This is a genomic window from Novosphingobium sp. KCTC 2891 (assembly GCF_025938155.1).
GTDB lineage: Bacteria > Pseudomonadota > Alphaproteobacteria > Sphingomonadales > Sphingomonadaceae > Novosphingobium.
Genome location: NZ_JAPCZG010000004.1, coordinates 1 through 54,757, shown reverse-complemented (window position 1 = coordinate 54,757; position 54,757 = coordinate 1). Strand labels below are relative to the sequence as shown.

At 67.0% G+C, this 54,757-nt stretch carries 55 protein-coding genes, 2 tRNA genes and 1 other RNA gene (1 of these 58 cut by a window edge); 28 read left to right on the top strand and 30 right to left on the bottom strand.

The window, feature by feature from the left end; all coding sequences use genetic code 11:
• The 11 genes in view from OLX02_RS09200 to flgB are tightly spaced (at most 31 nt apart) and all read right to left on the bottom strand, a layout consistent with a single transcriptional unit that may run on beyond the window.
• Window positions 1-523, bottom strand: the 5' portion of a protein-coding gene (locus tag OLX02_RS09200; protein ID WP_264422171.1) for a flagellin. Its footprint begins 398 nt before the window's first position; only the first 523 of its 921 coding nucleotides appear in the window; it begins with the start codon at window positions 521-523; the stop codon falls past the left edge of the window.
• Window positions 524-530: 7 nt separating this feature from the next.
• Window positions 531-1,889 carry a flagellar hook-associated protein FlgK gene (flgK, locus tag OLX02_RS09195; protein ID WP_264422170.1) on the bottom strand — a complete coding sequence of 453 codons (1,359 nt, stop codon included), beginning with the start codon at window positions 1,887-1,889 and terminating at the stop codon, window positions 531-533.
• A 5-nt stretch (window positions 1,890-1,894) separates the two neighbouring features.
• Window positions 1,895-2,224 carry a rod-binding protein gene (locus OLX02_RS09190; protein ID WP_264422169.1) on the bottom strand — a complete coding sequence of 110 codons (330 nt, stop codon included), beginning with the start codon at window positions 2,222-2,224 and terminating at the stop codon, window positions 1,895-1,897.
• Window positions 2,221-3,327, bottom strand: a complete 1,107-nt coding sequence (locus tag OLX02_RS09185; protein WP_264422167.1) for a flagellar basal body P-ring protein FlgI — start codon at window positions 3,325-3,327, stop codon at window positions 2,221-2,223. The genes OLX02_RS09190 and OLX02_RS09185 overlap by 4 nt, the downstream gene beginning before the upstream one ends.
• A gap of 21 nt (window positions 3,328-3,348) precedes the next feature.
• Window positions 3,349-4,068, bottom strand: a complete 720-nt coding sequence (locus OLX02_RS09180) for a flagellar basal body L-ring protein FlgH (protein ID WP_264422746.1) — start codon at window positions 4,066-4,068, stop codon at window positions 3,349-3,351.
• 5 nt (window positions 4,069-4,073) lie between these two features.
• Window positions 4,074-4,862 (bottom strand): flagellar basal-body rod protein FlgG, encoded by a 789-nt coding sequence (gene flgG / locus OLX02_RS09175; protein WP_264422165.1) that lies wholly within the window; start codon window positions 4,860-4,862, stop codon window positions 4,074-4,076.
• Window positions 4,863-4,876: 14 nt separating this feature from the next.
• Window positions 4,877-5,617 (bottom strand): flagellar basal body rod protein FlgF, encoded by a 741-nt coding sequence (locus OLX02_RS09170; protein WP_264422163.1) that lies wholly within the window; start codon window positions 5,615-5,617, stop codon window positions 4,877-4,879.
• 15 nt (window positions 5,618-5,632) lie between these two features.
• The gene (locus OLX02_RS09165) at window positions 5,633-6,445 is read right to left on the bottom strand and encodes a flagellar hook basal-body protein (protein WP_264422161.1); all 813 of its coding nucleotides are present in this window, start codon (window positions 6,443-6,445) and stop codon (window positions 5,633-5,635) included.
• Window positions 6,446-6,476: 31 nt separating this feature from the next.
• Window positions 6,477-6,761: a flagellar hook assembly protein FlgD gene (locus OLX02_RS09160; protein ID WP_264422160.1), complete on the bottom strand. Its 285-nt coding sequence runs from the start codon at window positions 6,759-6,761 to the stop codon at window positions 6,477-6,479.
• Complete coding sequence (gene flgC, locus OLX02_RS09155; RefSeq protein ID WP_413630183.1) at window positions 6,761-7,153, bottom strand: flagellar basal body rod protein FlgC; 393 nt, start codon at window positions 7,151-7,153, stop codon at window positions 6,761-6,763. Before flgC ends, OLX02_RS09160 begins: the two co-directional genes overlap by 1 nt.
• A gap of 29 nt (window positions 7,154-7,182) precedes the next feature.
• Entirely contained in the window at window positions 7,183-7,530 is a 348-nt protein-coding gene (flgB, locus tag OLX02_RS09150; protein ID WP_264422158.1) for a flagellar basal body rod protein FlgB, read from the bottom strand.
• Between the two features lie 194 nt (window positions 7,531-7,724).
• On the opposite strand from flgB, the gene OLX02_RS09145 reads away from it, so the two are divergent.
• The 10 genes from OLX02_RS09145 (at window position 7,725) to OLX02_RS09100 (ending at window position 15,956) form a co-directional block, all read left to right on the top strand.
• A complete protein-coding gene (locus OLX02_RS09145) occupies window positions 7,725-8,519 on the top strand; it encodes a MotA/TolQ/ExbB proton channel family protein (protein WP_264422156.1) in 795 nt (264 codons plus the stop codon).
• The gene (locus tag OLX02_RS09140; protein ID WP_264422154.1) at window positions 8,516-8,935 is read left to right on the top strand and encodes a hypothetical protein; all 420 of its coding nucleotides are present in this window, start codon (window positions 8,516-8,518) and stop codon (window positions 8,933-8,935) included. Before OLX02_RS09145 ends, OLX02_RS09140 begins: the two co-directional genes overlap by 4 nt.
• Before the next feature lie 45 nt (window positions 8,936-8,980).
• A complete protein-coding gene (locus OLX02_RS09135; protein ID WP_264422152.1) occupies window positions 8,981-9,535 on the top strand; it encodes a flagella basal body P-ring formation protein FlgA in 555 nt (184 codons plus the stop codon).
• Window positions 9,536-9,622: 87 nt separating this feature from the next.
• Entirely contained in the window at window positions 9,623-9,916 is a 294-nt protein-coding gene (flgM, locus tag OLX02_RS09130; protein WP_264422150.1) for a flagellar biosynthesis anti-sigma factor FlgM, read from the top strand.
• On the top strand, window positions 9,916-10,272 hold the full coding sequence (locus tag OLX02_RS09125; protein WP_264422148.1) for a flagellar protein FlgN: 357 nt from the start codon (window positions 9,916-9,918) through the stop codon (window positions 10,270-10,272). The genes flgM and OLX02_RS09125 overlap by 1 nt, the downstream gene beginning before the upstream one ends.
• An 86-nt stretch (window positions 10,273-10,358) precedes the next feature.
• A complete protein-coding gene (locus tag OLX02_RS09120; protein WP_264422147.1) occupies window positions 10,359-11,264 on the top strand; it encodes a transglycosylase SLT domain-containing protein in 906 nt (301 codons plus the stop codon).
• A 3-nt stretch (window positions 11,265-11,267) separates the two neighbouring features.
• On the top strand, window positions 11,268-13,394 hold the full coding sequence (locus OLX02_RS09115; protein ID WP_264422146.1) for a flagellar biosynthesis protein FlhA: 2,127 nt from the start codon (window positions 11,268-11,270) through the stop codon (window positions 13,392-13,394).
• On the top strand, window positions 13,391-14,122 hold the full coding sequence (locus OLX02_RS09110) for a sigma-70 family RNA polymerase sigma factor (protein WP_264422144.1): 732 nt from the start codon (window positions 13,391-13,393) through the stop codon (window positions 14,120-14,122). The genes OLX02_RS09115 and OLX02_RS09110 overlap by 4 nt, the downstream gene beginning before the upstream one ends.
• 80 nt (window positions 14,123-14,202) lie before the next feature.
• Window positions 14,203-15,177, top strand: coding sequence for an NAD(P)H-dependent flavin oxidoreductase (locus OLX02_RS09105; RefSeq protein ID WP_413630139.1), 975 nt, complete (start codon window positions 14,203-14,205; stop codon window positions 15,175-15,177).
• Window positions 15,174-15,956, top strand: a complete 783-nt coding sequence (locus OLX02_RS09100; protein WP_264422141.1) for an SDR family oxidoreductase — start codon at window positions 15,174-15,176, stop codon at window positions 15,954-15,956. Before OLX02_RS09105 ends, OLX02_RS09100 begins: the two co-directional genes overlap by 4 nt.
• A gap of 26 nt (window positions 15,957-15,982) precedes the next feature.
• Here the strand turns inward: OLX02_RS09100 and OLX02_RS09095 are convergent, their stop codons facing one another.
• A complete protein-coding gene (locus tag OLX02_RS09095; protein ID WP_264422140.1) occupies window positions 15,983-16,672 on the bottom strand; it encodes a L,D-transpeptidase family protein in 690 nt (229 codons plus the stop codon).
• A 127-nt stretch (window positions 16,673-16,799) separates the two neighbouring features.
• Entirely contained in the window at window positions 16,800-17,591 is a 792-nt protein-coding gene (locus tag OLX02_RS09090; RefSeq protein WP_264422139.1) for a transglutaminase-like domain-containing protein, read from the bottom strand.
• 111 nt (window positions 17,592-17,702) lie between these two features.
• Here OLX02_RS09090 and OLX02_RS09085 point away from each other — a divergent pair, with 111 nt between their 5' ends.
• Window positions 17,703-18,365, top strand: coding sequence for a TIGR02281 family clan AA aspartic protease (locus tag OLX02_RS09085; protein ID WP_264422137.1), 663 nt, complete (start codon window positions 17,703-17,705; stop codon window positions 18,363-18,365).
• On the opposite strand, the gene OLX02_RS09080 is transcribed toward OLX02_RS09085, so the two are convergent.
• Both OLX02_RS09080 and OLX02_RS09075 read right to left on the bottom strand, forming a co-directional pair.
• Complete coding sequence (locus OLX02_RS09080) at window positions 18,362-19,594, bottom strand: DUF418 domain-containing protein (RefSeq protein ID WP_264422135.1); 1,233 nt, start codon at window positions 19,592-19,594, stop codon at window positions 18,362-18,364. The genes OLX02_RS09085 and OLX02_RS09080 overlap by 4 nt on opposite strands.
• A 4-nt stretch (window positions 19,595-19,598) precedes the next feature.
• Window positions 19,599-20,672 (bottom strand): SPOR domain-containing protein, encoded by a 1,074-nt coding sequence (locus OLX02_RS09075; protein ID WP_264422133.1) that lies wholly within the window; start codon window positions 20,670-20,672, stop codon window positions 19,599-19,601.
• A 292-nt stretch (window positions 20,673-20,964) separates the two neighbouring features.
• Here OLX02_RS09075 and OLX02_RS09070 point away from each other — a divergent pair, with 292 nt between their 5' ends.
• From OLX02_RS09070 to OLX02_RS09060, 3 genes are read left to right on the top strand one after another with little or no spacing between them, the layout of a single operon-like run.
• The gene (locus tag OLX02_RS09070; protein ID WP_264422131.1) at window positions 20,965-21,693 is read left to right on the top strand and encodes a ParA family protein; all 729 of its coding nucleotides are present in this window, start codon (window positions 20,965-20,967) and stop codon (window positions 21,691-21,693) included.
• A gap of 12 nt (window positions 21,694-21,705) precedes the next feature.
• A complete protein-coding gene (locus OLX02_RS09065; protein ID WP_264422129.1) occupies window positions 21,706-22,323 on the top strand; it encodes a hypothetical protein in 618 nt (205 codons plus the stop codon).
• Window positions 22,324-22,345: 22 nt separating this feature from the next.
• Window positions 22,346-23,680, top strand: coding sequence for a tetratricopeptide repeat protein (locus tag OLX02_RS09060; RefSeq protein WP_264422127.1), 1,335 nt, complete (start codon window positions 22,346-22,348; stop codon window positions 23,678-23,680).
• An 80-nt stretch (window positions 23,681-23,760) separates the two neighbouring features.
• Here the strand turns inward: OLX02_RS09060 and OLX02_RS09055 are convergent, their stop codons facing one another.
• Window positions 23,761-24,993 carry a dihydroorotase gene (locus OLX02_RS09055; protein WP_264422125.1) on the bottom strand — a complete coding sequence of 411 codons (1,233 nt, stop codon included), beginning with the start codon at window positions 24,991-24,993 and terminating at the stop codon, window positions 23,761-23,763.
• Complete coding sequence (locus OLX02_RS09050; protein ID WP_264422123.1) at window positions 24,990-26,033, bottom strand: aspartate carbamoyltransferase catalytic subunit; 1,044 nt, start codon at window positions 26,031-26,033, stop codon at window positions 24,990-24,992. The genes OLX02_RS09055 and OLX02_RS09050 overlap by 4 nt, the downstream gene beginning before the upstream one ends.
• A gap of 84 nt (window positions 26,034-26,117) precedes the next feature.
• On the opposite strand from OLX02_RS09050, the gene sppA reads away from it, so the two are divergent.
• Entirely contained in the window at window positions 26,118-27,998 is a 1,881-nt protein-coding gene (sppA, locus tag OLX02_RS09045) for a signal peptide peptidase SppA (protein ID WP_264422121.1), read from the top strand.
• A 5-nt stretch (window positions 27,999-28,003) separates the two neighbouring features.
• On the opposite strand, the gene OLX02_RS09040 is transcribed toward sppA, so the two are convergent.
• The gene (locus OLX02_RS09040; RefSeq protein ID WP_264422119.1) at window positions 28,004-28,183 is read right to left on the bottom strand and encodes a hypothetical protein; all 180 of its coding nucleotides are present in this window, start codon (window positions 28,181-28,183) and stop codon (window positions 28,004-28,006) included.
• Window positions 28,184-28,336: 153 nt separating this feature from the next.
• Here OLX02_RS09040 and OLX02_RS09035 point away from each other — a divergent pair.
• From OLX02_RS09035 to clpX, 4 genes are all read left to right on the top strand, one after another.
• A tRNA-Leu gene (locus OLX02_RS09035) sits at window positions 28,337-28,421 on the top strand.
• Window positions 28,422-28,483: 62 nt separating this feature from the next.
• Window positions 28,484-30,061, top strand: a complete 1,578-nt coding sequence (gene tig, locus OLX02_RS09030; RefSeq protein ID WP_264422118.1) for a trigger factor — start codon at window positions 28,484-28,486, stop codon at window positions 30,059-30,061.
• 192 nt (window positions 30,062-30,253) lie between these two features.
• Complete coding sequence (gene clpP, locus OLX02_RS09025) at window positions 30,254-30,964, top strand: ATP-dependent Clp endopeptidase proteolytic subunit ClpP (RefSeq protein ID WP_264422744.1); 711 nt, start codon at window positions 30,254-30,256, stop codon at window positions 30,962-30,964.
• Between the two features lie 150 nt (window positions 30,965-31,114).
• Complete coding sequence (clpX, locus tag OLX02_RS09020) at window positions 31,115-32,371, top strand: ATP-dependent Clp protease ATP-binding subunit ClpX (RefSeq protein WP_264422116.1); 1,257 nt, start codon at window positions 31,115-31,117, stop codon at window positions 32,369-32,371.
• 113 nt (window positions 32,372-32,484) lie between these two features.
• Here the strand turns inward: clpX and OLX02_RS09015 are convergent, their stop codons facing one another.
• The 5 genes from OLX02_RS09015 to OLX02_RS08995 all read right to left on the bottom strand — a co-directional run bounded on the left by OLX02_RS09015 (window position 32,485) and on the right by OLX02_RS08995 (window position 35,800).
• Complete coding sequence (locus OLX02_RS09015; protein ID WP_264422114.1) at window positions 32,485-33,450, bottom strand: cation diffusion facilitator family transporter; 966 nt, start codon at window positions 33,448-33,450, stop codon at window positions 32,485-32,487.
• 43 nt (window positions 33,451-33,493) lie between these two features.
• Window positions 33,494-33,902, bottom strand: an RNA gene (rnpB, locus tag OLX02_RS09010) — RNase P RNA component class A.
• 8 nt (window positions 33,903-33,910) lie between these two features.
• Window positions 33,911-34,615 carry an N-acetylmuramoyl-L-alanine amidase gene (locus tag OLX02_RS09005; RefSeq protein ID WP_264422113.1) on the bottom strand — a complete coding sequence of 235 codons (705 nt, stop codon included), beginning with the start codon at window positions 34,613-34,615 and terminating at the stop codon, window positions 33,911-33,913.
• 3 nt (window positions 34,616-34,618) lie between these two features.
• Window positions 34,619-35,260, bottom strand: a complete 642-nt coding sequence (locus OLX02_RS09000; protein ID WP_264422111.1) for a histidine phosphotransferase family protein — start codon at window positions 35,258-35,260, stop codon at window positions 34,619-34,621.
• Between the two features lie 144 nt (window positions 35,261-35,404).
• Window positions 35,405-35,800, bottom strand: a complete 396-nt coding sequence (locus OLX02_RS08995) for a M67 family metallopeptidase (protein ID WP_264422109.1) — start codon at window positions 35,798-35,800, stop codon at window positions 35,405-35,407.
• Window positions 35,801-36,063: 263 nt separating this feature from the next.
• Here OLX02_RS08995 and OLX02_RS08990 point away from each other — a divergent pair, with 263 nt between their 5' ends.
• Window positions 36,064-37,041: an RluA family pseudouridine synthase gene (locus OLX02_RS08990; RefSeq protein ID WP_264422107.1), complete on the top strand. Its 978-nt coding sequence runs from the start codon at window positions 36,064-36,066 to the stop codon at window positions 37,039-37,041.
• A 111-nt stretch (window positions 37,042-37,152) separates the two neighbouring features.
• A complete protein-coding gene (gene rpoH / locus OLX02_RS08985; protein WP_264422106.1) occupies window positions 37,153-38,055 on the top strand; it encodes an RNA polymerase sigma factor RpoH in 903 nt (300 codons plus the stop codon).
• A gap of 59 nt (window positions 38,056-38,114) precedes the next feature.
• On the opposite strand, the gene OLX02_RS08980 is transcribed toward rpoH, so the two are convergent.
• The gene (locus OLX02_RS08980) at window positions 38,115-38,306 is read right to left on the bottom strand and encodes a hypothetical protein (protein WP_264422104.1); all 192 of its coding nucleotides are present in this window, start codon (window positions 38,304-38,306) and stop codon (window positions 38,115-38,117) included.
• 89 nt (window positions 38,307-38,395) lie between these two features.
• Here OLX02_RS08980 and mtgA point away from each other — a divergent pair, with 89 nt between their 5' ends.
• Window positions 38,396-39,109, top strand: a complete 714-nt coding sequence (gene mtgA, locus OLX02_RS08975; RefSeq protein ID WP_264422102.1) for a monofunctional biosynthetic peptidoglycan transglycosylase — start codon at window positions 38,396-38,398, stop codon at window positions 39,107-39,109.
• A gap of 285 nt (window positions 39,110-39,394) precedes the next feature.
• Here mtgA and OLX02_RS08970 read toward each other — a convergent pair whose 3' ends face one another.
• Together OLX02_RS08970 and OLX02_RS08965 are read right to left on the bottom strand one after the other, a co-directional pair.
• A complete protein-coding gene (locus OLX02_RS08970) occupies window positions 39,395-41,965 on the bottom strand; it encodes a TonB-dependent receptor (protein ID WP_264422100.1) in 2,571 nt (856 codons plus the stop codon).
• Window positions 41,966-42,345: 380 nt separating this feature from the next.
• A complete protein-coding gene (locus OLX02_RS08965) occupies window positions 42,346-43,134 on the bottom strand; it encodes a metallophosphoesterase family protein (RefSeq protein ID WP_264422099.1) in 789 nt (262 codons plus the stop codon).
• Between the two features lie 258 nt (window positions 43,135-43,392).
• On the opposite strand from OLX02_RS08965, the gene OLX02_RS08960 reads away from it, so the two are divergent.
• Window positions 43,393-44,175, top strand: a complete 783-nt coding sequence (locus OLX02_RS08960) for a TorF family putative porin (RefSeq protein ID WP_264422098.1) — start codon at window positions 43,393-43,395, stop codon at window positions 44,173-44,175.
• A gap of 77 nt (window positions 44,176-44,252) precedes the next feature.
• On the opposite strand, the gene OLX02_RS08955 is transcribed toward OLX02_RS08960, so the two are convergent.
• Window positions 44,253-44,936, bottom strand: coding sequence for an SIMPL domain-containing protein (locus tag OLX02_RS08955; RefSeq protein WP_264422742.1), 684 nt, complete (start codon window positions 44,934-44,936; stop codon window positions 44,253-44,255).
• A 179-nt stretch (window positions 44,937-45,115) separates the two neighbouring features.
• On the opposite strand from OLX02_RS08955, the gene OLX02_RS08950 reads away from it, so the two are divergent.
• Window positions 45,116-45,553, top strand: coding sequence for a VOC family protein (locus OLX02_RS08950; protein ID WP_264422097.1), 438 nt, complete (start codon window positions 45,116-45,118; stop codon window positions 45,551-45,553).
• A 33-nt stretch (window positions 45,554-45,586) separates the two neighbouring features.
• Here the strand turns inward: OLX02_RS08950 and OLX02_RS08945 are convergent, their stop codons facing one another.
• A complete protein-coding gene (locus OLX02_RS08945; protein ID WP_264422096.1) occupies window positions 45,587-47,491 on the bottom strand; it encodes a methyl-accepting chemotaxis protein in 1,905 nt (634 codons plus the stop codon).
• A 195-nt stretch (window positions 47,492-47,686) separates the two neighbouring features.
• Between OLX02_RS08945 and OLX02_RS08940 the strand changes: the two genes are divergently transcribed.
• A tRNA-Thr gene (locus tag OLX02_RS08940) sits at window positions 47,687-47,762 on the top strand.
• 135 nt (window positions 47,763-47,897) lie between these two features.
• A complete protein-coding gene (locus OLX02_RS08935; RefSeq protein WP_264422095.1) occupies window positions 47,898-48,986 on the top strand; it encodes a ribose-phosphate diphosphokinase in 1,089 nt (362 codons plus the stop codon).
• Window positions 48,987-48,992: 6 nt separating this feature from the next.
• Here the strand turns inward: OLX02_RS08935 and OLX02_RS08930 are convergent, their stop codons facing one another.
• Entirely contained in the window at window positions 48,993-50,021 is a 1,029-nt protein-coding gene (locus tag OLX02_RS08930) for a hypothetical protein (protein ID WP_264422094.1), read from the bottom strand.
• A gap of 147 nt (window positions 50,022-50,168) precedes the next feature.
• Between OLX02_RS08930 and OLX02_RS08925 the strand changes: the two genes are divergently transcribed.
• Entirely contained in the window at window positions 50,169-50,900 is a 732-nt protein-coding gene (locus OLX02_RS08925) for a DUF6629 family protein (protein ID WP_319641236.1), read from the top strand.
• Window positions 50,901-51,098: 198 nt separating this feature from the next.
• Here the strand turns inward: OLX02_RS08925 and OLX02_RS08920 are convergent, their stop codons facing one another.
• Window positions 51,099-51,539: a host attachment family protein gene (locus tag OLX02_RS08920; RefSeq protein ID WP_264422090.1), complete on the bottom strand. Its 441-nt coding sequence runs from the start codon at window positions 51,537-51,539 to the stop codon at window positions 51,099-51,101.
• Window positions 51,540-51,893: 354 nt separating this feature from the next.
• Here OLX02_RS08920 and ppsA point away from each other — a divergent pair, with 354 nt between their 5' ends.
• Window positions 51,894-54,272, top strand: coding sequence for a phosphoenolpyruvate synthase (gene ppsA, locus OLX02_RS08915; RefSeq protein ID WP_264422088.1), 2,379 nt, complete (start codon window positions 51,894-51,896; stop codon window positions 54,270-54,272).
• Window positions 54,273-54,757: the final 485 nt, after the last annotated feature.

Sequence of the window (54,757 nt, the reverse complement as noted above, 5' to 3'; positions counted from 1 at the left end):
CGGTCTGCCCGTCGCCCAGCGCCAGTTCGCCCGCGCTGCCGGTGCCGATGTAGCTGGCGTTGCCCGCGCTATCGAGCTGGTAGGCATTGCCCGCCGTGTCGCCGCCGAACAGCGCGTGACCCGCGCTGTCGCGCGTGTTGGCGAGCGCCACGAGGTTGCCGTGGATCTGCGACAGTTCCCCGCCGATGCTTTTGCGCTGGCTGTCGGTGAGCGTGCCGTTGGCGGCCTGCGTCGCCAGTTCCTGGGCGCGGGTGATGTAGTTGGCGAACTCGCCCATCGCCGAGTCGGCCAGGTTGAGGTCGGCGGTGGCGCGGCCGGCGGCGGCGGTGTCGATCTTTGCCAGCGAATCGACGCGCGACAGGTTGCGCAGCCGCGATGCGGTGAGCGGATCGTCCGAGGACTTGGTCAGCTTCTCGCCAGAGCCGACCTGGCTTTGCAGCTGTTCGGCCTGCGCGCGAAGCGAAGTGAGATCGAGCGTGCCGCGGTCAAAGAACGCGCTGGTGCTGGTGGCGAAGATCGTCATGACGGGCCTACCTGATGTTGAGCAGCGTATCGAAAAGGGTGGTCGCCACCTGCATCACCCGGCCCGAAGCCTGGAATGCCTGCTGATAGCGTACGAGGTTCACAGCTTCCGTATCGAGATCGACGCCGGACTGCGCGGAAAGCGCGGTCTTGGCCGAATCCGAGATGGTCTTGAGCGCGCCGCGCGTGGTCGTGCGGCCCGCCACCGTCGCGGAGATGTCGAACAGGATGCCGTCCATCCGGCCCGCGGGGTCGTTCGCCAGCAGAGCGGAGCGGAGGTTGTCGAGGTTGGTGGTGTCGCGGCTGCCCGCGACCGGGGTTGCGCTTGCCGTGGGGACGGGCGCCGTCGCGATCTTGCGGCCGCTGGTGGCGGTGCTCGCGATGGCGATGCTGGCGGCACTGTTGCCGGAAAGGAGCGCGACGCCGGGGTTGCCGTCAAGATCGATGCCGGCGGTGTTGGCGGTGTTGACCGTGGTGACGATGTCCTTCGCCAGCTGGTCCAGATCGTCGTGGATCTGCGCCAGCTTGGTCAGCGCGAGCGATTGCCCGGCGAGCGAACCACCCGAAAGCGCGAGCGTCGACGTGCCCACCGCGAACGACATCGTGCCGTTGCTGGCGGTGGTGGCGGACAGCGGGTTGGCGGTGCCGCCTGTCACCAGCAGCGAGCCGCCGCTGCCGCCCAGCCGCACTTCGACGCTGCCGTCGGTGGCAAAGGTGGTGGCGATATCGCCATAGCCGCTGATCTGCTGGAGCAACTGGTCGCGCTGGTCGAGCAGCGTGGTCTGGTCGCTGCTGGCATCCGCCGCGCGTGAGAGGCGCAGGTTGGTGCGGGCAAGCTCGGCCGACAGGCGGTTGACCTCGGTCACGCCCTGGTTGGCGGTGAATTGCAGCCCGTTGCCGACGGCGTCGAGCTGCTGCGCGGCGATCTGGAAGGTTCCGGTCATCGCGCGCGCCGCTTCGAGCACCGAAGCGCGCAGCGAGGTGTCGGTCGGGTCTTCGTGCAGCTTTTGCAGCGTCGATTCGAAGTCGGTGATCGAGGGATAGAGATTCGACTGCTCGAGCGCCGCTTCGATGTTGCCCAGTCCCTGCACTTCGGCATCGGCGCGCGCGCTGTCCGATCCGGTGCGGCGCACTTCGGCCTGGCGGAAGGCATCGGCATTGCGGACGATCTGGCTGACCCGCACGCCCGACAGCGACACGTCGCGGACGGTGCCGTGATAGCCGGTAGAGGCGAGTTCGGCGAGGCTGGCGCTCCGCCGGACGTAACCGTCGGTCGAGGCGTTGGCGATGTTCTGTGCAGTGACGTCGAGCGCGATGCGCGCCGCCTTGGCGCCGCTGCGGCCGATCGAGAGAAGGTCGGACGACATGGACTTCAGCCCTCCTGCTTCTTCGGGGGTGCGGGGTCGAGCGTGCGCGCAAGCTGCGCCTCGATCTGTTTGGCGAGGCCGAAGGAGCCGCTTTGCGAGGCGATTTCGGCAAAGCGATCATCGCGCATCTGGGTGAAGGTATCGTCGCCGCTGCCTACGGGATTGGCACCGAACAGGTCTTTACCTCCGAAAGAGGATTGCCGTGCGGTGGCCAGAATCTGGCGCACGAAGATCGCCTCGAACCCCTGCGCCGCCTGGCGCAGCTTCTGCCGTTCGGGCGAAATCGCGCCGGTGGCCGCGGCGGCTCCGGCGATGATGGGAGAAGATCCGCTCATATCACTTCCATCTCCGCCTTGAGCGCGCCGGCTTCCTTCAACGCTTCCAGAATGGCGACGAGGTCGGACGGGCTGACGCCGAGCTTGTTGAGCGCATCGACCAGCGAGGACAGCGAGGCGCCCGGCTTGAACAGTGCGACGTGCGATTCGGATTCAGCCACCGAGATCTGGCTGTTGGGCGTGACCGTGGTGCGGCCGTTGCCGAACGGCGCGGGCTGGGAGACCTGCGGTTTCTCGTCGATCTTCACCACCAGCTTGCCGTGGCTGATCGCGGCGGGCGAGAGGCGCACCGCGCTGTTGATGACGACTGTACCGGTGCGGCTGTTGACGATGACTTTCGCGGCGGTTTCGGCCGGGGTGATGTCGAGCATCTCGATCGCGGCCATCGTGCTGGCGCGGCGATCGGCGCCCGCAGGCAGGCGGAGCGCAAGCGTGATGCCGTCTTCCACCGATGCGGTGCCGGGATAGCGCAGGTTGATCGCATCGCGGACCCGCGCCGCGGTTAGGAAATCGGCCTGGAACAGGTTCCAGCGCAGCACCTCGCCGCTGTCGAACCCGGTCGCGACCGCGCGTTCCACGCTGGCGCCATCGGCGATGCGGCCGACGGTGGGCACGTTGACTGTCAGCTGCGAGCCGTCCTTGGCGGTGATGCCGAGGCCACCGACCGCGAGGTTGCCCTGCGCCATGGCGTAGATCTGGCCGTCCGCGCCATAAAGCGGCGCAAGGATCAGCGCCCCGCCACGCAGCGACTTGGCCTTGCCGATGGTGCTGACGGTCACGTCGATACGCTGGCCGGGCTTGGAGAAGGCCGGCAGGTCGGCGGTGATCAGCACGGCGGCGGCATTCTTGAGGCCCGGCGAGACGCCCGGCGGCAATTGCACGCCCAGCCGGCCAGCGGTGCCGCGCATGGCCTGGGTCAGATATTCGAGATTGTCGTCACCCGTGCCCGCCAGACCGACGACAATGCCGTAGCCTGTCAGCTGGTTCGAGCGCACGCCCTGGAACGCGCCGATATCCCGCACGCGCTCCGCATGGGCGCGCGATATGGCCACCGGCGCAATGGCGGCAAGAAGGACGATCAGGGGGGTAAGCAGTCGACGCATGGGGAAACTCGGTCCGGGCGATCAGAACGGGCTGATCGCGTTGAAGAATTTCGACAGCCAGCCTTCGCGGCTGGCGCGGCTCACGGAACCGTTTCCGGCATATTCGATCCGCGCGTCGGCAACCCGCGAGGACTGGATGCGGTTGTCGGCATCGATGTCGCCAAGGCGGACGATTCCCGAGAACTGGACCCATTCGTTGCCCTGGCTGAGCAGCAAGCGCTTTTCCCCTTTGACGAGGGCCGTGCCGTTCGTGCGGACTTCGGTGATGGTCACCGAAACTTCGCCGCCCAGCGTGCTGGTCTGCGTGGCATTGCCCTGTCCGTTGAACGACGATCCGCCCGAGGCTTTAAGGGCGTTGGGATTGAGGAACGACAGCGGCCCGGCAGTGGGCGGGACGATGTTGAAATCGCCGCTGCGCTGGGTCTTGGACCCGGCGGACTTCGAGGTGGTAAGTTGTTCCACCAGCATGATCGTCAGCGGATCGCCCACCGCGCGGGCGCGGCGCCCTTCGACGAGCCCGGCATAGCCGGCGGCGACGTTGAAGATCGCCCCGTTCCCGGTGGGCGGCAGGGGAGCGGCGGGCAGGACCGGCTCGAACCCCGATGCCGGGCGCTGCTTGGCCTGGGCCGGCGGCGCGAGGCACACGGCGCTGCCGAGTGCCAGCCCGGTCAGTGCGAGCATCGCAAACCGGGGCATCCGGCTGGGTGAGGTGCCGACCGGCTGGTCGAAGGGGCCCTGCATCATCGTCACAGCGTCTGGTTCGCGTTCTTGAGCATTTCGTCGACGGCCGAGATCATCTTGGAATTGACCTCGTAGGCGCGCTGGCATTCGATCATGTCGACCAGCTCCTCGACGACGTTGACGTTCGAGGCTTCGAGATAGCCCTGGCGGATCTGGCCGCGCCCGTTCTCGCCCGCGATGCCGATCTGCGCGGCCCCGCTGGCAGCGGTTTCGAGCAGGAAGTTGTCGCCCTTGCTCTGCAGCCCCGAAGGATTGGCGAAGCTGGCGACGGTGATCTGGCCCAGCTGGGTCGGCTCGGCCGAACCGGGGACGGTGGCGGAGACAGTGCCATCGGGCGCGATGGTGATCGCGCTGGCGCCTTCGGGCACGGTGATCGGCGGCTGCAGCGCATAGCCTTGCGCGGTCACCAGCTGGCCTTCGGCGGAGCGGCTGAAATTGCCCGCGCGGGTATAGGCGAGCTGCCCGCCCGGCAGGCTGACCTGGAAATAGCCGTCGCCGTCGAGCGCGAGGTCGAGCGCGTTGCTGGTCGATTGCAGCGAGCCTTGCGAATCGATCCGCGTGGTCGCCTGGATGCCGACGCCGGTGCCCAGGTTCAGACCCGTGGCATAGGCCGTCTCGCCGGACGATTGCTGCCCGGCGACGCGCGCGTCCTGATAGGCGAGCGTGGCGAAGTTGGCGCGGTCGCGCTTGAAGCCGGTGGTGCCGACGTTGGCGAGGTTGTTGGCGATCACGCGCATCCGCGTGTCCTGCGCCTCGAGCCCGGTGCGGGCGACGTGAAGGGCGGAAGAAGGCATGGTTTTCTACTCCGTCAGGTAAGGCGCATCAGCGAGGCGCTGTGTTCGTCGACCTCGCGTGCGGTGGCGATCAGCTTGGTCCGCATGTCGAACAGGCGCTGGGCCTCGACCATTTCGACAAGGATGGCGGTGGGATCGACGTTGGACTGCTCCAGCGCGCCGGTCTGGACCCTGGCCTCCTCGTCGGCGGGAAGGGCGCCGCCGCCGACCACGCGGAACAGGCCGTCCAGCCCCTTCTGGATCTGCGAGCCTTCCGTGCTGGCGATCTTCAGGCGGGCGACCTGCTGGGGCGGCTGGTCGGGGGTGGCGGGATCGGCGGCCAGCACCGAGCCGTCGGGCCCGATGGAGACTTTCGATCCCAGTGGCACCGTGACGGGGCCGCCATCGCCGATCACCGGCCTTCCGTCGCCGTTCTCGATCACCCCGGTGGCCGAGATCGTCAGGTCGCCGCGCCGGGTATAGGCTTCGGTCCCGTCCTCGGCCTGCACGGCCAGCATGGTCTTGCCGCTGAGCGCGATGTCCAGCGGATTGCCCGTCTCGATCATCGCGCCCTGCTTCATGCTGGCGCCGCGCACTTCGCCTTCGGTCATCGCCCGTGCTTCCAGGCTGGGGCCTTTCAGCGTGACGGGCAGAGCATTGAGCATTTCGGCGCGGAAGCCGACGGTCTGGGCGTTCGCCATGTTGCTGGCGATCACCCGCTGGCGCACCATGGAGCCGGACATCCCGGAATATGCGGTGTAGATCAGCCGGTCCATGGCTCAGGTCCCCGATCAGCTGCGCAGGTTGATGACGGTCTGCGAGATCTGGGTCGCGGTATCGATCGCCTTGGCATTCGCCTGGAAATTGCGCTGCGCGGTGATCAGGCCGACCAGTTCCTCGGCGATGTCGACGTTCGAGCGTTCAAGCGCGCCCGACAGCAGGCCGCCGTACTGGCCGCTCGCCGGCTGGCCGTAAGTGGCGGTGCCCGAGATGCCGGTGGAGGTCCAGTTGGACGAACCTTCCTGCTTCAGACCGGTCGGCGCGATGAACGAGGCGAGCGCGACCTTGCCCACGACGACATTGCTGCCATCTGCGTAGGACGCGGTCACGTTGCCGTTCTCGCCCACGGTGAGGCCGGCGAACTGCTTGCCCGCCGCGTTGGTCGCAGGGACAAGCGCGTTCGTCAGCGTGGTTCCGGTGACGTTGCCCGCGGTGTCCGTGGGGAAGACCTGGAGGATGTTGTCCGACCCGTCCTGCACGTTGCCGGCGCCATCAAGGCTGAATGCGCCGTTGCGGGTGTAGAACGTTTCGCCAGTCACGCTCGACACCGTGGTGAAGAAGCCGTCGCCATTGACCGCGAGATCGAGCGCGGAGCCGGTCTGCTCGACCGCGCCCTGCGCGAAGTTCTGGCTGATCGAGGTGACGGTGGCGCCGATGCCCTGGATCAGCTTGGGATTGGTGAAGGCGCTGCCCGCCACGATGTCGGAAAACTCGGTGCGGCTCTTCTTGAAGCCGTTGGTTTCCGAGTTGGCGATGTTGTGGCTGATCACGTTGAGATCGGTCTGCGCGTTCTTGAGACCGTTCAGCGAAGTGTAGAACGACATGGGGATGTCCTTTCGGGGAAGGGGATCTGGCTCAGCCGAACTTGGCGTTGAGCGTGGCGAGCTGGTCCGAGATCGTCTTCAGCGTGGCATTGGTCTCGGTGCTGTTCGACAGGCTGGAGAACTGCGCGAGCTGCGCGACCATCTGGCTGTTGTCGACCGGCGCGGTCGGGTCCTGGTTGTTCAGCTGCGTGGTCAGCAGCTTGAGGAAATCGCCGGCGCCCAGCGAGCCCCAGCTGCTTTTCGCGGTCTTGGCCGCGCCAGTGGTCGCAGCAGTGGAGGCGGTGGTTGCCGCCGTGTTGGTAACGGACGTGGTCATCACTTCATCCTCATCGTTTCGAGCATCAGTTGCTTGGCGGTCTGCATGGCCTCGACCACGTTCTGGTACTGGCGCGAGCTTTCGAGCATCTCGACCATCTCGGCGTTCTCATCGACCGGTGCGGTCCACACGTCGCCGTTCTCGTCGGCGAGCGGATGGTCGGGATCGTGGGTGCGCACGGGCGAGGCGTCGGAGCGATAAACGCCGTCGACCTTGACCGTGGACAGGCCGTTCGAGCGGTCCAGCTGTTCGGCGAAGACCGGGCGCAGCGGGCGGTAGGCCTGCTGCTCGGTGGCCGCGACAGTGCCGGCGTTGGCGAGGTTCGACGCGGCGGCGTTCATCCGCACGAGCTGCGCGGACATGGCGCGGCCGGCGACGTCGAACAGCGTCATGGGGTTGCGGTTGACGGGACCAGCCATCGTCAATCGCCCTTGATCGCGCGGGTGATCGTCTCGACCCGGCCCTTGATGAACGAGAGCGTGGCGGAATAGCCCACCGCGTTTTCGGCAAAGGCGGTCTGCTCGGTCGCCATCTCGACGGTGTTGCCGTCAAGGCTGGGCATCACCGGCACGCGGTAGCGCGTGGCGGCGGTGATGGCCTTGTCCTCGCTCGCGCCGGCGGTGCGAGCCGAAAGCGCGGCGGCAAAGTCGATGTCCTTCGCCTTGTAGCCGGGGGTGCCGGCATTGGCGATGTTCGAGGCAAGCTGGCCCATGCGCTGCGAGCGCAGCTCGAGGGCCATGCCGTGTATGCCGAATAGGGTGTCGCTCATCGTGGTGGGGCGGCTCCGGTTGGATTGCACCGCCGATCCAGCAAGGGGCGTGCCAATCGCCGATCGCGGGGCCTTGGCCGGGATTCCGCGTGTCCGATGCGGCAATCGCTTGCCGGATGCGGCAAAGTTCGGCCCACCCCTGAAAAAGGCCTTCCGCGCGGCGTCCTTTCGTGTCGAGGAGGAACGCCCGTCCCATGGACCTGAGCCATTTGTTCGATGCAACCGCCGCCGTGGTCGTGGTCGGCGGAACGCTTGTCGCCACCGCGCTGCGCTGCGGGCTTGCCGAAGGCCGCACCACGATCGAGATGCTGGGCCAGCTCGCCCGGCCGGCCTTCCGTGCCGAGCAGGCGCGCGCCGATCTGGCCGGGCTGGTCGCGCAGATCCGCCAGGACGGCGTGCTGCGCGGGCGGGGCCGGATGGTCGGCGATACCGAGCTTGACGAGGCCACCGACGCCCTGATCCAGACGCGGTCGGTGGGCGGCCTGGTCGAGCGCCACGAATTTCATCGCCGCAGCCGCGTGGCCAGGGCGGAGACGGCCGTGCGCACCCTGTCGCAGGGGGCAGATCTTGCCCCGGTGTTCGGCCTTGCCGGCACGCTGCTGTCGCTCAGCCAGCTTCCCGCCGAGGGCGTTGCCCGCGCGGCGCTGACGGGGGCGATCTCGATGGCGGTGCTGACCACGCTCTATGGGCTGCTGCTCGCCAATCTCGTGTTCGGTCCGCTGGCCCGCGCGGTGGAGCGCCAGTCGCGCAAGGAGGAGGAGGAACGGCAGGAGGTGATCGACTGGCTTGCCCGGCAGGTCGCGCCCGCCTGTCCTTCCCCCGAAGCTCACCATCGCGGCCGGAGCCACGGTGCCGCGCCGCACGCCGGGCACCATCATGATCCGGCTGTGCCTGTCGATCCGATCGTCATCGCACCGTTGCGGCCTCAGCAGGCGGGGGGCGATCCGGTCGCGCCCGACCCGGTCGCCATCTCCGACGAGGCGGCATGACTCCGCGCGCCTCGGCATCGTGGCAGACGATCCTGGCCGACCTCTCGCTGATCCTGTTCATGGTCACGGCCTCGGCGCTGTCCGACGCGCCAGTGCCGCCGGCCGCACACGCCCGGCCCGCGCCGCCGCAACCGGTCCACGCATCCCCCCGTGCCGAACCCGTCGGCGTGTGGACCGATGGACCGGGCGCACCGCCGCTGGCCGAATGGCTCGCGCAGCAGGGGAGCGATCCGCGTCTGCGGGCCACCGTGCTCGTGCATCATACCGGCGATCCAGTGACCGGTCTCGACCGCGCACGCGATCTGATCGCGGCCATCGGCCCGCGCGGCGCGGCAACGCGCGTGGTGGTGGAGCAGGGTAATTCGTCGGGCGTCACGGTCACGCTGGGTTACGATGCGCAGGCCGTGGCACGATGATTGCTTGGCTACGGGCATAATTTCCCAGCACAGAGAGCCGCGCTCATGACCAGTCTTTGCACTTCCATCCTGCGCCGCCCCATCGTGCGCCGCCCCATCGCGCGCGGGACGACACACGCCGCTGTTCTCGCTTCCATCGCGCTGCTGGCCGTGCCTGCCCATGCCGCGGGCTTTGCCGATCTTTCGGCGGTCGATACCGCGGTGGCGCAGTTCACCGGTTTGCCCATCGGCGTGCCCGGCGGCGCCCAGCTGCCGGTCGACCGGCGACTGCGCCTTGCCTCATGTGCTGCGCCTTTCGCGCTGTCGTGGCGGGGCGCCGGCCGTGACACGGTGGTGGTGCAATGTCCCGATGCGGGCGGCTGGCGCCTGTTCGTGCCGGTCGTCACCGATGCGCGGCAGGATGCGGCCGGCCCGGCGGTGGTGCGCGGCGAAGGCGTGACCATTCAGGCCGCTGGCGAGGGCTTCTCGGTCTCGCAGCCGGGCGAGGCGATGGAGTCCGGCGCGGTCGGGGCGTGGATCCGCGTGCGGACGAGCGCCAAGGCCGATCCGGTCCGCGCCCGCGTGGTGCGGCCGGGGCTCGTCGAACTGCCGGTCGATTAACACGTACGGCAAAAAATCGCCGGTCTGTCTTAACGCCGCCATGTTATTGCCGTTCTCAGTCTTGTACGAACGCTGAGGAGCGGAACCATGCCACCCATTGAAATCGGCCCATCGCGCCCGGTCGGTGCGGTTCAGGCCAAGACCGTCGTGGCTCCGGCCGCCCCGTCTGCCGAACCCGTCAAGGCCGCCACCGCGCAATCGGCCAGTGCCGCGCCGCAGGTGGAAACCAGCGATGCGGTCAAGGCCGGCGATGCACCTGTCGACGCGGAGCGGGTCGCCAAGATCCGCCGCGCCATCGAGGATGGCCACTACCCGGTCATCCCCACCCGGATCGCCGACGCGATGATCGCGGCCGGAATGCTGTTGAGGAATCCCCAATAATGGCGATGTCGATCAATCCCATCGCGCGTCCCCTGGAACTGCGCGACACGCTGCGGCAGATGCTTGCCGTGCTCGAAGAGGAACGGCACGCGCTTGCCGGGCTCGATGTCGATGCCATCATGGGCTGCGCGGTCGACAAGAACGCGCTCTGCGGCCGGATCGATACCGCTCCGGTCGATGTGGTCGATGACGAATGCCGCGGGCTGCTCGATGCCGCGCGCCGCATCAACGAATCGAACCGCCGCGTGCGCAACCTGATCGCCGCCAATGTCGCGGCCCGGCTTGATGCCATGACCGGCCAGCCCGCGCTCTACCGCGCCCATGCCGCGCCGGCCCGGATCGGTCGCCCGCGCTGATTTCGCATCGGGGTCGCCGCATTTGGCACGGCCCTTGCTGATCCCTTTCCGAGCGCTCCCAGGCGGAGCGATGGAAAGGGAATTGCGTGAGTTCAGTCCAGTCCGTGCCCGGTGCCGGAAGGCCGGCGGAAATCCACGCGGCGATCGCCCGCGCCGCCGAAGCCACCGGGGTCGATTTCGATTACCTGCTGGCACAGGCCCGGCTCGAATCCGGCCTCGATCCGCAGGCGCAGGCGCGCACGTCCAGCGCCACCGGGCTCTACCAGTTCACCGATGCCACGTGGATGCGCACGCTGGGTCGCCACGCTGCCGAACATGGCATCGGCTGGGCGTCCGACGCGATCCAGACCGGCGCCGCGCGTGATCCGCAGGTCCGCTCGCAGCTTATGGCCTTGCGCCGCGACCCGCAGGTTTCCGCGCTGATGGCGGGCGAACTCGCCAACGACAACCGCGGCTACCTTGTGGGAAGCCTCGGGCGGGAGCCGGACAGCGCCGAACTCTACATGGCGCATTTCCTTGGCGCCGAAGGATCAGCGCGCTTCCTCTCCGCGCTCGATTTCGATCCGTCGCAATCCGCTGCCGCCATCCTGCCCAAGGCCGCCGCCGCCAACCGTTCGATCTTCTTCGGTCCCGGCGGCGCGCGCAGCGTGGGCGAGGTCATGGACCTGATGCGCGGCAAGCTGGCGGCGGCCATGCCGGACGCGGCAAACGGCCTGCCGGGTGGCGGCACGTTCATGCCGGCCTACGGCATGGCACCCTCCATGGACTACCTGCCGGTGCCTCTGGCGCGGGCAGGCGCGGAGGAGCCGAGCTGGGGCGGCCCGGTCGCGCGCGAATTTCGCGCTGCCGCCGCAGAGCCGCTTCCCGGCGTCACGGGCGCCTCCGGCTCCATGTCCGACATGCTGCGCGATACCTTCGGCGTGACCGAGGGCGGCACCGCGCCCGAACACGTGCGCGCCGCCTATGGGCGCCTGCGCGCATATGGTCTCTAAGCCATGATGAAGCGTTTCGGCAGCAACGTGGGAGCCCTGGCGCTCCCGGCCGGCATCCTCACGCTCATCGTGCTGATGATCGTGCCGATCCCCTCCTTCATGCTCGACGTGTTCTTCGTCCTCAACATCGCGCTTTCGGTGGCGATCCTGATGGCGGCGATGAACGCGGCCAAGCCGCTGGACTTCTCCTCGTTTCCCAGCGTCCTGCTGTTCGCCACGCTGCTGCGCCTGTCGCTCAACGTCGCCTCGACCCGCGTCGTGCTGGTCCACGGGCACGAGGGCGGCGCGGCGGCGGGCCACGTGATCGAGAGCTTCGGCGAGTTCCTGATCGGCGGCAATTTCGCGGTCGGGCTGTTCGTGTTCCTCATCCTGATGATCATCAACATGGTCGTCGTGACCAAGGGCGCGGGCCGCGTGTCGGAAGTGTCCGCGCGCTTCACGCTCGATGCGCTGCCCGGCAAGCAGATGGCGATCGACGCCGATCTGGCCGCAGGCCTCGTCACCGCCGATGAAGCCAAGACGCGCCGGCGCGAAGTTTCCACCGAAGCCGATTTCTACGGTTCGATGGACGGTGCCAGCAAGTTCGTGAAGGGCGATGCGGTCGCCGCGCTGCTGATCCTGGGCGTCAACATCATCGCCGGCTTCTGCCTGGGCATGATCAGCCACGGGCTGAGCGCCGGCGATGCCGCACAGCGCTACATCACGCTGGCGGTGGGCGACGCACTGGTGGCGCAGGTGCCTTCGCTGCTGCTGTCGATCGCCGCGGCCGTCATCGTCACCCGCGTGACCGACACGCGCGACCTTGCCGGCCAGATCGGTGGCCAGTTCTCCAATCCCAACACCTGGTTGCCGGTGGCGGTGATCCTGGGCGCGGTGGGGGCGATCCCCGCCATGCCGCAGACGGTGTTCCTGCCGGCCGCGGGCCTTGCCGGCTGGCTGTGGTGGAGCCTCAAACAGCGGGCGGACCGGCTCAGGGTTGCGCCCATGATCGAGGAGACGCCGCCGATCGATCCCTCGCGCATCACGCTCGAGGATGTCAGCGACCACACGCTCGTCACCATCGAGCTGGGTTACGGCCTGATCCATCTGGTCGACGAACGGCGCGGCTCGCCGCTGGTCGCGCGCATCACCGGCGTGCGCAAGCAGCTCAGCCAGGCGTTCGGCTTCGTCGTGCCGCAGTTCCGCGTGCGCGATTCACTCGAGCTGCCGCCCAACGATTACCGCATCCTGCTGGGCGGGGTGATGCTGGGCGGCGCCGCGATCCGGGCTGACCGCGTGCTGGCGATCGACGCCGGCGAAGCGCGCGAGGACCACGGCCTGCGCGGCGAGGAGACCCGCGATCCCAGCTTCGGCTGCCCCGCGCTGTGGATCGAACCGGCGCAGCGCGACCATGCCATTGCCGAAGGCTTCCTCACCGTGGACGCCAGCACGGTCGTCGCCACGCATCTCAACCAGTTGCTCGGCGAACGTCCGCAGCTTCTGCTCGGCCCCGATGAAGTCCGTGCCATCCTCGACGGCGTGCGTGAGCGCGCTGCCGGTCTGGTCGAGACGATCCATCCCAGCCCGCTGTCGCTGGGCGCGATCACCCGGCTGTTCCACGCCCTGCTTGAGGACGGGATCAGCGTGGCGCACCCGCTGCCGATCCTGTCGGCACTGGGGCAGGCGGTTCTCCAGACCACCGAGCACGACCGGCTGGTCGATATCCTGCGCGCTGATCTGGGGGCGATGATCGTCGCCCGGATCTGCCCGCCCGACCAGCGCCTTCCGGTGCTCACGCTCGAAGGCGGGCTGGAGCAGATGATCGTGCAGGGCATGCACGATCCGGTCACCGGGCAACCGGTGATCGAGCCGGACCTGGCGCGCGCCATCGGCGATCGCGTGGCCGAAATCGCTGCCGAACGCGGCCCCGGCGCGTTGCCGCTGGCGCTGGTGGTGCAGCCGCGCGCGCGCCGTGCGCTGGCCGGGCTGCTCAGACTGCGGGCGCCGGGCTGCCTCGTGATCTCCATTTCCGAACTGCCGCCGTCGCAGCCGATCGAGGTCGTCTCGGTCATCGGCGAGGCGCCGCCTCCGCCTGCACTGCCCGCACCCGCCCATTCCGCGATGCCGCACCCGCAAGGACTTGCCGCATGAAACATGATTACCGCAGTTTTGCCGCATCGCGCGCCTATCGCGATGATACCGCCGACCGTATCCGACGCTTCCTGCCGATGGTGCGCCGCCTCGCCTGGCACGTTCACGGCTCCGGCCGGTCGGGCATCGAACTGGACGATCTTGTCCAGGCCGGGCTGGTTGCGCTCACCGAGTGTTCCCAGAAGCATTCCGGGCCGACCGAGGACGGGTTCGCCGCCTATGCGAAGCTGCGGGTCCGCGGCGCGATGGTCGATCTTGTCCGCCGCACCAGCCCGCTGTCGCGCTCCGCGTCCGATCGCCGGCGCACGCTGCGCGATGCGACCTCGGCCCTCCAGACCACGCTGGGCCGCGCGCCGACCGAGGCCGAACTGGCCGAAGCGCTGGGAATCGGGCTGGGCAATCTCGCGGATCTGCGCGCCGCGGCCGAGCCGGTGCGAATCGAAGCGATCGACGATGCTTATTCCGACAGCGACAGCGCTTTCGCCGATGATCGGCCCGATAGTTTCGCCATGCTGGCCGATCAGGAAATGCGCGGCCATGTCGCTTCGGCCATTGCCGGCCTGCCCGAACGGCTGATGATGGTGATCCAGCTATATTTCGTGGAGGAACTGAACCTTGCCGAGATCGCCGAAGTGTTGCAGGTCAGCGTTCCGCGCGTCCACCAGCTGAAGGCGCAGGCGCTCGACAAGCTGCGCGCCGGGTTGGGCGAGGGGTTCGACGTGCTTTAGCACGGGGTCAGTGCCAAGGCGCTTGCACAGCCCTCCCTTTTCTGTTTAATCGTTCGGTTAAACAAATGTTGGAGAGGGAAATGGCTTTCAAGACCCGGATCACCGAAATGCTCGGCATCGAGCACCCGATCGTGCAGGGCGGCATGATGTGGGTCGGCACGGCCGACCTCGCGGCGGCGGTTTCCAACGCCGGCGGCCTTGGCATCATCACCGCGCTGACCCAGCCGACGCCGGACGCGCTGCGCGCCGAGATCGACCGTTGCCGCACGCTGACCGACAAGCCGTTCGGCGTGAACCTCACCATCCTGCCGTCGATCAACCCGCCGCCCTATGCCGAATACCGGCAGGCGATCATCGATTCGGGCATCAAGATCGTCGAGACGGCCGGCTACAAGCCGCAGGAGCATGTCGACCACTTCAAGGAGCACGGGATCAAGGTGATCCACAAGTGCACCGCGGTCCGTCACGCGCTTTCGGCTGAACGCATGGGCGTCGATGCCATCTCCATCGACGGCTTCGAATGCGCGGGCCACCCCGGCGAGGACGATATCCCGGGCCTGATCCTGATCCCGGCTGCGGCCGACAAGGTGAAGATCCCGATGCTCGCCTCGGGCGGCTTCGGTGACGGACGCGGCCTCGTCGCGGCGCTGGCGCTCGGTGCCGAAGGCATCAACATGGGCACCCGCTTTTGCGCCACGGTCGAAGCGCCGATCCACCAGGGCATCAAGCAGGCGATGGTCGACAATGACGAGCGCGCCACCGAACTGCTGTTCCGTTCGTACAAGAACACCGCGCGCGTCGCGAAGAACAAGGTCGCGGTCGAAGCCGTCGCGATCGAGCGTTCGGGCGAGCCGTTCGAATCGATCGCGCACCTGGTGAAGGGCACGCGCGGCAAGGAAGGCCTGGAAACCGGCGATCCCGATCACGGCATCTGGACCGCAGGCATGATCCAGGGCCTGATCCACGACATCCCGACCTGTCAGGTGCTGATCGACCGGATCATGGCCGAGGCGGAAGACATCGTGAAGCAGCGCCTGATGGGCTTCCTCGCGTGAAGATCGCTGCGGACACGAGTGCCGTCGTCACCGGTGGCGCTTCCGGCCTTGGCCGCGCCACGGTCGAGGCGCTCGCGGCTGCGGGGGCGAAAGTCGCGATCTTCGATCTCAACGAAGACGCCGGGCAGGAGGTCGCCGATGCCATCGGCGGCCTGTTCTGCAAGGTTGACATCATGAGCGAGGATTCGGTCGTGGCCGGCTTCGCCAAGGCGCGCGCCGCGCATGGGCAGGAGCGGATCACCGTCCACTGCGCCATGGCCAGCCGCAAGGGCAAGACCATCAGCCGCAACCGCGAGACGGGCGAATTCGTCCGCCTCTCGACCGAGGACTATGCCTTCGCCGCCGAAGGCATCCTCGTCGCCAGCTACCGCGTCGCTTCGCTTTCGGCGCTCGGCATGGCGGGGCTTGAACCGCTGGAGGACGGCGAGCGCGGTGTCATCACGCTGACGGCCTCGGTCGCGGCGCAGGACGCGCAGATCGGGCAGGTCGCCTACGGTTCGCTGAAGGCGGGCGTGAACGGCCTGGTCCTGCCGATGGCGCGCGACCTTATGGACCTCGGCATCCGGGTCAATTCGATCATGCCGGGCATTTTCGAAACGCCGCTGCTGGGCCGTCTGCCGGAAAACGTGAAGGCCAGCCTCAACGCCTCCGTCCCGTTCCCGAAGCGGCTCGGCAAGCCTGAGGAATATGCCAGCCTCGCGCTCGAACTGGTGCGCAACACCTATTTCAACGGGCAATGCATCCGCCTCGATGGCGCGATCCGCATGGCCCCGCGCTGAGGTCGTCGGGCTTCAGGCCCGATAGATCAGGAAGCGTGGTCGGGGTTGGCGATGATCGGATCGCCAACCCCGATCCGCTTTCCGTCGGTGATGATCACCTTGTCGCCCAGCTGCGCCACGTCGAACAGGCGGCGGGCGAATTCCTCGGGCACGCCCACGCAGCCGTTGGTGGCATAGCCCTTCTGCACCTTGCTGCCGTGGATCGAGACACCGTCAGGGGTCAGGCGCATCATGTAGGGCATCGGCGCTTCGTAGGTCGATGAGACGTGGTCCGCGTCCTTCTGGGTGATCGGGAAGATGCCCGTCGGGGTCGGCTTGTCGCCATAACCCTTGAGAATTGCGGTCGCGCCGATCTCGTGCCCGCCGCGAAACACGGACAGGGTCCGTGCTTCCAGATCGACCGTCATCACCAGCGGTCCCGGCGCGGCCTTGCTTTCGTCCCAGTAGAACTGGCCGAACTTGATCGGGCCATCGATCTTCAACACCGATTTCACCACGAACGGGCTGTCCACCGGCGGCGCGGCGGGTGCCTTCGCGGGCACCGGGGCCAGCCGTTCGGCCGGGGCGGCTTCGGCCTGCCCCTGGCCGAACAGCAGCTGCGCCGCATCGTGTCCGACATGGAACGCCAGCATCGACGCCAGCGAGATCGCCACAAAGCCGCCGGTCGCACGCAGCGGATGCTTGCGGAATCGCGCGAAGGGGCTGGGGCGGGGCATGGTTAGGTCGGTCCTTTCACGCACAACATAGCGTAAACCGTTGTTTGCGCGAGAGGCATGCAGGCCCCGTCCCGCCAAGGGACGCCGCACCCGCAAGGCGTGAAGGAATGTGGTTAAGCCGCGCCGATCATCCCCGCGTCACCTCGATCTCCATGGCGCGGAGTTCGGCATAGCCGTAGCTGGTGAGAAAGCTGGTATCCGCCGCATCCCGCCCCACCGCGATCCGTGCGAAGTCGTCCGCGCTTGCCATCCCGGTCGGGTCCACGGCGATCCATGCGCCGACGCCCTGTTCATCCACCAGCCACAGTTCGGCAAGCGCGTGGAAATCCTGCGGCTTCACTGCCGCGCCGTATCCGCTGGCGAACCGCGCCGGAATGGCCGCAGCCCGCGCGAAGCAGATCAGGGTGTGCGCAAAATCGCGGCACACGCCCCGGCGTTCGAGGAAACTGTCGATCGCCGTCGTCGCCGCGTCGCTGGAGCCGGGGACATAGCGGTAATGCTCGGCGATCCAGTCGTGCATCGCGCGCACTTTCGCGCCGCCAGGCAGCGCGCCGAATTGCTCGTCGACGAAGGGGCCGAAGCGGCTGGCGGGGCAATAGCGCGAATCCATCAGGTAAGGCACGGCCGCGCCGGGAAGGCGGTGCAGCGGGCTGATGTTCATCGCGAAAAGGTCGGGCGCCTGGCGGACGATGTCCACCTTCGCGCGGTAGTGTGCGGCGAAGTCGCCCTCGTGATGGATCCAGATCCGCTCGCCGACGCCATCCAGTGCCTCCACGCGCACGAAATGGGCGGCGTCTGTGCACTTCAGGTCGCTTTCAAGGACGTTCTGGTCGGCCGAGGAAGCGACTTCGATCTGGAGCAGGAGGTCGCAAGGCGCGGCAAGGTGCCAGGCGAGGCGGGCGGAAATCGAAAGCAGCATCGATGTGGGGACCTTTGGGCCTGAACCCGGAGAACGCGGCGACGTTCCCTTTCGCGCGTGTCCATGCCGCGATTTCAGCCCACGGCAAGGTTGTTCGTGCAATATGCGCGAATGGACGAGCTTTTGGGCAGTTTCAAGACGATGGGGCCGTGGCTTGGCAGCGCACCGCCACTGCTGCTCGCGGCCGTCGCGGCAATCGCGCTGACGCTGGTGGGCGGCGGTCTGCGGCGCTTTTCTCCCGGCAGCGCCCGCGCGCTGGGGGTGGCCGGCAACCTGATGCTGGTGGCGGTGTTCCTGCTCGCCGCGCTGCGCTTCGTGCGGCTGGATCCGACCTTCGATTCGCTCGCCGCCAACATGGCCATGCCCACGCAGACCGTGGAGGGCGGCGAAACGCGCGTGCCGCTGTCGGCGGACGGGCACTACTGGATCGAGGCGAAGGTCAACGGCACGCGCCAGCGTTTCATGGTCGATACCGGCGCCACGCTGACCGCGATCTCGTCCGAAGTCGCTACCGATGCCGGCATAGAGCCCGACCCGTTGCGCCTGCCGGTGGTGGTCCGCACCGCCAATGGCGCGACCGAGGCGCAGATGGCGCGGATTGGCGAAGTGCGCTTCGGCTCGATCGTGGCGCGCGACATGGATGCCATCGTCACCGGAACGACCGGCGGCCTCAACGTGCTGGGCATGAACTTCCTTTCGCGGCTCAAGGGCTGGCGGGTGGAAGAAGGCGTGCTGATCCTCACCCCCCGGCACGCACAGGCGGACGCGGGTTAGCGCGCCGCGCCCAGCCATGTGAGCCGCCGCCACGCGGCTTCCAGAGGTCCTTGCGCGAATCGGGCCAGCCACCATTCCGGCCAGGCGAGCATCGCGGCCCAGCCAAGCAGGACGAAAGCGGGCAGCCATGCGCGCGGCAGGTCCGGACCCAGCCCCAGGCCCCAGCCGGAAAAGAACCCCGCCATCAGCACGGTCGTGCCCAGGTAGTTGGTGAAGGCACAGCGGCCCGCCGCCGCCAGCCGCCGCCCCGCTCCGAGTTGCGCCAGCTTTGGCCAGAGCAGCATCAGTAGCGCGGCATAACCTAGCGCCATCAGCAAGTGGGGCAGCGCGGACAGATCGCCCATCGCCGCGAACATCGCGCGCGGCGGGAAACCGTGCATCCACAGCCATGCGAGCAACGCCAGCGTGATCGCGCCGCCCGTGCCGATGCCGCAGGCCGCCACGCGGCGCAGCGCGCGCTCGCTCCATGCGCCGGCAAAGAAGCCCGATCGGTGCAGCGCCATGCCGATCAGCATCAGCGGCAGGGTTTCCGTCAGCGTCGACAGCGTAGTCGAGAACGGCAGGAAGGGTGCGATGGACAGCCGCAGCCGGATTGCCTCGATGAAGCCCGCGTCAAGGATGCGGGTGTCGTCCGCGATCGACGCGGCGATGCGCGCCATCATCCCGGCTTGCTCTGCCACCTCTGCCGGTGTGCCGTGACCCGACAGCACGCGCTGTTCGGCGGCGATGCCGGCCAGGTCGCCCAGGCTGTCCATGCCGTGGCTGACGGTGAACAGGGTCAGCCCGATCACCACCAGCGCGGCGGGATCCAGCCGGCGCAGGGCCAGTGCGGCCAGGCCGCAGAGCGCGTAGGGAAACAGGATATCCCCCCACCACAGCAGCAGGTAGTGAGCATAGCCGAACACGGCGAGCCACAGCAGGCGGCGCGCCTGCATCGCATCGGGGTTGAAGCCGCGCCGTTCGGTCGCTTCCACGAACAACATCATGCTGGCGCCGAACAGCAACGTGAACAGCGCCCGCATCTTGCCCTCGAACACCACGAACGACAGCGCGAACCACCCCACCCCGCCCGGGTCGGCGTGGGGCAGGGCAGGGCTGAACGAGGCCAGGCTAGGGCCCCAGAACCCGGTGATGTTGATGGCGAGAATGCCGAGCACGGCGACGCCGCGCACGAAATCAAGCGCGGCGATGCGATTGGGAGAAGAAGGGATCGGGGCCGCGGCGCTCAAGCGCTCACGGCTTTACCACCAGGCACGATGCCCCGCCAGCCTTGAGCGCGGCGCAGGCGCGGGCCGCCTCGCCCTCGCTGGCGTAGCCGCCGGCCTGGAGGCGCGTGACGCCGCCGCTGCTGAGGTCGATCCGCGCATGGCCGGCGATTTCCGGCCGCGTGCGCACCCGCGCCCACAGCGCGTCGGCGTTCGCCTTCTGGCCGAACGCGCCAAGCTGCACGCGCCACGGTCCGGTTGCAGAGGGCTTGGCCGGGCGGGGTGCCGGCGCGGCTGTGGATATCGCGGCAGGCGTGATTCCCGCAGCCGATGGCCGCCGCGCGCGGGGCGGCAGCGTGACCGGGGATGCATAGTCGGCGCCGGTGGCGACTGGCCGCGATGGATCGTGCGTGTAGGCCGGGCTGGCAACTGGTGCCGAGACCGAGGGGGCCGGGGTTGGCAGCGGCGCGCCGGCAAGCGGCGGCCGCATTGCGCCAAGGTCGGCGGCGCCAAGCTGGGTGGCGCGCGCCTGCTCCGCCCGGCGGTCCAGATCGCCCGCCAGCGACGTGCCGAGCTGGCGCTGCTGGAGCGGGATCGCCTGGTTCATCACCGCTAGGCCGCTTACCGCTTGCGGCAGCCCGGTCGCCGCCGCGCGGGTCATCAGCGCATAGGCGCGGATCCAGTCCTTGGGCGCATAGTCGCCGTTGAACGCGGCGATGCCGACAAGGTACTGCGCGCGCGGTTCGCCGCGCAGGGCGGACTGCTCCAGCCACGGCATCGCCTCGCGCTGGCGTTCGGTCTGGAACAGCAGCAGCCCGTAGTTGTCCGCAGCGCGGGCATGGCCCTGCTCGGCGGCGGCGCGGTAGAGTTCCTCGGCGCGCTTGAGATCCGGAGTCACGCCGCGTCCGAGCTTGTAGGCCTGCGCCATGTTGAACTGCGCGTCGGGATCACCCTTGGCGGCGGCGCCCTGCCATTCGCGGATGGCGCGGGTGTAGTCGCCGCGCGACCACGCATCGACGCCGGCGCGGACATCGGCCAGCGCGGGGGACGCCAGAGTGCTGGCGCCGATCAGACACGAAACGAGGACAGCCGTGGCACGCATGAGCCGTCGATCCCTTGGACAATAGGCCACCGGGCGAGCCGGCCCGGCGCATGGTAGTGTGGGTTGCCCTGTCCGTCATGTCCCCGCGCGGCGGGGAACGGCGCAAAAGGCGTCCCTTTTCAAGGCAGCCTATAGTCAACGAGGCGTTAGCAAAGCCTTGACAGCTCGGCATGGCACTTCGCGGCGCTCCGTCACCGAACGGGCAGCGCGCGGGGGAGCCGGTGTTAACCAATATTTCAACCTGTTCTGCGATCCCCAAGGGTGAAACCGCACAGGCTTCCAGGGGGATACATTGCGCGTACTGGCATTGGCTTCGCAGAAAGGTGGGTCCGGCAAGACGACCTTGTCCGGACATCTCGCCGTTCAGGCGCAGCGCGCCGGCGCCGGCCCGGTCGTGCTGATCGACATCGACCCGCAAGGCTCGCTGTCCGACTGGTGGAACGAGCGCGAGGCCGAATTCCCGGCCTTTGCCCAGACCACGGTGGCCCGGCTTGCCAGCGATCTGGCGGTTTTGCGCCAGCAGGGCTTCAAACTGGCGGTGATCGATACGCCGCCCGCCATCACCATGGCGATCCAGTCTGTGATCGCGGTTTCCGAGCTTATCGTAGTGCCGACGCGGCCCAGCCCGCATGACCTTCGCGCCGTGGGGGCCACGGTCGATCTGTGCGAACGCGCCGGCAAGCCGCTGATCTTCGTGGTCAACGCCGCGACTCCGAAGGCGCGAATCACGTCCGAGGCAGCTGTTGCGCTGTCGCAGCATGGCACCGTCGCCCCGGTCACGCTGCACCACCGCACCGATTTTGCCGCCTCGATGATCGATGGCCGGACGGTGATGGAAGTCGATCCGCGCGGAAAGTCGGCGCAGGAGGTAACCGCGCTGTGGACGTACGTCTCTGAGCGACTCGAGAAGAACTTCCGCCGCACCGTGTTCGCCGTGCCGCAGCCGGCCGTCGCGCCGGCGGTCATGTCGGGCGCACCCCGGCCGATGGGCGGCTTCGGCCGCCGTGTGATCGGCTCTTAAGGGAGAGGCGGGATGAGCGACGCCAAGTCCTTCGCATCGCTGACGTCGGGCCTGCTCGCCCGCAAGGGCGCGGCGCGCCCGGCGATGCGCCCGCAGTTGCAGTCGCTTGCCTTCGAGGAACAGAGCCGCGTCGCGCTTGGCGGCGGTGGCGGCTACGTCCAATATGAGCCGCTGGCGCAGGAAGACCTTGGCTGGAACGACATGGGCGAGGATTTCCCCGCCGAATCGTTCGATTCGCCGATGGAGACCATGGCCCCGGCCCCGCCCGTCGTGCCGATCACGCCCGACGTGACGCCGCTGGCGGCAGAAGAAGCCAGTCGGCCTGAAGTGCTGCGACAGATCGAATCGCTGGCCGGGGTGATCAACCGCAAGGCCGAAATGGCCGCGCGAATCGCCGCCGAGGAAACCGTTGCCGCGCCGCGTCCTTCGCGGCGCAAGGGTTCGGCGCTCAAGGAAGGGCGCAAGGCCGCGTTTACCCTGCGCCTCGATGCCGAACGCCACTTGCGCCTCCGACTGGCATGCACGCTGGAAGACCGCAGCGCGCAGCACGTCGTGCTGGAAGCGCTCGACCAGTTCCTGGATGCCATTCCCGGCATCGACGATCTTGCCCGGCGCGCCCGCCGAAACTGACTCTCGAGAGAAGACCAGAACCATGACCAGTCGAGCCGAACCGAACAGCTTCAACCGCACCATGCGGCTCTGCGTTTCGACCGCGCTCGCGGCCGGCCTGCTGGCTGGCTGCACGGCGTCGGGCCCGCGCCCCTCGCGCCTTGTCGCCGGCGCCGACGCGGCGATGGCGAGCGGCCGGGTGGAAAAGGCGGTCTCGCTGGCCGAGCAGGCGGTCCTCTCCGATCCGCGCAACCCTGCCTATCGCACCTTGCTGGGCAATTCCTATCTCCGCGCGGGGCGGTTCGAATCGGCGCATCAGGCCTATGACGAGGCGATGCAGCTGGGCGAAGACAGCGGCAAGGCCGCGCTCAGCCTGGCGCTGGCGGACATCGCGATGGGCCGGATGGGCACCGCGATCGACACGCTGGACACTTATCGCGATTCGATCCCTGCGTCCGACTACGGACTCGCGCTGGCGATGGCGGGGCGCGCCGCGCAGGGCGTGACGGTGCTGACCGACGCGCTGCGGACAGGCGACAACACGCCGAAGCTGCGCCAGAACCTTGCCTATGCCTATGCGCTGGCAGGCCAGTGGCGACAGGCGCGCGTGATGGCGGCGCAGGACGTGCCGGCCGAGCAGCTCGACGGCCGGCTTCAGCAGTGGCTGCTGATGGCGCGTCCTTCGGATGTCCGTACCCGCGTGGCCACGCTGCTTGGCGCGCCGGTGCGCATGGATTCAGGCCAGCCGCAGGCACTGGCCCTCGCCAATTTCCCCGAAGCCCAGCTGCAGCAACAGGCTGCGGCGCAGCCCGTGGCCGCGCCTTCGGTCGAAGCTCCTGCGCTGGCGCAGGCCGCTGCGCAGGAACTGCCACCTGTGGCTGAGCCTGCGGCACCCGCCCCCGCGGTGGCCGATGCCTCGCAAGCGCCGCAAGGCGTGCTGGCCGCGGTCGACAATCTTTCCTCCGCGCGTCCCGCAGCGGCCCCGCAGCCTTACCGGCTCGCTGGTTCCTACTCAGCGCGCGCTGCCGCTCCCGCCGCGCGGGTCCGGCCCGCTGCGGTTGCTGCCACTTCGGTTGGCGGCGGGAGCCATCTGGTCCAGCTTGGCGCGTTCTCGACCTCGGTCGGCGCGCAGCGCGCATGGCGACATTTTGCAGCGAAGAACCCCGCGCTCGCCGCGCATCGCAGTGTGATCACGCAGGTCTCGGTGCGCGGGCACCAGTTCTGGCGCGTCCAGGCGGCGGGCTTCGCCGGCTACGGCGCCGCCAGCACGATGTGCGGCACGGTGAAGGCCAAGGGCGGGGCGTGCCTGGTGATGGCATCGCCACAAAATGCGATTCCCGGAACTGCGGTGGAAACCCGTTTCGCCCGGCGGCGTTGAGTAAGCGTTACGATACCCTGACGAACCACCTCAAGGCCGGGCACATGCCCGGCCTTTTCTTTGGCTCAGCCTTGTTGCGGTCAGTCGATCCGCGCGCCGCCCTTGAACAGGCCCAGCACGCGCCCCTCCACCGGGCGCCGGTCGAACGGGGTGTTGCCCGCGCTGGCTGCCATCTTGTCGGTCTTGACGATCCACGGCCGTTCCGGATCGACCAGCGCGATGTCAGCTTCCGCGCCAGTTTCCAGCCGGCCAGCCGCCACGCCCAGCAGCTTCGCCGGATTGGCGGCGAGCAGCGCGAAGGCGCGCGCCATGTCGATATGCCCGTCGCGTACCAGCGTAAGCGTGAGCGGCAGCAGCGTTTCCGCGCCCGCCATGCCCGGCTCCGCATCGGCGAAGGGCAGGCGCTTGTCTTCGGGTCCACGGGGATCGTGGCCTGACGAAATCACGTCGATCGTGCCGTCGGCAATCGCGGCGATCACGGCCTTGCGATCCGCATCGGGCCGCAGCGGCGGCGACATCCGGCAGAACGTCCTGAAGTCCGCCAGTTCAAGGTCCGAGAGCATGAAGTGCGCGGGCGTGACCCCGGCAGTGACGCGAATGCCCTTCGCCTTCGCCGCCCGCACCAGATCCAGCGCGCGCGCCGTGGTCACCTGCCGGAAATGGACATGCGCGCCGGACAGCTCGGCCAGCGCGATGTCGCGTGCCACGGCCAGCGCCTCGGCTTCGGCCGGCGCGGAGGGCAGGCCCAGTCGGGTCGCCATTTCGCCCGCCGTGGCCACCGCGCTGCCAGTGATTCCGGCGTCCTCCGCGTGCGTCACGACGACAAGGCCGAGCATCGCGCAATAGGACAGCAGACGCAGCATCACGCCCGAATCGCCGATCCACTGGCGCCCGGTGGCGACCGCGCGCGCGCCCGCATCGCGCATCAGGGCGAGCTCGGCGAGGTGCGTGCCCTCCAGCCCGAGCGTCGCGGCGGCCAGCGGGTGAACCCACATGTCAGGCTTGCCCGACTGCGCGGCGAACCGCACGCGCGCCGGATGATCGAGCGGCGGTCCCTGATCGGGCATCAGGGCGGCGCGGGTGATTCCGCCGAAATGGAACGCAGGCTTGTCGACCGAGAACACGCCCAGATCGACAAGGCCGGGCGCGATCAGCGCGCCCTTGGCATCGACCACCTGATCGCCGTTCTGCGGCACCACGTCGGCGCCCACGGCGACGATGTGGCCATCGGCGCAGCGCACGGCACCGGGAACGGGTGCGCCCGAGGGCAGGACCAGCCGACCGCCTGTGATGGTCAGGGGGCAGGGGATCATGCGCGGGTTCCTTCGATCTCGGTCCAGCCGGGCAGGCGGCGTGCGCGGCGGGTCAGCACGTCAAGGCAGGCCATGCGGATGGCGACGCCGCTTTCGACCTGCCGGGTGATCAGGCTGCGGCTGGGATGATCGGCCACCTGGCTGTCGATTTCGACCCCACGGTTCATCGGGCCAGGGTGCATCACCAGCGCGTCCGGCTCGGCCTTGGCCAGCCGGTCGAGAGTCAGCCCGTACAAGTGCCGGTATTCGCGCGGGGAGGGGATGAACTGGCCCTGCATCCGCTCCTGCTGGAGCCGGAGCATCATGACGATGTTCGCGCCCTTCAGAGCGGCGTCGAAATCGTGGAACGGCTGAACGCCCATGGCCTCGATTTCGGCGGGCATCAGCGCGGGCGGCGCGCAGACGCGGATGTCGGCGCCCAGCGCCGTCAGGCTGAGGATGTTCGAGCGCGCCACGCGGCTATGCAGGATGTCGCCGCAGATGGTGACTTTCAGCCCGTTGAGATCGCTGCCCGGCGCCAGTCCCAGCGCCTGGCGGATGGTCAGCGCATCGAGCAGCGCCTGGGTGGGGTGCTCGTGCTGGCCATCGCCTGCGTTGAGAACCGGGCAATCGACCATTTCGGCGATCAGCCGCACCGCGCCCGAACTGCCGTGGCGGATCACGATGGCGTCGGCGCGCATGGCGTTGAGCGTCATCGCCGTGTCGATCAGCGTCTCGCCCTTCTTCACGCTGCTGGTGGCGGCGTGCATGTTGACCACGTCTGCTCCCAGCCGCTTGCCCGCGATCTCGAACGACAGCAGCGTGCGGGTGGAATTCTCGAAGAAGGCGTTGATGATGGTCAGGCCGGACAGGACTTCGGCCCGCTTGTGTGGCTGGCGGTTCAGCTCGACCCACTGCTCGGCTTCGTCGAGCAGGTAGAGAATTTCGTGCCGGGCAAGCTGGGCAATGCCGGTCAGGTCGCGGTGCACGAAGGCGAGGCCGCCTTCGGGATAGCGGCCGGTTCGGCGGGGTTCGGCGGGGGTGGGGTTCGATGGTTGCATCGAATACCACGCCCTAATCCGGTGCGCCCCGCCGCTCAAGCCTTTGGGGTGGCAAGAAAGGCCGGCGCCCCGTAGATATCCCCCATGAACTTTGCCCGCTCGGTCTGGAAAATCCTCGTCGCGATCAAGGATGGCCTCGTCCTCCTGCTCCTGTTGCTGTTCTTTTGGGCGCTCTATGCGCTGCTGACGCTGCGGCCGACGCCGGGGATGGTGCATGAAGGCGCGCTCTACCTGCCGCTGGATGGCCCGGTTGTGGAGGAGCGGACGCGGCTCGATCCCACCTCGCTGCTGTTTTCTCAGGACCGGCCGCACCGCGAATACCAGACGCGCGACCTTGTCCGCGCGATCGAGGGAGCCGCTGGCGATGAGCGGATCAAGGCCGTGGTGCTCGATCTGCAGGACTTCGGCGGCGGCAGCCAGGTTGCGCTGTCGCGTATCGGCGCGGCGATGGACAAGGTGCGCAGCGCGAAGAAGCCGGTGCTGGTCCGCGCGGTGCTCTACACCGACGACAGCGTGCAACTGGCGGCCCACGCCAGCGAGGCATGGGTCGATCCCGTCGGCGGGGTTGCCGTGATGGGGCCTGGCGGCACGCAGCTCTATTACAAGGCGCTGCTGGACCGGCTCCAGGTGAAAGCGCACATCTTCAAGGTCGGCACCTACAAGAGCGCGGTCGAACCGTTCATGCGCGGCGATGCCTCGCCCGAGGCGAAGGACGCGCTCCGCGCCGTCTATTCCGCGCTGTGGGAGGATTGGCAGGCCGACGTGAAGAAGGCCCGGCCCAAGGCGGACCTCGTCCCCGTCACCACCGATCCGGTCAAGTGGCTCGCCGCCTCGGGCGGGGACGCGGCGCAGGCGGCGGTCAAGGCCGGGCTGGTCGATCGCATCGGGGACAAGGTGGCCTTCGGCCGCCGCGTGGCGGAGATCGTGGGCGCGGACCCTGCCGGCTCGGACGGCGCGTTCCGCGCGACCAAGCTGGGTGCCTATCTCGCTGACCGGCCAGAGCCGACTGGTGGCAAGGCGATCGCGGTCGTCACCGTGGCGGGCAACATCGTCGACGGGGACGCCGGGCCGGGCGCAGCGGGAGGCGATCGCATTGCCGACCTGATCGACGAGGCGGCGACGCGGGGCAACTACGCGGCGCTGGTGGTGCGGGTCGATTCGCCGGGTGGTTCGGTGCTGGCCGCCGAACGTATCCGCGCCGCGATCGAGCGCATGAAGCAGCGCAAGGTGCCGGTCGTCGTCTCGATGGGCAGCCTTGCGGCCAGCGGCGGCTACTGGGTCTCCACCCCCGCTGACCGAATCTTTGCCGAACCAGCCACGATCACTGGCTCGATCGGCGTGTTTGCGGTCATTCCAAGCTTCGAGGATGCACTCGCCAAGCTGGGCGTGACCACCGACGGCGTCCGCACCACGCCGCTGTCGGGGCAGCCGGACATTCTCGGCGGGCTGACCCCGCAGGCCGAAGCTGTGACCCAGAACGAGGTCGAGAACATCTACGGCCGCTTCGTCGGGCTCGTCGCCAAATCGCGGGGCAAGACCCCGGCGCAGGTCGATGCGATTGCGCAGGGGCGCATCTGGGATGGCGGCACCGCTCGTCAGCTTGGGCTGGTCGACCAGTTCGGCGGGATCGAGGATGCGCTGGCTTACGCTGCCAAGCTGGCGAAAGTGGAAGCGTGGCACCCGGTCTGGCTGGGCGCGGCGCGGGACCCGTTCCAGAGCCTGCTCGAACAGATGGCGGGCACCAATGCCGACGAAAGCCAGGCACGCGCGCACGATATCGCCGCGCTTGTCTCGCGCCGCCAGCTGGCGCTGGCCGACCGCCTTGCCGCCGACCTCGGCCGCCTGATGGGGGGCGAGGGTGCGCAGGCCTATTGCCTTGAATGTGCCGGTCTTTCCGCGCCGGATCGCGGAACTGCCGCCGCGCGCGAGGGCTGGTTGATCGCCCTCGCGCGACTGGCGCGCTGAAGCCTTCAGTCCGGCAGGGAGGGGGTTTCCTGCGGGCTGCCCGGGTCGATCGTGTCCGGCCCGACCGGCTCGACCTCGCCGGGCTGACCGCCGGGTTCTTCGGCGGGAAAGGGTTGGGGTGGGGCTTCGGGCGGGGACTGCGGATCTATGCGGTCGGGCTGGGGTGTGTCTGGTTGCGTGGCCATCGTCTCTCCTTCTCGGGTGCCGGCAATCGGCTGAACGGCCGGGAACATAGCACGGTTCCTCGCGCGTTTCCTCGCGTCAACCCCGCACCGGTCCAACGACGCTTGCCCTTTTCCGCCCCGTGCGATAGGGGCGCGCTTCGCTTTTCGCCGGACGCGGGCGTGGCGGAACTGGTAGACGCGCTGGATTTAGGTTCCAGTATCGCAAGATGTGGGGGTTCGAGTCCCTTCGCCCGCACCAGAGCCGCCAAGGCCGGCTCCGTTTTCAAATGACGCGACGTCATACGAGAAAGATGGATCAGGATGCAGATCGTCGAAACCAGCAACGAGGGCCTGAAGCGCGCCTACACCGTGACCATCGCGGCGGCGGACATCGCCTCGCGAATCGAAGGTGAAGTCAAGAAGGTTGCCCCCCAGGTGCGTATGCCCGGCTTCCGCGCCGGCAAGGTTCCCGCCAACCTCGTGCGCAAGATGCACGGCCCGGCCCTGCATCAGGAAGCGCTCAACACCTCCATCCGCGAAGCGATGGACAAGCTTGTGGCCGACCACAAGCTGCGTCCCGCGATGCAGCCCGACGTGGCGCTGGGTGAAGGCTACGAGGAAGGCAAGGACGCCGAGCTGACCGTCAGCCTCGAAGTGCTGCCCGAGATCACCGTGCCCTCGCTCGAAGGCATCAAGCTCGAGCGCCTGGTCGTTCCGGTCAGCGAAGAGCAGGTCGACGAGCAGGTCGAGCGCATCGCGTCCGGCCAGAAGAAGTTCTCCGACGCCGAGGACGGCGCCGAGGCCAAGGATGGCGACCAGCTGGTCATCGATTTCGTCGGCAAGGTCGACGGCGTGGCGTTCGACGGCGGTTCGGCCGAAGACCAGACGCTCGAAATCGGTTCGGGCCGTTTCATCCCCGGCTTCGAGGAGCAGCTCGTCGGCGCGAAGAAGGGTGACGAGAAGACCATCACCGTCACTTTCCCCGAGGACTATCCGGCCGAAAACCTCAAGGGCAAGGAAGCCACGTTCGACATCACCGTGAAGGCGGTGAAGAACCCGGGCGAGTTCGTTGCCGACGACGAGTTCGCCAAGATGCTCGGCCTCGAAAGCCTCGAGCAGCTGCGCGGCCTCCTCAAGGGCCAGATCGAGCAGGAAACGGCCGGTCTGACCCGCACCGCCATGAAGCGCTCGCTGCTCGACCAGCTGGCCGCCGGCCACGACTTCGCGGTTCCGCCCTCGATGGTGGAAGCCGAATTCGCCCAGATCTGGCAGCAGCTCGAGCATGAAGCCGGCCACGAGGAAGACCCGGCGGAAGCGCTGAAGGAAATCGAGGCTGAAAAGGACGATTACCGCAAGATCGCCGAGCGCCGCGTGCGCCTCGGTCTGCTCCTGTCGGAAATCGGCCAGGCCAACGGCGTGCAGGTCTCGCAGCAGGAAATGGAAATGCTGATCCGCCAGGCGGCGCAGCAGTACCGTGAGGAAGACCGCCAGCGTTTCCTCGAATACGTGCGCAACGAGCCGCTCGCCGCCGCCCAGCTGCGCGCGCCGCTCTACGAGGAAAAGGTCGTCGACTTCCTGTTCGACAAGGCCGAAGTCGCTGAGCGTGAAGTGACGCGCGACGAGCTTCAGGCCGCGATCGAAGCGGACGAGAACGGCGCCGCGCCGGCAGCCAAGCCCGCCGCGAAGAAGAAGGCTCCGGCCAAGAAGGCCGCCGCCGAGGCTTCGGCCGAAGCTGCTGATGCCGACGAAGGCGAGGAAAAGCCGGCTGCGAAGAAGAAGGCTCCGGCCAAGAAGGCTGCTGCCGAGGCTCCGGCCGAAGCTGCTGATGCCGACGAAGGCGAGGAAAAGCCCGCTGCCAAGAAGAAGGCTCCGGCCAAGAAGAAGGCTGAAGAAGCCTGATTGCTGCGCGCCCGCCCCGGCGGGCGCCAGCCATTGCCCACGGCCCGGCACGTTCCGCACGTGCCGGGCCGTTGTCGTTTGGGCATATGGGGCCGTTTCGATACACGGGATTGTGCCGATGCGTGCTTAACGCCCTTGAACATCGGTTCGGGGCACGCGACATAGGCTTTCGCAAATCACATGAGGATTCCCATGCTCGACCTGTTCGGCGCCTCCAGCGCTAGTGTTTATGGAACTCAGGGACAGTTCACCACCGATCCCGTCACCGGCGCGCTGATCCCCGTCGTTGTCGAGCAGTCCAGCCGCGGTGAGCGGAGCTTCGACATCTATTCGCGCCTGCTGCGCGAACGGATCATTTTCGTGACCGGCGAAGTCGAGGACCACATGGCCTCGGTGATCGTCGCCCAGCTCCTGTTCCTCGAGTCGGAAAATCCGTCGAAGGACATCTCGATGTACATCAACTCGCCGGGCGGCGTCGTCACGGCGGGCATGGCGATCCATGACACCATGCAGTACATCCGTCCGCGCGTTTCGACCGTGTGCATCGGCCAGGCCGCCTCGATGGGGTCGTTCCTGCTGGCGGCGGGCGAGCCGGGCATGCGCATCGCGCTGCCCAACGCCCGCATCATGGTCCACCAGCCCTCGGGCGGCGCGCGCGGCATGGCCTCGGATATCGAGATCCAGGCGCGCGAGATCCTGCGCATCCGCAAGCGGATGAACGACCTCTACGTCAAGTACACCGGCCGCACGCTCGAAGAGATCGAGAAGGCGATGGACCGCGACACGTTCCTCGAAGCGGACGAAGCGCGCACCTTCGGACTTGTGGACAAGGTGTTCGAATCGCGTCCCGCAACGGACCAGACCGGCGTGGAAGAAGGTTCGGGCGGCGCGCCCAACGCCTGATTTTTCCTTGTCCTGCGGCATCTTAAGCTTGGCGAAAGGTGCCGCGGGATAAGGGAAATTCTTTCAGTTTTTGTGTCCGGTTGATTAATGCCCTTGCGGTAGTAGGATAATCGGGCCCGCCTCTCCAGGAGAGGCGTCTGGGATACAAGAATGACCAAGCTTTCCGGATCGGATACCAAGAGCACCCTCTACTGCAGCTTCTGCGGTAAGTCGCAGCATGAGGTGCGTAAGCTGATTGCCGGGCCGACCGTGTTCATCTGCGATGAATGCGTCGAGCTGTGCAATGACATCATCCGCGAGGAAACGAAGGCGGGCATTGCCGGCAAGAAGGACGGCGGCGTCCCCACCCCGCGTGATATCTTCGAGACGCTGAACGATTACGTGATCGGCCAGGACCGCGCCAAGCGCGTGCTTTCGGTGGCCGTGCACAATCACTACAAGCGGCTGAAGCACAGCGGCAAGGGCGGCGAAGTCGAACTGTCGAAGTCGAACATCCTGCTTGTCGGCCCCACCGGTTCGGGCAAGACGCTGCTCGCGCAGACGCTGGCCAAGACGTTCGACGTGCCCTTCACCATGGCCGACGCCACGACGTTGACCGAAGCGGGCTACGTCGGCGAGGATGTCGAGAACATCATCCTCAAGCTGCTTCAGGCTTCCGACTACAACGTCGAGAAGGCGCAGCACGGCATCGTCTACATCGACGAGATCGACAAGATCAGCCGCAAGGCGGAGAACCCCTCGATCACGCGTGACGTGTCGGGCGAAGGCGTGCAGCAGGCCCTGCTCAAGCTGATGGAAGGCACCACCGCCTCCGTCCCGCCGCAGGGTGGCCGCAAGCATCCGCAGCAGGAATTCCTGCAGGTGGACACCACCAACATCCTGTTCATCTGCGGCGGCGCGTTCGCCGGCCTTGAGAAGATCATTGCCGACCGCCTGCAGAAGCGCTCGATCGGCTTCGGCGCGCACGTTGCCGATCCCGACAAGCGCAAGGTGGGCGAACTGCTCCAGAAGGCCGAGCCGGAAGACCTGCTCAAGTTCGGGCTGATTCCCGAATTCGTCGGCCGTCTGCCGGTGATCGCCACGCTTGAAGACCTCGACATCGAGGCGCTGGTCAAGATCCTGCGCGAACCCAAGAACGCGCTGGTCAAGCAGTATGCCAAGCTGTTCGAGCTGGAAGACGTGGCGCTGACCTTCACCGACGACGCGCTGGAAGCGATCGCCAGGAAGGCCATCGAACGCAAGACCGGGGCGCGCGGCCTGCGCTCGATCGTCGAGAGCCTGCTGCTCGACACCATGTTCGACGTGCCGACTGAGACCGACATCGCCGAAGTCGTGGTCGACAAGGACGTGGTCGATGGCCGCAAGGAACCGGTCCGCGTGCTGAAGGGCAAGGAACAGGCGGCCTGATCGCCTGACACCCCAGGCATAGCCCGGAAACGAAAAAGCCCCGCCGGTCCGGCGGGGCTTTTTTCATGACCCGGAGTCGCATGATCCCGCGCGAGTCACCGTGGCGCGCGTGGTCAGACCACCGCTTCGCTTTCCAGCGCACACGTGTGCTGGTCGGGCGCGATCTCGATCTGGATCGTGGCGTGGCCGATGCCGAAGTCGTCCTCCAGCTCGTGCGCCAGATGGTGCAGGAAGCCGTCGCCGGGATGGCCAGTCGGGATCACGAGATGGGCGGTCAGCGCGGTCTCCGTGGTGCTCATCGGCCAGATGTGGAGATCGTGCACCGCCGCGACGCCGGGCTGTGCCGACAGGAACGTGCGGACGGCGTTTTCATCGATGCCGGGGGGCACGGCGTGGAGGCCCATCTTGAGCGCGTCCTTGAGCAGTCCCCAGGTGCCGCGCGCGATCACGCCGACGATGATGAGGCTGGTTACCGGATCGATCCACTGGGCACCGGTTTGCTGGATCAGCAGCCCGGCGACGACCACGCCCGCCGAAACCGCCGCGTCGGCCATCATGTGCAGGTAGGCGCCGCGCACGTTGATGTCGTGATGGCGTCCGCGCATGAACATCAGCGCGGTGGCGGTGTTGATCAGGATGCCGACCGCCGCGACGGCCATGACCGGACCGGCGGCGACAGGCTGCGGATCGGCCAGCCGGCGCAGCGTTTCGACCGTGATGGCGCCCAGTGCAACCAGCAACAGCGCGGCATTGCCCAGCGCCGCCAGGATCGAACTGGACTTGAAGCCATAGGTGAACCGCGCCGAGGGCGGGCGCGCGGCCAGCACGGCGGCGGCCCAGGCGATGACGAGGCCGAGCACGTCGGACAGGTTGTGCCCGGCGTCCGCCACCAACGCCATCGATCCGGCGATGATGCCATAGCCCGCCTCGACCAGGACAAATCCGGTGTTGAGGACGATGCCGACCGCGAAGGCACGGCCGAAGTCCGCCGGGGCATGGGAATGCCCATGTCCATGATGGTGGCCCTGGCCGTGACCGTGATCATGGCCGTGGTGATGATGGTGGTGAGCGCCCGACATGGCGCCTCCCTACCCGGTTGGACCGAAAGGGGAAATCTTTTGAAACGCCAGGGGACCTGTAAGCCGGGTTCTGTCCTGCCGACGGTATCCCACGGGTGGACCGTATCGGCAGGGGCAGCCATTCCTCTTGGCGACACGTTGCCGTGCCGCTCTAGCAATCAACCCGGGCTGCTGGCCCAAAACCAGCCTGCCGATCGCTCGGCGCGCAGCCCCTATTCGATCTTGCTCCGAGTGGGGTTTGCCATGCCGCTTCCGTTACCGGTCGCGCGGTGCGCTCTTACCGCACCCTTTCACCCTTGCTGCCCCTTGCGGGGTTAGCGGTCTGCTCTCTGTGGCACTTTCCCTAATCCCCGCTTGCGCGGAGACCGGCGGGCGTTACCCGCCACCCTTGTTTCGTGGAGCCCGGACTTTCCTCGGCATCGTGAAGATGACGCGGCTGCCCGGTCCCCTGGCGCGCCGCTTACCTAGCATGGCCCAGGTCGCGCTCCAACAGGAGTTCGAACAGGAGCGCGCCGATCTGGCCGTCGATCTCTCCGGTGATGCGGTGTGGGCGCCACCGGCGTTCGAAGGCGCGGATTGCGGCGGCACGGTCCGAGATGTCATAGCCGAAGCGTTCGAGCGCCAGGAAGAAGGCACCATCGTTGTCGAACAGCAGCCTCATCTTCAGCTTGGGGCGGGCCAGCGCAAGGCGGTATCGCGCGAGCAGGTCCCAGTCGAACAATTCGCCCGGATCGGTCTTGCGCGCGGGGGCGATGTCCGAATGGCCCACCACGTTGGCGCGCGGAATGCCGTGGCGCTTCACGATGTCCGCCAGCAGCGGAACCAGCGCTTCCATCTGTGCATCGGGGAAGGGGCGATAGCCCCAATCGTGGCCCGGATTGACCAGCTCGATCCCCACAGAGGCGGAGTTGATGTCGGTCTCGCCGCGCCAATAGGAGCGCCCTGCGTGCCACGCGCGCTTGTCCTCGGGCACGAGTCGGGTGACCGTGCCGTCCTCGTCGATCATGTAATGCGCGCTGACTTCGGCGGCGGGATCGCACATCCGTTCCAGCGCTTCGCCGGCGGTCTGCATCCCGGTGTAGTGCAGCACCGCCATCGACACGGGCCGCTTGCGCTCGTTCCAGTTGGGGGAAGCGATCTCCCGGTGGACGAGCCAGCGGTTCATCGGTCAGGCGGCCGGAAGCACCGCGCCCATCACCAGCGCATCGGCCGCGACGTGGACCTGCACGCCGCCGCCAAGACTGGCCGCAAGCTGCTGGATCATCGCTGCGGGGGCGGTGCGGCTCGACAGTTCGCTGCCGGGCAGCGTGCCGTCCAGCGCCTGCCCGATCGCCGGGTCGAACGCGATGCGCTGGCCGCTGGCGCGCACCACGATCTCGCTGCCGCCCTCATGCGCTTCCGCGCCGATGTCCAGCGTGCCGCCGCGCACCAGCGCGTCGATCGCGATCAGCGAGAGGTTGAGCAGCGTCTTCACCGCCGGCTTGGGCAGGCTGTCGCCGCCCAGCACCCAGTTCACCGCGATGCGGCCATTGTTGCCCACCAGCGCGTCGACAAGGCTGCGGGCCTCGGCCAGCGGCACCATGTCTCCGAAGCCGCCCGCCGCCCCGAAGGCGAGACGGAAGAAGCGAAGCTTGTCAGCCGAGATCTTCGCGCTCTGTTCGAGCAGTTCGAAGCACTTCTGGCGCATCGCCGGGTCCTTCTCCTCGGCGAGGAGTTCAAGGCCGTTGGAAAGCGCGCCCACCGGGCTCAGCAGGTCATGGCACAGCCGCGAGCAGAGCAGGCTGGCGAGGTCGAGCGAAACGGCGGTCATGTGTGGGCCTGGCGTCCTTCCGGCGGGGTATTTGACACGGTTGACACTGTCCTGGGAAGAAAACCGGCGGCGTCCGCAAGGGGACTTGCGGGGAGCCGGGGCAGCAATCGTTCCAGACGGGTTCCGGTCATCGTTTGTCGAGCCTTAACCCCGCGCGAGCCCGTAGGAAAGCGGTTCGAACCCTGATGGCGCATCTTGCCAGAAGGTAACGTCTCCCATCGCGACGATGGCCCAGATGCGCCCGTCGCCCGCCGCCGAGGCGGCATCGGTGGCGGAGGGGCGGGCCAGGCCATTGGGATGCGAGTGGAAATAGCCGAGCACCTGCTGCCCGCCCGCGCGCGCGGCGCGGTGCGCGGCGATCAGCACGGCCGGATCAATCTCGAAATGCCTCGCAGGATCGGGCGCGACATTGGCTGCCTGATGGACGCTTTCGATGTGGTTGCCCCGGCCCAGCAGCAGGCCGCAGGCTTCTTGCGGGTGCGCGGCCTTCGCGGCAGCGAGCATCGCGGCACGGACGTCGACGGTCAGCGAGATCTGCACGGCGCCTCCGCAGTAACTTGGACGTCCGCCAGGTGATGAGCATCACGAGCCATCGTCCACGCAATGCCCGCCACTGATTCGTCCCCGAATGTTCGCTTCCGGGAGGGTATAGGCGGCCCAGCCCCCATAAAGAAGTTGGGTGCGGTCTTTATTCGAGGCGGCGAATCTCCGGGCTGCGGGAAAGCGCAGGGCAGTCCGGTGCAGCGTATTCACCCTGCAGGACATCTTGTTGCCTATCTCGCCACTTCCCATATGCCTTGGCCATGGGTGGGTCGGGCAACGTCATTTCCGGTTGTATTTCTGTCGGCGGGCAGCGGCTCGACCGCGCGCTGGCCGATGCCTCTGGCCTTTCGCGGGAGCGGGTCAAGGCGCTGATGGACGAAGGCCGGGTGGAACTGGCCGGGGCCGTGGTGCGCCAGGCCTCGATGAAGCCCGCGCAAGACACGCCCTTTGTCATCCACGTGCCGGAGGCCGCGCCGGCAGAAGCGGTGGCACAGGACATTCCGCTGGTGGTCGTCTACGAGGACGCGGACCTGATCGTGATCGATAAGCCCGCCGGCATGGTGGTGCATCCGGCGGCGGGCAACCTCGATGGAACGCTGGTCAACGCGCTGCTGCACCATTGCCGCGGGCAGCTTTCGGGCATCGGCGGCGTGGCGCGGCCGGGGATCGTCCACCGGATCGACAAGGATACCTCGGGCCTGCTGGTCGTCGCCAAGACCGACGCCGCGCACGAGGGGCTGGCGAAGCAGTTCGCAGACCATTCGATCACCCGCGCCTACAAGGCGGTGACCGCCGGCCAGCCCATCCCGCCCGTGGGGACGATTCGCGGCGCGATCGCCCGCTCCAGCCACGATCGCAAGAAGATGGCGCTCGTGGCGGACGGGCGGGGCAAGCACGCGGTGACGCACTACCGCACCTTGGCCGGCCTGGATGGGGCGGCGCTGATCGAATGCAGGCTGGAGACGGGGCGAACCCACCAGGTGCGCGTTCACCTTGCGTCAATCGGTCATGCGCTATTGGGGGATCCAGTCTATGGACGGCCTCCCTCACGCATTCGCCCGATTTTGCAACGCCTCGGCTTCTGCCGGCAGGCGCTTCATGCGGCGGAGCTGGGCTTTCTCCACCCGATCAGCAGCCAGCCGGTTCATTTCACCAGCCCGACGCCCGTCGATATGCGGGAACTCATCGTCGAACTGTGCGCTCCCGAAGAGGGCGCAGCGATCATGACCAAACTGTAGTGTTCAGGTATAAGGTTTGAAGCCGAGTAGATTCCATGTGTGGTCCCGCCGCCCGATGCCCACTAGGGGTTGGCGCACTCGGGAACCGACGCGACGAAAGGATGTGTTCAGGTGAGCGAACAGAAGAAAGTGGCGAGCGTTCCTGCGCTCAACGGGGAAGCCAGCCTCAACCGCTATCTTGCCGAAATCCGCAAGTTCCCGCTTCTGACGGGCGAGCAGGAATATATGCTTGCCAAGCGATATCAGGAACATGGGGATCCGCAGGCGGCTGCGCAACTGGTGACCAGCCATCTTCGTCTCGTGGCCAAGATCGCCATGGGCTATCGCGGCTATGGCCTGCCCGTGTCCGAGCTGATCAGTGAAGGCAACATCGGCCTGATGCAGGGCGTGAAGAAATTCGAGCCCGACCGGGGCTTCCGACTCGCGACGTATGCGATGTGGTGGATCAAGGCCTCGATCCAGGAGTTCATCCTGCGCTCGTGGAGCCTGGTGAAGATGGGCACCACCGCCGCGCAGAAGAAGCTGTTCTTCAACCTGCGCCGCATGAAGAAGAATCTCGAGGCGTTCGAGGACACCGACCTTCATCCGGATGACGTGCGCAAGATCGCGACCGACCTCGGCGTGCCCGAGCAGGAAGTGGTCAACATGAACCGGCGCATGATGATGGGCGGCGACGCCAGTCTGAACGTGCCGATGCGCGAGGACGGCGAGGGTTCTTGGCAGGACTGGCTGACCGATGATCGCCCGTTGCAGGACGAAACCGTGGCCGACGCCGAAGAGGCGCAGGTGCGGCACGAACTGCTGGTGGAGGCGATGGAAGGCCTGAACGATCGCGAGCGCCACATTCTCACCGACCGCCGTCTGGTCGATGAGCCGAAGACGCTTGAGGAATTGAGCCAGGTCTACAACGTCAGCCGCGAGCGGGTGCGCCAGATCGAGGTGCGCGCCTTTGAAAAGCTGCAGAAGGCGATGAAGCAGATCGCCGGCGAGCGCAGGTTGCTGCCCGCCGGTTGACCGTGGCGTCAGCCCCGATTGAACCGAGCGGCCGGGCGAAAGCCCGGCCGTTTCGCGTTTCAGCTCTTGAGATACCAGTGCAGGCCCAGCCCGCAGATCAGGCTGACCCCGGCCCACAGCACGATCTGCGAAATCACCACCGGCAGGTTGAAGCCGTCGTCGGCGGCCGGCAGCACGAGCAGGAACAGCAAGGTTGCCGAAGCCAGCGCGAAGAGGCGCCAGGCGCGGCGGGGGGAAGGGGCGGTGGTCATGCGCCCGGACTAGGCGCTTGCGCCGTTTCGGACAAGCCGCGCATCCGCCCCGATTGATCGGGCTGGCGTCTGCGGTATTACCGGGCGCGATGATCGACGCTTTGAAGCCCTCCCGCCCCGCCCGTTCGCATGGATTCGCCTATCGCCTGGGCTGGTGGATATGCCGGGGCATCGTGATCTTCCTGGCCGTCTCGGTGGGGCTGACGCTGCTCTACAAGTTTGTGCCGGTGCCCTACACGCTGACCATGGCGATGGACCCCAATCCCGTCACGAAGGACTGGACCTCGCTCGATGCGATCGACCGCAACATGGTCGATGCCGCCATCGCGGGCGAGGATGGCCGGTTCTGTTCGCATTCGGGCTTCGATACCGATGCGATGAAGAAGGCTTTCGAGCGCAATATGCAGGGCGGGCGTATCCGGGGCGGATCGACGATCAGCCAGCAGACCGCGAAGAACGTGTTCCTGTGGCAGGGCGGCGGTTATTTTCGCAAGGGGCTGGAAGCCTGGTTCACCGTTCTGATCGAGCAGATCTGGGGCAAGCGGCGAATCATGGAAGTCTATCTCAACGTCGCCGAGACGGGGATCGGCACCTACGGCGTCGAAGCGGGGGCGCAGCGGTATTACAACAAGCCGGCGCGCAGCCTGAGCCGGGTGGAAGCCGCGCGGATCGCGGCGGCATTTCCCCAGCCCAAGGTGCGCGCGGTGACCGGTGCCAGCGGCTTCACCCTGCGCCACGGCAACGCCATCGCGCGCCGGGTGAACGTCGTGCGCGGCGATTACGACTCCTGCGTCTATCGCTGAGGATCGGCGCCAAACCGGGGAAAGGTGGGGGCCACCGGATGGCAGCCCCCACGGCGGGTACGCCGGTCCGCCAGGGTCCGGTTGTCGCGCATAATTGCCGCGAGCAGTGTGCGGCGGCGCACAATGACGGGAAAGATTTGAGGTTCGCTCCGGCTCCCCCTCACGGGGATGGTTGGACCAGGAGCGGTGCACGTCACCGCCACGCCGCTTCCAAACGCGAAGGGCGCGGAACGGCTGTGCCGTCCGCGCCCCCCTGTGGCCTGCGCCCCCGTCGGGGCGCAGGGATCAGAAGCCGAAGCTGATCGTGCCGATGAAGGTACGCGGTGCGCCGATCTGGCCATAAGTGATCGGGCTGGTCGCGCTGCCGGTCTGGCTGATGAACGTCCCGTCGAAACCGCCGACATAGCGTTCGTCGAACAGGTTGGTGACGTTCAACTGCAGGTAGGTGCGGTCGCCCAGGCCGAGCGGCGCAAGGCTGAGCTTGGCGTCGAGATCGACGAGCGTATAGGCCGGGGCCTTGGCGCCGAAGATCTGCAGCGGGGCACCCGCGGCGGTCACGTAGAACGGCAGGTTCTGGTCATTGACGTAGCGCGGGCCGGTGCGCTTGGCCTGGATGCCGAGCGAAACGGGACCGAGCGTCCCTTCGGCGCGGCCACCGAAAGTATAGACCGGTGCGGCCGATTCACGCTTGCCGGCGGTCTGGTAGTAGGCGACCTGCCCGACCGACGTGCACCCGAGCGTGCCGTAGTCGACGTTGGACTGCGCGCAGCTCACGCCCGCGTCGACGTTGTCCCTGATCTTCGAGTGGAGGTAGGACCCGAAGACATAGAGCGACACTTCCTTCACCGGCGCCCACGCGATCGAGCCATCGAACCCGTATTTGTCGACTCGGCCGAGGTTGCGGTAGATCGAGGCCGAAAGGTCACGATCATAGGCCTGGGCAAGGCGGTTCTGGTAGATGGTGTACCAGGCCGAGACCTGCGCCATGACCTTGCCCGAGCGCATCCGCAGGCCGACGTCGAAGTTGTCGGTGGTTTCCGGCTGCGGCTTGGCGGCATCGGTGCCGGTGGTGAAGAAGAACGAGTTGTAGAGGTTGTCCGTGCCGGGCACCTGCAACCCGCGCGAGTAGTTCGCGAAGACGCTGGTTTCGGGCGCCAGCTTGTAGGTGAAGCCGACGTTCGGCAGCACGCGGTTGTAGTTGAAGACGCGCTGCTGCGGCGTGGCGGCGGTCGGGTTCGCCGCCGCGAAGGCCGTGGAGGCGGCATCGGTTGCGGGGCAGGCCAGCCCGCCGCCGGCATTGGTGGCGAAGCAGTAGTTGGTCAGGTTGCGCTTGAAGAACGGTGCGCGCAGGCCTGCCGTGATCGTGAGCGCATCGTTCATGAACTGGCCGCGATATTCGCCCGAGATCTGGTGAAGGATCGCGTAGGACAGGCGGTCGCGCTTCTGCAGCACGTTGCCGGCGGCATCGACCAGCGGGTCGTTGACCGGGAAAACGTCGGCCGCGAAGCCGTCGGCGCGGATGTAGCCCACCTCGCCGGTCTGGCGGTGGCGGCCCCGGTCATAGGTATAGGCAACGCGGACGGTGTTGTTCGCATCGATGTCATAGCGCAGCGAGGTGATGACGCCGAGGCGATAGGTCTGCGTCTGGCTGGGGGCGAGCAGGCGGACCAGATCGAGCGAGTCGCCGTCGTTGTTCAGGTCATGGCCGAAGTAGTAGTTGCCGTTCATGAAGCCGGTCAGGCCCGACACGCCGTTGATCTTGGCGGTGCCTTCGCTGCCGACGACCGTGCCGCCGCCGTTGGCCTTGGTGTACTGGAAGCTGGGGTCCACGGTCAGGACCAGGCCATCGGCCAGCGTGAAGCGCGAGTTGACGCGGATGTTGCCCGTGTTGGACGGGTTGTAGCGGAACTCGAAATCCGAGCCGCAGCCGGAGGCCGCATCGGCCACTCCGCGGATGCCCGGCGCGATGTAGCAGCTGGGGACGGTGTAGAACCGCTCGTCGCCGGTCAGCGGGAAGCGGTTGGCCGAGCCGCCGCTGACCACGCGCGCGCCGTAGTTGCGATCCCACAGCGGCACCGAGCCGAAGAAGTTGTTGCGGTTTTCGTTGTAGTGGCCCGCGACCGAGATGAAGTCCCCATTGTCGCCCAGCGGCTGGTAGATCTTGGCGTTGATCTGCTTCTTGTCGATCTTGCCGATGCCGCCGTAGATCGTGTCGTTGGTCGCGCTCGATGCGGAGATGAACGCGCGCAGGCCCGAGGCCGTGAGCACGCCGGTATCGACTTCCGCGAAGATGCGCTGGAAATCGAAATCGCCGACGGAGCCGACGATGCGCGCGCCGAACTGTTCGAGCGGATTGCGGGTGCGGTAGTTCACCGTCGAACCCGAAGCCGACGCGGTGGGCGAATCGACGTCGGTGGTGCCGAGGTTGACGTTCACCTGCTCGATGAGTTCGGGATCGAGCTGCTGGTTGGAATAGAGCGCGTAGTTGCCCGTGTCATTGAGAGGCAGGCCGTCGAAGGTCTGCGAGATGCGGCTGTTGTCGAAGCCGCGGATGAACAGCTTGCCGCCGGCCGAGCCGAACGGGTCGTTGTTCTGGAAGCTGACGCCGGGGATCAGGTTGATGATGTCGTTGATCGTCTGGCCGGGCGTCTGGCGCGAGATCACCGACTGGTCGAGCACCTGGCGTGCCTTCGGCGTATCGGGCGTCTCGACGCCGGCCACGCTGCGCACTGCGGTGCCGGTGACGATGATCGGCTGCTCGAAGTCGACCGTGCCAGTCGACTGGGCGAAGGCGGTCTGCGCGCCGGACACGCCGATCGCGAGCGCGCTCGCGGCGAGAAGGAAGCTGCGTTGCATCGATGAACCCCGTTCATGTGCCGGTTCCGGGAAGGGCCGGCAATTTCGTGTTGTTAACCCGTGTGCGACGCGGCGCACGGGACGGGGACGACCGTTAGCCGGACCCGCGTCCGCTCAAAACCGGTCTCAAATGACACCAAAATGACAGCGGGAGGCGGGATGTCGCAGCGCGTTAACAAGCGGCGCAACAAACGAACGATAGGCATGGCCGATGCTTTTGGAATTTTCCAAAAAACACCTAATATACAGCCTCTTCACCGGAGGTGTGGCGGCTCTGCAACGCTCGGATTAAAGTTCTCGCAGGTGCGAAAAGGCGAAGCCGTATATCGGATGATATGGCTATCCGGCGAAAGCAATTCGGATGGCCGAGCCGTCCGCTTTCAGGCGTCGGTGTCGGACGCTTCGCCGGTGGCCACCAGCAGCCAGCGATCGCGGCCTTCGAGCGCGATCGCGGTCAGGCGGCCGCTGGCGTAGGCGCCGGTATCGACGCCGATGCGCAGCGGCATCATTTCCGGCTCGTCGGTGATGGTGTGGCCATGGACGACGACGAAATCGCGCGGGCTGCGATCCTGGATGAATTCGCGGCGAATCCAGCGCAGGTCCGAAACCTGCTGTTCCTCCAGCGGCACGCCGGGGCGGATCCCGGCGTGGACGAACAGATAGTCGCCGATACGGATCTGGTCTTCCATCGCGCGCATGAAGGCGACGTCTTCCGCCGGGACGAAGCGCGGCATCAGCGCGCGCAGTTCCTCGATCGTGGTGCGGCTGTAGGTGTCGTAGTCGATGGGAAAGCTGAGCAGGGTTTCGCGCCCGCCGTGGCGGAGGAAATGCCGGAGCGTGTCGTCGCGCTCGAAGCTGCCGAGAAACATTTCCTCGTGGTTGCCCGCGAGCGTGCGCACCTGCCGGGTCGCCGCCCACTGCCGCGCGGTGCGCAGCACCCCGGCGCTGTCGGGGCCGCGATCGACGAGGTCGCCCAGGAGAATCACCGTGGTATCCGCCGGCCCGCGCGCCGCGTCATCGGCCTCGATCCGTTCGATCAGCATCTGGAACAGATCGAGCCGCCCGTGGATGTCCCCCACCGCATAGACCCGCTGGCCCGCGGGAATCGTGGCGGCCGGAGCGGCTTCGGCGGGGCGGCCGGCGATGAGGGTACGAAGCTTTTTCAGCATGGTCCGTGGTGTGTCACGCGCAGCATATGGCGATTGTGCGGCGCTGCACAACCCGGCTGCGATTACGTGGTGCGAAAATGCCACATTCCGCATCAAAGCAGCAATATTCGGTTACAATTCACTTGTGCGCTGCAACATCCCGATGCACCCAAACAGGGCAGCGCCAAGCGCGCCCCACCCCGCGAACGGGGGGACAATGAGGGCCGCAGGTGCTGTGCAGGTGGGACGACGCGTCAAGAACAATCAAAAGGATTTCCCATGCGCACGTCCATCAAGGCCCTCGTGGCCTCCAGCGTACTCGCTCTTTCGAGCTTCGCCGTGGCGACCCCTGCGTTCGCCGACGAAACCGATCCGCCGAGCGACTTCAAGATCACCGGCTCGGCCGCGATCGTGAGCCAGTATCGTTTCCGCGGCATCTCGCAGTCCGACCAGAAGCCGGTCGTGCAGGGCGCCATCACGCTGTCGCACAGCTCCGGCTTCTATGTTTCGACCTGGGGTTCGAGCGCGACCGCCGGCAACAGCGCGGTCAACATCGGCGGCACTGAAATCGACGTCTATGGCGGCTTTGTCCACGCACTGGGCAACAGCGGCATCAACGCCGACGTCGGCGTCTATGGCTACCTCTATCCGGGTGCCACGGCCGGCAACTATTACGAGGTCTATGGCTCGCTTTCGGGCGCAGTCGGCCCGGTCAACGCCAAGGCCGGCGTGAACTTCGCCCCCGCGCAGAAGAACCTGCGCGTCTATCCCACCCACAGCAACACCTACGTCTATGGCGAGCTGTCGGGCGCGATCCCCAACACGCCGCTGACCGTCCATTCGCACCTGGGCCACACCGGCGGTTCGTTCGACTGGTCCAAGCAGTATCTCGACTACTCGGTCGGTGTCGGCGCGACCTACAAGAACCTGACGCTCGACGTTTCGTGGGTGGGCACCAACGTCGGCAAGGGTGACGCCGCGCGCAAGCCGGTCACCTCGCCGTTCGAAACCTATCGTGCGGCCAAGGACGTCGCCGTGGTTTCGCTGACCGCGACGTTCTGATCGTTTGACCTGATACCGGCGGAGCCTGTCTCCGCCGGTTGACGCGGGGGCCTGCGCCGGGAAACCGGCGTGGGCCTTCAGCGCAAGTAGAACTCGATCGTCGTGACCACGCGCACCTTCTTGTAGGGCGTATCGGACACGCCCCAGCCGCCGCCGCCATCGCCGTCGCGCGCGGTTACCTCGAAATAGCCCTGGGTCGCGCTGCGGATGCCGCCCACCCCCGTGCCGCTGTCCTTGGCGAACTGTTCGGCGGAGCGGCGGGCATCGCGGGTCGCCTCTGCCACCATCGGCGGCTTGATCGCGTTGAGCCGGGTGAAAGTGTAGGCCATGCCCGAGCCTTCCTCCAGCATCACCCCGCGCCGCACGAGATCGAACTGGCGGCGCACCGCATCCTGCGCGCGGGCGATGTCGCCGGTGCGCAGCGTCATGCGCTGGCGCACGGTGAAGCGCGTGACGCCGTCCTCGGTGATGGTCTGGACGTTGACCCCGGTGGGTTGCAGGGCGTCTGCCGGAAAGCCCAGCCCGGAGAAGAAGGCGCGGATCTGCTCGCTGTTGCGATCGACGGTCGCCTGCGCTCCGGCCAGATCGGGCGCGGTCGCCGAATAGGCGATGGTCCAGGTGGCAAGGTCGGCGGTGACTTCGCGCTCGGCCAGGCCGCGCACGGTGACCGCGCGGTCTGCCTCGCGCGCGCGGCGCAGGCCATCGCCCATGACATAGCCGCCCAGCACCATTCCCCCGGCCAGGACCGCCGCCGCGACCATCGCCGGGCGCCAGCGCGATGCACGCGCCTGCTGGCTAAGGGTTTGGGTTTCGGGAAGGTTGTCTTTATCTGTGTCGTCCACCGGCTCGACTCCCTGTGCGGCTCTTCCTGCTGCCGTTGCGGCGAAATGTGCTTTGGTGTCGATGAACCGTTTTTGAACGACCGCGATGGAGCCTGCGCGTGACCAAGTATCTCCATACCATGATCCGGGTGACCGACCCCCATGCCACGATCGAATTCTTCAACCTGATCGGGTTGGAGGAAGTGCGCCGGCAGGAAAGCGCCGCGGGGCGCTTCACACTGATCTTCCTTGCCGCGCCGGGACAGGAAGGCGTGGCCGAAGTCGAGCTGACCTACAACTGGCCGCCCGAAGGGGGCACCGGCGAAGCCTATACCGTTGGGCGTAATTTCGGGCACCTCGCCTTCGAGGTGAGCGATGTCTATGCGACCTGCCAGCGCGTGCTCGATGCCGGGCTGACCGTGCACCGCCCGCCGCGCGATGGCTACATGGCGTTTGTCAAATCGCCCGACGGGATCTCGGTCGAGTTGTTGCAGGCGGGCGGTCCGCTCGCGCCGCAAGAGCCATGGGCGAGCATGGAAAACACCGGAAGCTGGTAAGTCCGCGCAGGGCCGGGGCGAGGCCGGGGCGGGTCAGAACTCGCTCCAGTCCTCGGCGTCTGCGCGCGGGGCTAGGTTGCTGCGCGGGACAGGGTTGCTGCGCGGGGCAGGGTTGCTGCGCGGCGCAGGGGTGCTGGGCGGGGCAGGCGTCACCACGCGGAGCGGCGCGACCACCGGGGGGGCGACCGGACGCACGGCCGGATGGGCAGCCGCGCCGCGGCCTGCCGGCTGGGCGCCCACGTGGAAGCGCCGAACCAGCGCGGCGAGCTCGTCCGCCTCTCCGGCCAGTCCGCGCGCCGCGGCGGTGCTCTGCTCCACCATGGCGGCGTTCTGCTGGGTCATCCGGTCCATTTCACCCACCGCTCCGTTGACTTCGGTGAGCCGCCCGGCCTGAACCTCGGCCGATGCGGCGATTTCGCCGACCAGCGTGCTGATCGCGCCGACCCGGCCGACAATGCCGTCGAGCACGCTGCCGGTTTCGGTGACCAGGCCCACGCCTTGGACCACTTGCTGCGAGCTGGCGGTGATCAGCGTCTTGATGTCGCGCGCGGCATCGGCCGAACGCTGGGCCAGCGCGCGCACTTCGGTGGCAACGACCGCGAACCCCTTGCCCGCGTCTCCGGCACGCGCCGCTTCTACCCCCGCATTGAGCGCGAGCAGGTTGGTCTGGAACGCGATGCCGTCGATGACGGCGACGATCTGCCCGACTTCCTGCGAGGATCGTTCGATGGCGTCCATCGCCGCGATGGCGCGGCCCACCACTTCGCCGCCCTTGGCCGCTTCGGCGTGGGCCTCGGCGATGGAACGGGTGACTTCGCCGGCGGAATGCGCGGTGTGCTGGACCATGCCGGTTACCTCGCCCATGGCGGTGCTGGTCTTTTCCAGCGCGGCGGCCTGCTGCTGCGTGCGGCTGGCGAGATCGTCGGAGGCGGCGCGGATTTCGGACGAGCCGGTGTGAATGCCGTCGGCGCTGCCCGCCACTGCTTCGACCGCCGACTGGAGGTTGGCCACGGCGGCGTTGAAATCGGCGGCGATTCCGGCGAACGGGCCGGCCAGATCGCCGGCGATGCGCGCGGTGAGATCGCCTTGCGACAGGCGGCCCAGCGCGGCGCCGATGCTCGATACCACGAGGGCGAGCTGCGCCTGCTTCTCGATCTCGGCCGCCTTGAGCTGGTCGCGCAGGGTGGCGGTGGCCAGCGCCAGGTCGCCGATCTCGTCCTCGCGCGGTTCCACCGGGATGTCGGTCTCCAATCGGCCGGCGGCAATCGCGCCGATCGCCTGCGTGACCCGCGACAGCGGCCGCGCGACCAGCTGGGTCAGCGTGCGCATGCCGGCCGCCAGCCCCGCCAGCGCGAACAGGGCGAACAGCGCGGTGAACGTCAGCGCCGTCCCCTCGATCCGGTCGGTCTCGCGCTGCGCGATTTCCGCCTGCGTGCCCTGATAGGTGCTGAAGGCCTCGATATCGCGGCTCATCGCCTCGACCAGCGCGCGGTTGCTGGCGAGCACGTGGAAGGCGGCGGTCCCGTCGCCCCGGTCCGCGCGGCTGCGCGCCTCGGCGGAGATGGCAAGGAAGCGCTGCCACTTGTCGCGGAAGCCGCCGATCAGGCGCGGCTCGTCGCCGAGCAGGCCGATGGCATCGAGATCCTTGAGGCTGGCATCGATCCGCGCCCGATGCGCCGCCAGCGCGTCGCGCAGGCGGGCCTTTTCGACGGCGTCCGTGGAAAGGACGTAGGCCTGCGCCGCGGCGGCATAGCCGGCGCTGGCGGAATCGATCCTGGTGCCGTGGAGCACCATCGGCACGGTATCGCCGCTCATCATCCGCGCCTGCGCGCCGATCGACCTGATCTGCCAGAGCGCGGACAGCGCGAGCACCGCAAGCAGGCCCGCGACGAGCAGCGCGATAACCGTGAACTTGTGGCCAATCTTGAGGTTTTTCATCGACTGCGGCTCCCGCGTTCTGCGACACGCTCGCATTAGCGTGATCATGGCGAGTTTCGCGTTGATGCGAGGCTAGGTAATGCCCGCAGGCTGGAGCGCGGACGGACCCTCGCGCCGATGATCCGCCGCAGACCGGGAAAAAGGGTTGCCTCCACCGGCCACCGTGGCTAAAGCGCGCCCCTGCCTTCAAGGCGCGCCGCTTTAGCTCAGTCGGTAGAGCACATCATTCGTAATGATGGGGTCAGGTGTTCGAATCACCTAAGCGGCACCACCTTCTTCAAGACTTGGCTGCATTTTCCTGAACGCGCTGTCGCGGATCGGGGGGCGTGGCCATTGGCTGAGGGCCAAAGGCTGAAACGAAGGCCGCGACGATCAGGTCGCGCTGGTCGGGAAATCGCTCGCGGGTTTGTCGATCCGGCGCTCATGCACTCTCCTCATTGCCCGATCGTCCGCCGCGTCATGGCTTCGCCGGGCCGGGGTTGGTATGCGTGCGGGACGATCGATGAAAAGGCGTCAGGACATGTTGCTCTTCACACTCGAAGCAAGTCGCGCGCTGGGCGAAGCCGTTGCGGGCCATCTTGGATGCGCGCTGGGCCGCATCGAAGAGCGGGAGTTCGATGGCGGCGAGCACAAGGTGCGCACGCTGGACGAGGTGGGCGGGCGCGACGTCTATGTCCTTCACAGCTTGCACGCCGAACCGGGCAATTCGGCAAACGACAAGCTTGTCCGGCTGCTCTTTTTCTTCAATTCGCTGAAGGATGCAGGCGCGGGGCGCGTGACGGCGATCGTTCCGTACCTTGCCTATAGCCGCAAGGACCGGCGCACCAAGCCGCGGGATCCCGTCAACTCCCGCTATGTGGCAACCCTGTTCGAGGCGGTGGGCACGGACCGGATGGTGACGCTGGAGGTCCACAATGTCAGCGCCTTCGAGAATGCATTCCGGCTGTGCCGCCCGGAGCATGTCCCAAGCGCCGGATTGTTCGCCGATTTTCTGGCGGGAGAGCTGACGGGGGCCGAGGTCGCCGTCGTTTCCCCCGATGCGGGAGCCAACAAGCGCGCGGAACTGCTGCGCCACGAACTGGAGAAGAGGCTGAACCGCCCGGTCGGCAAGGCGATCATGGACAAGCATCGCAGCATGGGGGTGGTTTCGGGAAACCTGTTCGCCGGCGACCTGCGGGGCCGGACGGCCATCATCTTCGATGACCTGATCGCCAGCGGCACGACGATCGTGCGCGCCGCCAAGGCCAGTCGCGAGGCCGGTGCCAGCCGTGTGATCGCGGCAGCGGCCCATGGCATGTTTCCAGCCGACAGCCCGCTGTTCGGTCCCGATGGCCCGGACCGCTTGCTGGTGACGGACAGCATCCCGCTGGCCGCCGACCTGCCTGCACACGCGCGGGCCATGATCGCGATCGTCAGCGCCAGCGGCCTGCTGGGCGACATCATCTCGTGCATCGACCGCGGCGATGCGGTCAGCGATCTCATCGTTTACGATTGAGGCACGTCACGGCATCGCAGCCAGCGCGATTGCCAGATATTCGCGGGCCTGCCGCGGCCATTTTTCGGGCGTGCGGGGGCGGGGATCGCGCAGATGCTCGATCGAAAGGCTGGCGCGCAGGGATGCACGGTAGCAGCGATAGAAGCGCAGGAGCCGGGGCGGGGGTTGGTCTTGCAGGCGCTGGGAGAGACACTCGACGAGTTGAGGGCCGATCCAGTCCGCCCCCAGCCGCCCGCATTCCATGCCAAGCAGGGACGCTTCGTCGAACGGGTCCAGCCAGCGCAATTGCTCATCGAATTCGAGGCAGTCGATCAGCAATGTCTGCGAGCCGAGAAAGACGTGTTCGGGCCTGAGGTCTCCGTGTCCTTCGACGATGCGGCCCCGCGCCGCACGCTCCGTCAACAGGCCGGGATCATGGTCCAGGACATCGCGCAGGGACTGGATCGGCGGCGATACGGACGTGGATGGAAGCCCGAAGGCGGGATCGGTCAGTGACCTTTCCACCATGTCGACGCCGCCGCGCCACTTTGCGATCAGCTGTTCGGGCGCCATGTTGATCCGCGGTGCGCCCGCGTAGAAATCCGCCAGCACCTTGCCCAGCCGGGCAATGTCGGCAGGATGCACGGTGCCCTGTGCCAGCATGTGATCCAGCAGCCGGTCGTCGTCCAATCGGCGCATGACCACGGCCCATTCGATCACCTCGCCTTCGCCCGCCAAGGCAAGGTCGCCATCAGGCCGGCGCACGATCGGCATGACTTCGCGGTAGACGCCGGGGGCAAGGCGCCGGTTGAGCGTGAGTTCCCTTTCGCAATTCCGGCGCCGCGCGGCCAGCGTGGTGAAGTCGATCATCCCCAGCCGGACCGGCTTCTTGATCTTGTAGACCCAGTCCCCGGCGATGAAGACAAACGACATATGGGTTTCGGTTACCCGGACGAAGCCGGGCCGCTCGGGATAGGCCGCAGGGTCGGACAGAAAATCGACCACCGGCTCGATGCCGGCAAGATGGTCCGCGCTGATCGGTGTGCTGGGCGTCATCTCGCGTAACCTTGCGCTGGTAGGACCTCACGCGGGCAAGCGTCTGCTCAGTATTCATGGGCGTCAAGCGGCCAGGCGCTGGCGAGCGCCGGCCCACCGGGATGCCGGGCGCCATAGTTTGCGCCGTCGGCCGAACTCTGAAAGAAGGTGCTTGGCTGCGGAGGCGTTCGTTCCCGAGTGCCGGGGGTTTGCCCGACCGTATATCCGGTGGGGACGCCTCCCTCTGGAGTGAGGGTCATCTGCTTTTCGGCGACAGCAAGTTTCACGTCCGGGATTGCGCTGATTGCGATCGGGGCCGTCACCATGCTCCGCACGCGCGAGCCGCAGGAAGTTCCTTTGGCGGCGATCCCCGGCATCTTCGGCGTGCAGCAACTTGTCGAAGGGTGCCTGTGGCTGGGGTTGCCTGGCCAGCCCCCGACGAGCGACAGGCTGGCCATGACCTACCTGCTGTTCTCCCACGTCTTGTGGCCCTTCTTCGTGCCTCTGGCGATCTGGCTGATCGAGCCGTCTGCACGGCATCGCAGGCGCATCGCCTGGGGCATGGCCGCGGGCGCGGCGACCAGCATGTTCTTCCTGGTGATCCTTCTGTCCGAACCTGTCTCCGCGACGATCGAGGGGCTTCACATACGATATCACCTGCCCCATCCCCATGAGAACATCGCCTTCGCGTTCTATGCTGCGGCCACGTGCCTTTCGCCGCTGCTATCAAGCCTCAAGACGGCAAGGATGCTGGGGGTATTGATCGCCGCCTCGATGGTTGCGTCCTACCTCATCTACGCGATGTGGTTTGCTTCTGTCTGGTGCTTCTTCGCCGCCCTGGTCAGCAGCGTGGTCTTCCTGCATTTCAGCGGCCGCCGCACGAGGCGGCAAGTGGCTTGATGCCCCTGATCGGCTAGTCGGGGTTCGCTACGCAGCCTCACCGCCCACCGCCCGCCGCCCGCCGCATCGTCCCGGCACCCGCAGGAATGCGTTCGCCGGGCAGAAGGCCCAGCGCGCATCAAGGCACCAAACAGCGCTTCCCCCGCGGCCGGCTTGTTCACCGTCGACGTCTTTGGCGCCGGCCGCGTGGCGGTGCCGTCATGGCTCGTAAGCGGTGATCGCCTTGACGATGTCGTCGGTCACATGGCCGGCGAGATCCTTGGGAATTTCGGCCAGAAGCTGCTTGGTGGTTTTGGCGCCATATCGCTTGCGCAGTTCGCCCAGCGTCCGGGGCGGCGCGATGACGATGATGCCGTCGCCGCCGGTCGCGGCGCGATCCAGGGTGTCTGCGGCATGTGCGGCGAAACGATCCTCGTTCTGCTGGTGCCAATCCGTCTCGCCCAGGCTGCTGCGCCCGTTGCCCACGCTGGAGAATGACCGGCCGGGCGTGTCCGAGCCCTGATCGCGGGTGGCGGGATTGTCTATCTTCTCATGCGCCAATGTCGAAAGGGCAGGGAGTTTGGCGTTGCCGTCGTTCTTGAAAAGCAGAAGCTTTGCGCCGTCGACGACCATTACCAGAGTACCGTTTGCGATCTGCATACCAGTTCCTTCCCGAATGACTCCGATGAAGGACTATCTGCCTCTTTTGCAGGGCAAGCAATTCATCTGGCAGTCGGCCAGTCCGAACGCCGGACGATGAGGAAAGCCGTGACGGCGAAGGTGCCGAGGGGAGGGGCGGGACCAAGCCGCGATCATCCACGGGACAGCCTGATCCGGCGGCCCCGCGGACGGCATCGGCCAAGACAAGTCCTGCTTGTCATTTCCGGAATTGCGGCGCGTTATCTCGATCGAGAGGCCTCATGGGCTCATGCCGTGCAGGATCGGGAGCGCTGGAATTGACGGCGGTCCACCGGCCCTATGCGATCGCATGGCCCATCAGAAGGAAACCCGGTCATGGCGCATCGCTTCGTTCTATGGTTCGAGGACATCGGCATTGCCGACGTTCCCCTCGTGGGCGGCAAGAATGCGTCGCTCGGGGAAATGGTGCGCGAATTGGGCAGGAGCGGCGTACGCGTTCCGACCGGCTTTGCGACAACCGCCGAAGCCTTTCGCGTTTTCCTGGCCGAGAGCGGTATCGAGCCAGCCATGCGCGAGCAGATCCGGCGCTATCATGCCGCAGAGGCGAGCCTGTCGGAAACGGGCAGCCACATCCGCGCGCTGATTCTCGGCAGCCGCTTTCCCGATGCGCTCACCGGTGAAATTCGCGCGGCCTATGATGATCTGGCAGCCCGCCTGGGCGTGAAGGAACTGGCGGTTGCCGTGCGCAGCAGCGCCACGGCGGAAGATTTGCCCGATGCAAGCTTTGCCGGCCAGCAGGAGACCTTTCTCAACATCCGCGGGCACCGGGCATTGCTCGATGCCTGTCTGCGCTGCTTCGCCTCGCTCTATACCGACCGTGCGATCAGCTACCGCGAGGCCAAGGGCTTCGACCATTTCGCGGTCGCATTGTCGATCGGCGTCCAGCAGATGGTGCGCGCCGACCTGGCCGGATCTGGCGTGATCTTCACCATCGACACGGAATCCGGCTTTCCGCATGTCGCCACGATCAGCGCCGCCTGGGGGCTGGGCGAACCTGTGGTGCAAGGCTCGGTCGATCCGGACAAATATGTCGTGTTCAAGCCCCTGCTCGAACAGCCCGGCGCGCGCCCGATCATCGAGAAGACCTGCGGCGCGAAGGCCATCAAGATGCTCTATGCCAGAAGCGGGGCCAAGCGTACGCGGATCGTCAGGACCACCCCGGCAGCGCGCGGCGCATTCGTCCTGAATGATGACGAGATCATCGAATTGGGCCGGTGGGCTGCGGCGGTGGAAAAGCATTACGGCCGCCCGATGGACCTGGAATGGGCGAAGGACGGCGAGACAGGGCTGCTCTATCTGGTGCAGGCGCGGCCCGAAACCGTGCAGTCCGGGCTGAGCCGGTCCTCGTTCCTGCGCTACAGCATGAAAACCAGGTCCACGCCCATCCTGACGGGGGCGGCGGTGGGCAGCGCGATCGCGGCGGGCAAGGCCTGCGTGATCCGGGATGTGGCCGACATCGCCAGATTTCCCGATGGAGCGATACTGGTCACGGCAAACACCGATCCGGACTGGGTGCCGATGATGAAGCGGGCGGCCGGCATCATCACCGATCACGGCGGGAACACCAGCCATGCCGCCATCGTCAGCCGCGAACTGGGCGTTCCGGCTGTGATCGGCACGAAAAAGGCGACATCTCTGCTGAACGAAGGGCAGGCGATCACCCTGTCCTGCGCCAGCGGCGAGAACGGCGTGGTCTATGATGGGCTGATCGACTTCGAATGCGAGGACATCGACGTTGGCGCCCTGCCGGACACCCGGACCAGGGTGATGGTGAATATCGCGGAGCCTTCCGCCGCATTCCAGTGGTGGCGACTGCCGGCAAAGGGCGTGGGCCTCGCCCGCATGGAATTCATCATCAACAACCTGATCAAGGCCCACCCGATGGCGTTGCTGCATCCCGAGCGGATCGGCAGGGAGGACCAGCGCCGGATCGGCGAATTGACGAAAGGCCACGCCTCGCCAGCGGACTACTTCGTCGACACGCTGGCGCGCGGCATCGCCAAGCTCGCGGCACCGTATTACCCCCATCCGGCGATTGTCCGGCTCAGCGACTTCAAGACCAACGAATATGCCCACCTGGTCGGTGGTGCGGTCTTCGAGCCGTCGGAAGAAAACCCGATGCTCGGTTTCCGGGGAGCCTCTCGCTATTACGACGAACGCTACCGGGAAGGTTTTGCGCTGGAATGCCGCGCGCTCAGAAAGGTCCGCGAGGAAATCGGCTTCGCCAATGTCATCGTCATGGTGCCGTTCTGCCGGACGCCGGCCGAAGCGGACCGGGTGATTGCCGCCATGGCGGAGAACGGCTTGCGGCGCGGAGAGGCGGCTCTGCAGATCTACATGATGTGCGAGATACCCTCCAACGTGATCCTGGCGGAGGAATTTGCCGAACGCTTCGACGGCTTCTCGATCGGATCGAACGACCTGACCCAGCTGGTGTTGGGTGTGGACCGGGATTCCGAGCAGCTCGCCAAGCTGTTCGATGAACGGGACCCGGCGGTGAAGCACATGATCGCAGAAGCCATCGCCAAGGCCCACGCTGCACGGATACCGATCGGCATCTGCGGGCTGGCGCCGAGCAATTACCCGGACTTTGCCGAATTTCTCGTGGCCGAGCGGATTGATTCGATTTCGCTCAATCCCGACAGCTTCGTGCGGACGATCCGCACCATCGCCGCCGCGGAGAGCGCAATGTGATGCCTCGCCAGGCCTGTTGGACAGGCCATCGGTGAACGCGGGTCAAGGTGAGCCGAATGGAGGCGGCGGGGGACTCGCCGGAGTGCCGCGCGAATCGGGTTTTGCGATGATTCGGGGGTGTTTGCGGGGTGGGGGTGTAGTGTAACACGTTGTTATTCCGCCATTTTCCTTAATGACCGCAACAAAAGTGCAAAATGGGTTTGACGGTTTGGCGAGTGGTCCATATATGCGGCGACACCGGACGGGACGCTGCGAAACGCGACGTTCTACTGGTCGCCACATAGAGACGGACGCCGATACCCCGGTCGAGAGAGCGGGGTATGATGGTTGTCCGCCTTGATTTGTCGCTGCGGTGACGGTGTTGTGGTGGTTCTTTGACATTGTTGGTTTTAGATGAAGGGACATGTGGGCGACGGCGCCTGCGTCCGGGGGTCTTTAGGCTCCGGATTGCAGTAACCAAGTCGTTATTTGCATGTCCTAACGTA

Excerpts from the sequence above, each read along its gene's own strand:
- flgK (WP_264422170.1), bottom strand. The coding sequence starts at position 1,889 with ATGTCGTCCGACCTTCTCTCGATCGGCCGCAGCGGCGCCAAGGCGGCG.
- OLX02_RS09190 (WP_264422169.1), bottom strand. The coding sequence starts at position 2,224 with ATGAGCGGATCTTCTCCCATCATCGCCGGAGCCGCCGCGGCCACCGGC.
- OLX02_RS09185 (WP_264422167.1), bottom strand. The coding sequence starts at position 3,327 with ATGCGTCGACTGCTTACCCCCCTGATCGTCCTTCTTGCCGCCATTGCG.
- OLX02_RS09180 (WP_264422746.1), bottom strand. The coding sequence starts at position 4,068 with ATGCAGGGCCCCTTCGACCAGCCGGTCGGCACCTCACCCAGCCGGATG.
- flgG (WP_264422165.1), bottom strand. The coding sequence starts at position 4,862 with ATGCCTTCTTCCGCCCTTCACGTCGCCCGCACCGGGCTCGAGGCGCAG.
- OLX02_RS09170 (WP_264422163.1), bottom strand. The coding sequence starts at position 5,617 with ATGGACCGGCTGATCTACACCGCATATTCCGGGATGTCCGGCTCCATG.
- OLX02_RS09165 (WP_264422161.1), bottom strand. The coding sequence starts at position 6,445 with ATGTCGTTCTACACTTCGCTGAACGGTCTCAAGAACGCGCAGACCGAT.
- OLX02_RS09160 (WP_264422160.1), bottom strand. The coding sequence starts at position 6,761 with ATGACCACGTCCGTTACCAACACGGCGGCAACCACCGCCTCCACTGCT.
- flgC (WP_413630183.1), bottom strand. The coding sequence starts at position 7,153 with ATGACGCTGTTCGACGTCGCCGGCCGCGCCATGTCCGCGCAGCTCGTG.
- flgB (WP_264422158.1), bottom strand. The coding sequence starts at position 7,530 with ATGAGCGACACCCTATTCGGCATACACGGCATGGCCCTCGAGCTGCGC.
- OLX02_RS09145 (WP_264422156.1), top strand. The coding sequence starts at position 7,725 with ATGGACCTGAGCCATTTGTTCGATGCAACCGCCGCCGTGGTCGTGGTC.
- OLX02_RS09140 (WP_264422154.1), top strand. The coding sequence starts at position 8,516 with ATGACTCCGCGCGCCTCGGCATCGTGGCAGACGATCCTGGCCGACCTC.
- OLX02_RS09135 (WP_264422152.1), top strand. The coding sequence starts at position 8,981 with ATGACCAGTCTTTGCACTTCCATCCTGCGCCGCCCCATCGTGCGCCGC.
- flgM (WP_264422150.1), top strand. The coding sequence starts at position 9,623 with ATGCCACCCATTGAAATCGGCCCATCGCGCCCGGTCGGTGCGGTTCAG.
- OLX02_RS09125 (WP_264422148.1), top strand. The coding sequence starts at position 9,916 with ATGGCGATGTCGATCAATCCCATCGCGCGTCCCCTGGAACTGCGCGAC.
- OLX02_RS09115 (WP_264422146.1), top strand. The coding sequence starts at position 11,268 with ATGATGAAGCGTTTCGGCAGCAACGTGGGAGCCCTGGCGCTCCCGGCC.
- OLX02_RS09110 (WP_264422144.1), top strand. The coding sequence starts at position 13,391 with ATGAAACATGATTACCGCAGTTTTGCCGCATCGCGCGCCTATCGCGAT.
- OLX02_RS09105 (WP_413630139.1), top strand. The coding sequence starts at position 14,203 with ATGGCTTTCAAGACCCGGATCACCGAAATGCTCGGCATCGAGCACCCG.
- OLX02_RS09095 (WP_264422140.1), bottom strand. The coding sequence starts at position 16,672 with ATGCCCCGCCCCAGCCCCTTCGCGCGATTCCGCAAGCATCCGCTGCGT.
- OLX02_RS09090 (WP_264422139.1), bottom strand. The coding sequence starts at position 17,591 with ATGCTGCTTTCGATTTCCGCCCGCCTCGCCTGGCACCTTGCCGCGCCT.
- OLX02_RS09085 (WP_264422137.1), top strand. The coding sequence starts at position 17,703 with ATGGACGAGCTTTTGGGCAGTTTCAAGACGATGGGGCCGTGGCTTGGC.
- OLX02_RS09075 (WP_264422133.1), bottom strand. The coding sequence starts at position 20,672 with ATGCGTGCCACGGCTGTCCTCGTTTCGTGTCTGATCGGCGCCAGCACT.
- OLX02_RS09065 (WP_264422129.1), top strand. The coding sequence starts at position 21,706 with ATGAGCGACGCCAAGTCCTTCGCATCGCTGACGTCGGGCCTGCTCGCC.
- OLX02_RS09060 (WP_264422127.1), top strand. The coding sequence starts at position 22,346 with ATGACCAGTCGAGCCGAACCGAACAGCTTCAACCGCACCATGCGGCTC.
- OLX02_RS09055 (WP_264422125.1), bottom strand. The coding sequence starts at position 24,993 with ATGATCCCCTGCCCCCTGACCATCACAGGCGGTCGGCTGGTCCTGCCC.
- OLX02_RS09050 (WP_264422123.1), bottom strand. The coding sequence starts at position 26,033 with ATGCAACCATCGAACCCCACCCCCGCCGAACCCCGCCGAACCGGCCGC.
- sppA (WP_264422121.1), top strand. The coding sequence starts at position 26,118 with ATGAACTTTGCCCGCTCGGTCTGGAAAATCCTCGTCGCGATCAAGGAT.
- OLX02_RS09040 (WP_264422119.1), bottom strand. The coding sequence starts at position 28,183 with ATGGCCACGCAACCAGACACACCCCAGCCCGACCGCATAGATCCGCAG.
- tig (WP_264422118.1), top strand. The coding sequence starts at position 28,484 with ATGCAGATCGTCGAAACCAGCAACGAGGGCCTGAAGCGCGCCTACACC.
- clpP (WP_264422744.1), top strand. The coding sequence starts at position 30,254 with ATGCTCGACCTGTTCGGCGCCTCCAGCGCTAGTGTTTATGGAACTCAG.
- clpX (WP_264422116.1), top strand. The coding sequence starts at position 31,115 with ATGACCAAGCTTTCCGGATCGGATACCAAGAGCACCCTCTACTGCAGC.
- OLX02_RS09015 (WP_264422114.1), bottom strand. The coding sequence starts at position 33,450 with ATGTCGGGCGCTCACCACCATCATCACCACGGCCATGATCACGGTCAC.
- OLX02_RS09005 (WP_264422113.1), bottom strand. The coding sequence starts at position 34,615 with ATGAACCGCTGGCTCGTCCACCGGGAGATCGCTTCCCCCAACTGGAAC.
- OLX02_RS09000 (WP_264422111.1), bottom strand. The coding sequence starts at position 35,260 with ATGACCGCCGTTTCGCTCGACCTCGCCAGCCTGCTCTGCTCGCGGCTG.
- OLX02_RS08990 (WP_264422107.1), top strand. The coding sequence starts at position 36,064 with ATGGGTGGGTCGGGCAACGTCATTTCCGGTTGTATTTCTGTCGGCGGG.
- OLX02_RS08980 (WP_264422104.1), bottom strand. The coding sequence starts at position 38,306 with ATGACCACCGCCCCTTCCCCCCGCCGCGCCTGGCGCCTCTTCGCGCTG.
- mtgA (WP_264422102.1), top strand. The coding sequence starts at position 38,396 with ATGATCGACGCTTTGAAGCCCTCCCGCCCCGCCCGTTCGCATGGATTC.
- OLX02_RS08970 (WP_264422100.1), bottom strand. The coding sequence starts at position 41,965 with ATGCAACGCAGCTTCCTTCTCGCCGCGAGCGCGCTCGCGATCGGCGTG.
- OLX02_RS08965 (WP_264422099.1), bottom strand. The coding sequence starts at position 43,134 with ATGCTGAAAAAGCTTCGTACCCTCATCGCCGGCCGCCCCGCCGAAGCC.
- OLX02_RS08960 (WP_264422098.1), top strand. The coding sequence starts at position 43,393 with ATGCGCACGTCCATCAAGGCCCTCGTGGCCTCCAGCGTACTCGCTCTT.
- OLX02_RS08955 (WP_264422742.1), bottom strand. The coding sequence starts at position 44,936 with ATGGTCGCGGCGGCGGTCCTGGCCGGGGGAATGGTGCTGGGCGGCTAT.
- OLX02_RS08945 (WP_264422096.1), bottom strand. The coding sequence starts at position 47,491 with ATGAAAAACCTCAAGATTGGCCACAAGTTCACGGTTATCGCGCTGCTC.
- OLX02_RS08930 (WP_264422094.1), bottom strand. The coding sequence starts at position 50,021 with ATGACGCCCAGCACACCGATCAGCGCGGACCATCTTGCCGGCATCGAG.
- OLX02_RS08920 (WP_264422090.1), bottom strand. The coding sequence starts at position 51,539 with ATGCAGATCGCAAACGGTACTCTGGTAATGGTCGTCGACGGCGCAAAG.
- ppsA (WP_264422088.1), top strand. The coding sequence starts at position 51,894 with ATGGCGCATCGCTTCGTTCTATGGTTCGAGGACATCGGCATTGCCGAC.